61 protein-coding genes and 1 tRNA gene (1 of these 62 running past the window's edge) are annotated in these 44,818 nt (G+C 31.8%); 13 read left to right on the top strand and 49 right to left on the bottom strand.

The window, feature by feature from the left end:
• A partial coding sequence (locus K5790_RS09555) for a DUF3892 domain-containing protein (RefSeq protein ID WP_297594531.1) occupies window positions 1-437 on the bottom strand: 437 nt, incomplete at its 3' end.
• Window positions 438-534: 97 nt separating this feature from the next.
• On the opposite strand from K5790_RS09555, the gene K5790_RS09550 reads away from it, so the two are divergent.
• The 3 genes from K5790_RS09550 to K5790_RS09540 all read left to right on the top strand — a co-directional run bounded on the left by K5790_RS09550 (window position 535) and on the right by K5790_RS09540 (window position 1,984).
• Window positions 535-909 carry a hypothetical protein gene (locus K5790_RS09550; RefSeq protein ID WP_297594529.1) on the top strand — a complete coding sequence of 125 codons (375 nt, stop codon included), beginning with the start codon at window positions 535-537 and terminating at the stop codon, window positions 907-909.
• Window positions 910-914: 5 nt separating this feature from the next.
• Complete coding sequence (locus tag K5790_RS09545; RefSeq protein ID WP_297594527.1) at window positions 915-1,598, top strand: hypothetical protein; 684 nt, start codon at window positions 915-917, stop codon at window positions 1,596-1,598.
• Between the two features lie 86 nt (window positions 1,599-1,684).
• A complete protein-coding gene (locus K5790_RS09540; protein ID WP_297594525.1) occupies window positions 1,685-1,984 on the top strand; it encodes a hypothetical protein in 300 nt (99 codons plus the stop codon).
• Window positions 1,985-2,196: 212 nt separating this feature from the next.
• On the opposite strand, the gene K5790_RS09535 is transcribed toward K5790_RS09540, so the two are convergent.
• The 9 genes from K5790_RS09535 to K5790_RS09495 form a co-directional block, all read right to left on the bottom strand.
• Window positions 2,197-2,610, bottom strand: a complete 414-nt coding sequence (locus K5790_RS09535) for a hypothetical protein (RefSeq protein WP_297594523.1) — start codon at window positions 2,608-2,610, stop codon at window positions 2,197-2,199.
• Between the two features lie 53 nt (window positions 2,611-2,663).
• Window positions 2,664-3,149, bottom strand: a complete 486-nt coding sequence (locus K5790_RS09530; RefSeq protein ID WP_297594521.1) for an acyl-CoA thioesterase — start codon at window positions 3,147-3,149, stop codon at window positions 2,664-2,666.
• A 54-nt stretch (window positions 3,150-3,203) separates the two neighbouring features.
• Window positions 3,204-4,535 (bottom strand): UbiD family decarboxylase, encoded by a 1,332-nt coding sequence (locus K5790_RS09525; RefSeq protein WP_297594519.1) that lies wholly within the window; start codon window positions 4,533-4,535, stop codon window positions 3,204-3,206.
• Window positions 4,528-4,869 carry a proteasome assembly chaperone 4 gene (locus K5790_RS09520; RefSeq protein ID WP_297594517.1) on the bottom strand — a complete coding sequence of 114 codons (342 nt, stop codon included), beginning with the start codon at window positions 4,867-4,869 and terminating at the stop codon, window positions 4,528-4,530. Before K5790_RS09520 ends, K5790_RS09525 begins: the two co-directional genes overlap by 8 nt.
• A 17-nt stretch (window positions 4,870-4,886) precedes the next feature.
• A complete protein-coding gene (locus K5790_RS09515; RefSeq protein ID WP_297594515.1) occupies window positions 4,887-5,357 on the bottom strand; it encodes a hypothetical protein in 471 nt (156 codons plus the stop codon).
• Between the two features lie 339 nt (window positions 5,358-5,696).
• On the bottom strand, window positions 5,697-6,275 hold the full coding sequence (locus K5790_RS09510) for a hypothetical protein (protein ID WP_297594549.1): 579 nt from the start codon (window positions 6,273-6,275) through the stop codon (window positions 5,697-5,699).
• A gap of 105 nt (window positions 6,276-6,380) precedes the next feature.
• A complete protein-coding gene (locus K5790_RS09505; RefSeq protein WP_297594513.1) occupies window positions 6,381-6,707 on the bottom strand; it encodes a phage head-tail connector protein in 327 nt (108 codons plus the stop codon).
• 83 nt (window positions 6,708-6,790) lie between these two features.
• Window positions 6,791-7,132 (bottom strand): nascent polypeptide-associated complex protein, encoded by a 342-nt coding sequence (locus tag K5790_RS09500; RefSeq protein WP_297594511.1) that lies wholly within the window; start codon window positions 7,130-7,132, stop codon window positions 6,791-6,793.
• On the bottom strand, window positions 7,129-7,602 hold the full coding sequence (locus tag K5790_RS09495; RefSeq protein WP_297594509.1) for a PUA domain-containing protein: 474 nt from the start codon (window positions 7,600-7,602) through the stop codon (window positions 7,129-7,131). Before K5790_RS09495 ends, K5790_RS09500 begins: the two co-directional genes overlap by 4 nt.
• A 90-nt stretch (window positions 7,603-7,692) precedes the next feature.
• On the opposite strand from K5790_RS09495, the gene K5790_RS09490 reads away from it, so the two are divergent.
• The 5 genes from K5790_RS09490 (at window position 7,693) to K5790_RS09470 (ending at window position 12,455) form a co-directional block, all read left to right on the top strand.
• Window positions 7,693-8,733 (top strand): phosphate uptake regulator PhoU, encoded by a 1,041-nt coding sequence (locus K5790_RS09490; RefSeq protein WP_297594507.1) that lies wholly within the window; start codon window positions 7,693-7,695, stop codon window positions 8,731-8,733.
• A 44-nt stretch (window positions 8,734-8,777) separates the two neighbouring features.
• Window positions 8,778-9,896 (top strand): GTPase HflX, encoded by a 1,119-nt coding sequence (gene hflX, locus K5790_RS09485; protein WP_297594505.1) that lies wholly within the window; start codon window positions 8,778-8,780, stop codon window positions 9,894-9,896.
• The gene (locus tag K5790_RS09480) at window positions 9,886-10,419 is read left to right on the top strand and encodes a tRNA (cytidine(56)-2'-O)-methyltransferase (protein ID WP_297594503.1); all 534 of its coding nucleotides are present in this window, start codon (window positions 9,886-9,888) and stop codon (window positions 10,417-10,419) included. Before hflX ends, K5790_RS09480 begins: the two co-directional genes overlap by 11 nt.
• A 26-nt stretch (window positions 10,420-10,445) precedes the next feature.
• Window positions 10,446-10,961, top strand: coding sequence for a transcription factor (locus K5790_RS09475; protein WP_297594501.1), 516 nt, complete (start codon window positions 10,446-10,448; stop codon window positions 10,959-10,961).
• Between the two features lie 102 nt (window positions 10,962-11,063).
• The gene (locus K5790_RS09470; RefSeq protein ID WP_367182888.1) at window positions 11,064-12,455 is read left to right on the top strand and encodes an NAD-dependent succinate-semialdehyde dehydrogenase; all 1,392 of its coding nucleotides are present in this window, start codon (window positions 11,064-11,066) and stop codon (window positions 12,453-12,455) included.
• Window positions 12,456-12,527: 72 nt separating this feature from the next.
• Here K5790_RS09470 and K5790_RS09465 read toward each other — a convergent pair whose 3' ends face one another.
• The 12 genes from K5790_RS09465 to K5790_RS09410 all read right to left on the bottom strand — a co-directional run bounded on the left by K5790_RS09465 (window position 12,528) and on the right by K5790_RS09410 (window position 19,470).
• Window positions 12,528-12,821 carry a hypothetical protein gene (locus K5790_RS09465; RefSeq protein WP_297594497.1) on the bottom strand — a complete coding sequence of 98 codons (294 nt, stop codon included), beginning with the start codon at window positions 12,819-12,821 and terminating at the stop codon, window positions 12,528-12,530.
• 2 nt (window positions 12,822-12,823) lie between these two features.
• Window positions 12,824-13,381, bottom strand: a complete 558-nt coding sequence (locus tag K5790_RS09460; RefSeq protein WP_297594495.1) for a hemerythrin domain-containing protein — start codon at window positions 13,379-13,381, stop codon at window positions 12,824-12,826.
• Between the two features lie 97 nt (window positions 13,382-13,478).
• Window positions 13,479-13,718: a hypothetical protein gene (locus K5790_RS09455; RefSeq protein ID WP_297594493.1), complete on the bottom strand. Its 240-nt coding sequence runs from the start codon at window positions 13,716-13,718 to the stop codon at window positions 13,479-13,481.
• A gap of 36 nt (window positions 13,719-13,754) precedes the next feature.
• The gene (locus K5790_RS09450; protein ID WP_297594491.1) at window positions 13,755-14,411 is read right to left on the bottom strand and encodes a 2,5-diamino-6-(ribosylamino)-4(3H)-pyrimidinone 5'-phosphate reductase; all 657 of its coding nucleotides are present in this window, start codon (window positions 14,409-14,411) and stop codon (window positions 13,755-13,757) included.
• Window positions 14,398-15,588, bottom strand: a complete 1,191-nt coding sequence (locus tag K5790_RS09445; protein WP_297594489.1) for an amidohydrolase family protein — start codon at window positions 15,586-15,588, stop codon at window positions 14,398-14,400. The genes K5790_RS09450 and K5790_RS09445 overlap by 14 nt, the downstream gene beginning before the upstream one ends.
• Window positions 15,582-16,334, bottom strand: coding sequence for a GTP cyclohydrolase IIa (locus K5790_RS09440; protein ID WP_297594487.1), 753 nt, complete (start codon window positions 16,332-16,334; stop codon window positions 15,582-15,584). Before K5790_RS09440 ends, K5790_RS09445 begins: the two co-directional genes overlap by 7 nt.
• On the bottom strand, window positions 16,331-16,747 hold the full coding sequence (gene ribH, locus K5790_RS09435; protein WP_297594485.1) for a 6,7-dimethyl-8-ribityllumazine synthase: 417 nt from the start codon (window positions 16,745-16,747) through the stop codon (window positions 16,331-16,333). The genes K5790_RS09440 and ribH overlap by 4 nt, the downstream gene beginning before the upstream one ends.
• A gap of 2 nt (window positions 16,748-16,749) precedes the next feature.
• Window positions 16,750-17,415, bottom strand: coding sequence for a 3,4-dihydroxy-2-butanone-4-phosphate synthase (ribB, locus tag K5790_RS09430; protein ID WP_297594483.1), 666 nt, complete (start codon window positions 17,413-17,415; stop codon window positions 16,750-16,752).
• 78 nt (window positions 17,416-17,493) lie between these two features.
• The gene (locus K5790_RS09425; RefSeq protein ID WP_297594481.1) at window positions 17,494-18,078 is read right to left on the bottom strand and encodes a riboflavin synthase; all 585 of its coding nucleotides are present in this window, start codon (window positions 18,076-18,078) and stop codon (window positions 17,494-17,496) included.
• 59 nt (window positions 18,079-18,137) lie between these two features.
• Window positions 18,138-18,842 (bottom strand): tetratricopeptide repeat protein, encoded by a 705-nt coding sequence (locus tag K5790_RS09420; RefSeq protein WP_297594479.1) that lies wholly within the window; start codon window positions 18,840-18,842, stop codon window positions 18,138-18,140.
• Window positions 18,843-18,910: 68 nt separating this feature from the next.
• A complete protein-coding gene (locus tag K5790_RS09415; protein ID WP_297594477.1) occupies window positions 18,911-19,054 on the bottom strand; it encodes a hypothetical protein in 144 nt (47 codons plus the stop codon).
• A 65-nt stretch (window positions 19,055-19,119) separates the two neighbouring features.
• Window positions 19,120-19,470 carry a response regulator gene (locus K5790_RS09410; RefSeq protein WP_297594475.1) on the bottom strand — a complete coding sequence of 117 codons (351 nt, stop codon included), beginning with the start codon at window positions 19,468-19,470 and terminating at the stop codon, window positions 19,120-19,122.
• Window positions 19,471-19,527: 57 nt separating this feature from the next.
• Here K5790_RS09410 and K5790_RS09405 point away from each other — a divergent pair, with 57 nt between their 5' ends.
• On the top strand, window positions 19,528-20,139 hold the full coding sequence (locus K5790_RS09405; RefSeq protein ID WP_297594473.1) for a transcriptional regulator: 612 nt from the start codon (window positions 19,528-19,530) through the stop codon (window positions 20,137-20,139).
• 14 nt (window positions 20,140-20,153) lie between these two features.
• Here the strand turns inward: K5790_RS09405 and K5790_RS09400 are convergent, their stop codons facing one another.
• The 7 genes from K5790_RS09400 to K5790_RS09370 form a co-directional block, all read right to left on the bottom strand.
• Window positions 20,154-21,011 (bottom strand): CoA ester lyase, encoded by an 858-nt coding sequence (locus tag K5790_RS09400; protein WP_297594471.1) that lies wholly within the window; start codon window positions 21,009-21,011, stop codon window positions 20,154-20,156.
• A gap of 7 nt (window positions 21,012-21,018) precedes the next feature.
• Complete coding sequence (locus K5790_RS09395) at window positions 21,019-22,098, bottom strand: zinc-binding dehydrogenase (protein WP_297594469.1); 1,080 nt, start codon at window positions 22,096-22,098, stop codon at window positions 21,019-21,021.
• 38 nt (window positions 22,099-22,136) lie between these two features.
• Window positions 22,137-22,418 (bottom strand): DNA-binding protein, encoded by a 282-nt coding sequence (locus K5790_RS09390; RefSeq protein WP_297594467.1) that lies wholly within the window; start codon window positions 22,416-22,418, stop codon window positions 22,137-22,139.
• A 7-nt stretch (window positions 22,419-22,425) separates the two neighbouring features.
• On the bottom strand, window positions 22,426-22,878 hold the full coding sequence (locus K5790_RS09385; protein ID WP_297594465.1) for a 30S ribosomal protein S19e: 453 nt from the start codon (window positions 22,876-22,878) through the stop codon (window positions 22,426-22,428).
• Window positions 22,879-23,061: 183 nt separating this feature from the next.
• Entirely contained in the window at window positions 23,062-23,448 is a 387-nt protein-coding gene (locus K5790_RS09380; protein WP_297594463.1) for a cupredoxin domain-containing protein, read from the bottom strand.
• Between the two features lie 235 nt (window positions 23,449-23,683).
• Complete coding sequence (locus tag K5790_RS09375) at window positions 23,684-23,848, bottom strand: DUF1059 domain-containing protein (RefSeq protein ID WP_297594461.1); 165 nt, start codon at window positions 23,846-23,848, stop codon at window positions 23,684-23,686.
• Between the two features lie 244 nt (window positions 23,849-24,092).
• Complete coding sequence (locus K5790_RS09370; protein ID WP_297594459.1) at window positions 24,093-24,284, bottom strand: hypothetical protein; 192 nt, start codon at window positions 24,282-24,284, stop codon at window positions 24,093-24,095.
• Window positions 24,285-24,569: 285 nt separating this feature from the next.
• Here K5790_RS09370 and K5790_RS09365 point away from each other — a divergent pair, with 285 nt between their 5' ends.
• Entirely contained in the window at window positions 24,570-24,926 is a 357-nt protein-coding gene (locus K5790_RS09365; RefSeq protein WP_297594548.1) for a hypothetical protein, read from the top strand.
• Here the strand turns inward: K5790_RS09365 and K5790_RS09360 are convergent.
• Window positions 24,915-25,250: a winged helix-turn-helix domain-containing protein gene (locus K5790_RS09360; RefSeq protein ID WP_297594457.1), complete on the bottom strand. Its 336-nt coding sequence runs from the start codon at window positions 25,248-25,250 to the stop codon at window positions 24,915-24,917. The genes K5790_RS09365 and K5790_RS09360 overlap by 12 nt on opposite strands.
• A 426-nt stretch (window positions 25,251-25,676) precedes the next feature.
• Here K5790_RS09360 and K5790_RS09355 point away from each other — a divergent pair, with 426 nt between their 5' ends.
• The gene (locus K5790_RS09355; RefSeq protein ID WP_297594455.1) at window positions 25,677-26,207 is read left to right on the top strand and encodes an Lrp/AsnC ligand binding domain-containing protein; all 531 of its coding nucleotides are present in this window, start codon (window positions 25,677-25,679) and stop codon (window positions 26,205-26,207) included.
• Window positions 26,208-26,241: 34 nt separating this feature from the next.
• On the opposite strand, the gene K5790_RS09350 is transcribed toward K5790_RS09355, so the two are convergent.
• The 9 genes from K5790_RS09350 to K5790_RS09310 form a co-directional block, all read right to left on the bottom strand.
• Window positions 26,242-26,544, bottom strand: coding sequence for an RNase P subunit (locus K5790_RS09350; RefSeq protein ID WP_297594453.1), 303 nt, complete (start codon window positions 26,542-26,544; stop codon window positions 26,242-26,244).
• 53 nt (window positions 26,545-26,597) lie between these two features.
• Window positions 26,598-26,671: transfer RNA gene (locus K5790_RS09345), tRNA-Gly, on the bottom strand.
• 22 nt (window positions 26,672-26,693) lie between these two features.
• Complete coding sequence (locus tag K5790_RS09340; protein ID WP_297594451.1) at window positions 26,694-27,362, bottom strand: ribosome biogenesis protein; 669 nt, start codon at window positions 27,360-27,362, stop codon at window positions 26,694-26,696.
• A gap of 1 nt (window position 27,363) precedes the next feature.
• A complete protein-coding gene (locus K5790_RS09335; protein ID WP_297594449.1) occupies window positions 27,364-28,479 on the bottom strand; it encodes a hypothetical protein in 1,116 nt (371 codons plus the stop codon).
• A 45-nt stretch (window positions 28,480-28,524) separates the two neighbouring features.
• Window positions 28,525-31,176 carry an adenosylcobalamin-dependent ribonucleoside-diphosphate reductase gene (locus K5790_RS09330; protein ID WP_297594447.1) on the bottom strand — a complete coding sequence of 884 codons (2,652 nt, stop codon included), beginning with the start codon at window positions 31,174-31,176 and terminating at the stop codon, window positions 28,525-28,527.
• Window positions 31,177-31,391: 215 nt separating this feature from the next.
• Window positions 31,392-33,485, bottom strand: coding sequence for an anaerobic ribonucleoside-triphosphate reductase (gene nrdD, locus K5790_RS09325; protein WP_297594445.1), 2,094 nt, complete (start codon window positions 33,483-33,485; stop codon window positions 31,392-31,394).
• A gap of 145 nt (window positions 33,486-33,630) precedes the next feature.
• The gene (locus tag K5790_RS09320) at window positions 33,631-33,792 is read right to left on the bottom strand and encodes a hypothetical protein (protein WP_297594443.1); all 162 of its coding nucleotides are present in this window, start codon (window positions 33,790-33,792) and stop codon (window positions 33,631-33,633) included.
• Window positions 33,793-33,862: 70 nt separating this feature from the next.
• On the bottom strand, window positions 33,863-34,231 hold the full coding sequence (locus tag K5790_RS09315) for an OB-fold domain-containing protein (RefSeq protein ID WP_297594441.1): 369 nt from the start codon (window positions 34,229-34,231) through the stop codon (window positions 33,863-33,865).
• A 1-nt stretch (window position 34,232) separates the two neighbouring features.
• Window positions 34,233-35,387: a thiolase domain-containing protein gene (locus K5790_RS09310; protein ID WP_297594440.1), complete on the bottom strand. Its 1,155-nt coding sequence runs from the start codon at window positions 35,385-35,387 to the stop codon at window positions 34,233-34,235.
• A gap of 56 nt (window positions 35,388-35,443) precedes the next feature.
• Here K5790_RS09310 and K5790_RS09305 point away from each other — a divergent pair, with 56 nt between their 5' ends.
• Entirely contained in the window at window positions 35,444-35,908 is a 465-nt protein-coding gene (locus K5790_RS09305) for a DNA topoisomerase (protein WP_297594439.1), read from the top strand.
• On the opposite strand, the gene K5790_RS09300 is transcribed toward K5790_RS09305, so the two are convergent.
• From K5790_RS09300 to K5790_RS09255, 10 genes are all read right to left on the bottom strand, one after another.
• Window positions 35,901-36,698 (bottom strand): carbon-nitrogen hydrolase family protein, encoded by a 798-nt coding sequence (locus K5790_RS09300; RefSeq protein WP_297594438.1) that lies wholly within the window; start codon window positions 36,696-36,698, stop codon window positions 35,901-35,903. The genes K5790_RS09305 and K5790_RS09300 overlap by 8 nt on opposite strands.
• 432 nt (window positions 36,699-37,130) lie before the next feature.
• On the bottom strand, window positions 37,131-37,307 hold the full coding sequence (locus tag K5790_RS09295; protein ID WP_297594436.1) for a 4-oxalocrotonate tautomerase family protein: 177 nt from the start codon (window positions 37,305-37,307) through the stop codon (window positions 37,131-37,133).
• A gap of 33 nt (window positions 37,308-37,340) precedes the next feature.
• Window positions 37,341-38,099 (bottom strand): rhomboid family intramembrane serine protease, encoded by a 759-nt coding sequence (locus K5790_RS09290; RefSeq protein ID WP_297594435.1) that lies wholly within the window; start codon window positions 38,097-38,099, stop codon window positions 37,341-37,343.
• Between the two features lie 185 nt (window positions 38,100-38,284).
• A complete protein-coding gene (locus K5790_RS09285; protein ID WP_297594434.1) occupies window positions 38,285-38,887 on the bottom strand; it encodes a CHRD domain-containing protein in 603 nt (200 codons plus the stop codon).
• 58 nt (window positions 38,888-38,945) lie between these two features.
• Window positions 38,946-40,199 (bottom strand): peptidase, encoded by a 1,254-nt coding sequence (locus K5790_RS09280; RefSeq protein ID WP_297594547.1) that lies wholly within the window; start codon window positions 40,197-40,199, stop codon window positions 38,946-38,948.
• Window positions 40,168-40,668 carry a winged helix-turn-helix transcriptional regulator gene (locus K5790_RS09275; protein ID WP_297594433.1) on the bottom strand — a complete coding sequence of 167 codons (501 nt, stop codon included), beginning with the start codon at window positions 40,666-40,668 and terminating at the stop codon, window positions 40,168-40,170. The genes K5790_RS09280 and K5790_RS09275 overlap by 32 nt, the downstream gene beginning before the upstream one ends.
• Window positions 40,661-41,053 carry a hypothetical protein gene (locus K5790_RS09270; protein ID WP_297594432.1) on the bottom strand — a complete coding sequence of 131 codons (393 nt, stop codon included), beginning with the start codon at window positions 41,051-41,053 and terminating at the stop codon, window positions 40,661-40,663. Before K5790_RS09270 ends, K5790_RS09275 begins: the two co-directional genes overlap by 8 nt.
• A 64-nt stretch (window positions 41,054-41,117) precedes the next feature.
• Window positions 41,118-42,716, bottom strand: coding sequence for a peptidase (locus tag K5790_RS09265; RefSeq protein WP_297594431.1), 1,599 nt, complete (start codon window positions 42,714-42,716; stop codon window positions 41,118-41,120).
• The gene (locus K5790_RS09260) at window positions 42,673-42,879 is read right to left on the bottom strand and encodes a hypothetical protein (RefSeq protein WP_297594429.1); all 207 of its coding nucleotides are present in this window, start codon (window positions 42,877-42,879) and stop codon (window positions 42,673-42,675) included. The genes K5790_RS09265 and K5790_RS09260 overlap by 44 nt, the downstream gene beginning before the upstream one ends.
• 30 nt (window positions 42,880-42,909) lie before the next feature.
• Window positions 42,910-44,607 (bottom strand): peptidase, encoded by a 1,698-nt coding sequence (locus K5790_RS09255; RefSeq protein ID WP_297594427.1) that lies wholly within the window; start codon window positions 44,605-44,607, stop codon window positions 42,910-42,912.
• Window positions 44,608-44,721: 114 nt separating this feature from the next.
• On the opposite strand from K5790_RS09255, the gene K5790_RS09250 reads away from it, so the two are divergent.
• Window positions 44,722-44,818, top strand: partial view of a CFI-box-CTERM domain-containing protein gene (locus K5790_RS09250; protein ID WP_297594425.1) — the beginning only. 710 nt of this gene lie beyond the right edge of the window; only the first 97 of its 807 coding nucleotides appear in the window; the start codon lies at window positions 44,722-44,724; its stop codon lies beyond the right edge, outside the window.

Below are 44,818 nucleotides of genomic sequence, written 5' to 3'. Positions count from 1 at the left end.
AATTCTTGTGGAAGCTCATCATCTGATTGTTTTGGCAGTGAACCTCTAGGACTGGGAGTAGGTTTTGAAGGAGTTGCTGGTTCTGGTGTCTCTACAGAAAGTGATTCTAATTCTTGAAGTTGTTTTTGAATTTCAATTGGTGCCTCAGGTAAATCACCAAGATTATCAAAATTCACTTTATTTCCATCTATTCTCAAATAGGGATTTCCATTTATTGAAAAAGTTTGGATTTTATTTCCTTTTTTCCAGGAATTATTTCCACTGTAAATTGTGATATATGTAAAGCCGTTTTTGATATCAGAAGCTATTGTTAAACGATCAATTGGTTTTCCAATTGTTATTCCCTTTTCAGAATCCTGATGACGAATGGCTATACTGATCAAATGATTTGAGTCATAACTAACTTGAGAAATTAGATAGTCAGCCCATTTGTCCATTATAAAAAATAATGATTAATTCCTACTAAATAAGCGAACTTACATAGAAATAGGCACAAAAATAAGATTATAATTAGCAACAAATGAGTTAATTCAAATGGAAATTTCTATAGAACCATGGAAAAAGTTGATAATTCATGAAGTGATTGAATATCATTTTGATGATTGGGTTAAACAAATAGCATTTAGTACAAGATCATCAGGTGGAGGTATTCCAACAATGCAATGGACTAACGGGATTGTTTTTTCTCCTGCAAATTTTCCAACAACAAATATTACGGTGGAAGAACAATTAAAAGGAATTTTACATTGGTCATCAGTATCATTTGCAATTAAGGAAAAATTTGAAAAGCAAATCGTAAAAGAAAATGCAACAATTAATTTGGTAGATGTTAGTGTTAATGAAATTTTTAAAGAACTTGCTACAAACTTAAAAGCACAATCCAAATATGCCACACAAAAATCTAATTGAAATAGATGGATATTGATGAATCAATAAAAAATTGTGAAATTTATTTAAAACAAATACAGCAATATGATCCTGACCCATTCTATGTAAACTATTTCTTAAATGAATTTGTAAATTCAATAAATAAAATAACTAATGGAATTTTTGAAGAAGCAAATAGAGATTTTGGATTATTTATTTCAGGTAAAGTTTCTCAAAAAGAATTTTTTGAAAAAGCAAGACAAAAAAATGATCTAAACGCAATAAAATTTTCAGAGTGGTTTTCTAATAAAGAAATTCAAGAGCATCAAAATCCAATCCCTAAAACAATGCAGAAAATATTGGAATTCAGAAAGAAATTCAATAAATTACCAGATATTAAAATAATGATAAGAGCATCAGACAGATACAAAGATGATATCTACCAACAGATCAAATTCAATTTGTCTAGTAAAAAATTACGTTCTAAAGATGAATTAAATTATGAAGTTAAAAGACAACTACCAATATTTTTAGAAATTATTAATCAGAAAAGAGTTCAAAATAATGAGCCTAAAGTTAGTGAAAATCAGGTGTTAGCATCTGCATTTCTTGATATTGAGGATTTTGATGATGTAGAAATAGCATATACAGTCAAAATTTACATTCCAGTAATTAAGAGAATTGTACAAGATTCTAGAGAGAAAATTAGAGAATTAACTACTTGGAAATAATAAAAATGAGAGAATAATTTAAAAAAATTAGCTTCTCAAAGATTTAATCAACAATTCTTTTTAAAAAACTATAACTGATAAATAATATGGGATTTTTTTCTAATTTTAAAAAAGAACTACAAATTAAAAAAAGAGAAAAAGCTGCAGAAATCAATGGAAGGAATCTAAAAGAAATTTTAAAAAAACTCAAAGAAGAAAGAGACAAAATTGAAAAAGATACTGGAATAAGACCACAAATTGATGATACCACACAAATGTTTATGCAAAAAATTCTTAATGTTTGGATTTCAGAAGGTAAAAAAATTGACGAGGAAAAATTTTGGAAAGAAGTGGATCATAATAGACAATTTTCTCATTCAGTAGATTATTACGAAATAAAGAATTAACTCCTAAGAATTTTCTTTAATTCTTTTGAATGGTTTTTATCAAAATACTCAATTATAAAATGAAAGATAATTAATTTTCCAAAAACTATCATTGAAATAAACCCAAGAATTGGCTCATTCTGATAAAACAAATACGAAATTACACCAATTGCTGTAAGAATTTCTAAAGTACAAGTACAAAAAAAGAGAAGTTTTTCTCTCAATTCAATTAATTAGTTGGTTTTTGGCCACATTGAACTCCAAGTTTCAGCAAATTTTTTCATCATTTCGCCATATGCATTCATTTGTTCAAGAGATGATGAACTTAGAGAATTTTGCCAATTTTCAGCAAATTGTTTGAAAGTTGCAGCATTAGAATCATTAAGTGATTTTTGCCAATTTTCACTAAAGTCTTTAAAACTTTTCATTCCTGCTTCATTCAATGCTTTTTGCCAGTTTTCTCCAAATAGCTTCATGGTTTCAGCACTAGATTCAACAGTAGCTTTTTCCCAAACTTCATTGAATTTTGCTTGCATTTCATTACTAGCATTTTGAATTTGCTCAAAGAGAGTCTTCCAATTTTCTAGAGATTTTGTGTATTCTTGCCACAATGAATCCCATTCATTTGGTTTTTCTTGTTCAGACATCAACTAAAGATTATTTTCATTATTCTTAAATGGATCTATAAAAATCAGATTTGTTATTTTTTACGATTTTTTAATCTCTTTTCCATTCGTAATTTACCTTCTTCAAATTTGGTTCTATCTTCATCTGTTTTTAGAGATAATTTTGGAACATGCATTGGTTTTCCATTTTTATCAAGTGCAACAAATGTTACAAATGCAGTGCCAGTAATTGTTCTAATACCCGTAACTATGTCTTCTGCTTCAGCTTTGACTTCAATTTCCATAGAAGAGTTGTGAACATAATTAATTCTGGCATTTAGTTTGAGAACATTTCCTACAAAAACAGGTTTTAAGAAATTAACACTGTCCATTGAGACAGTAACAGCATTAGATTGGGAATGTCTTTGTGCAACAATACCTGCCACCATATCAATGTGTTTTAAAATTTCACCACCAAAGACATTTCCTGCTGGATTGGCATCAGATGGAAACATCCTAACTATAACTTCGGCATGTGACTCAGAAGGACTTTTTTCTCGAATTGTAGGATTTTTTTCCATTTTATTTCACTAAGATGGAATTCTCATCCCATTTAATTTAATCAGTAATGATGATTATTTGAAATATTTTTTTAGTTTAATTTTATCAATTTTTGGAATTTTTGCCATCTCAAATCCTTCTGGACGCTTTGAAAATGAGCGTGTAGCATCAAATCCAATTTTTGCAGTTTTTAATTTTTGTTGATTGCTAGAAGGATCTAAACTAGACCCTCTAACATTTTTTAAAATAACTAAATCTTTATCAGCTTGAAAACGAGTTGCCATTGCATATTCTACAGATTCAGCATTATTAGGATCAATATCTTCATCAACTATTGTTACTTGTTTAAGAGAACGATGCGATTCAAACGTCTTTTTAATAATTTTTTTAGGATCAGATTCATTTTTCTTTTTAATTTGAACAACTGCATGTAACCAATTACATCCACCATTTGTCATCGATACCTGAACTGTTTGTGGAAATGTTTTTTTCAATTCTCCATTTAGTTTGGATTCAATAGGCATTCCCATGAGTAATCTATGCTCAGAATATCCTGATAAAACATCATGAAAAATTGGATTATTTCTAAAGTAAAGATTTTCAAGTTCAAAAATGGGTTGTGAACGCTTATGATCATATGTTTGAAGCATTTCAACCATCCATTCAGGATGAGTTTTATCACGTAGTATTTTTCCTTCCATAACAATTTCAGAATTAGATGGAACGTTTAATCCAGAATATGGAAGTTTTGCTAGAGTTAGTTTTCCATCTAAAAGAGAATTTGCAATATCAATTTCATCTTTTCCCCATTCAGCTTGATATGCACCAGCAATTGAAATAGCTGGATGTACACCAACAGTTATTGCAATTTTAAGATCTTCACCATGTTCTTTAGCATCAATAAAACATCGATGTAGATGACGGCCCTCAACCATTCTTATAGAAAAATGAGTTTTATCAATAGGCATTAATCGATGAAATGATGAATTTTGTTTTCCAGTATCGGGATTAACTGCATATGCTATTGAGGATGTGATAAATGGGCCTGATTCTTTTTCAAAATGAGTAACTATAGGCATGGAATACACATTTTTTGATTTATTTTCCATGAATTTTCCATAAGGAATAACTTTAGGCCTTTTTGCTTTTTTAATAGCTGAAATGATTTTTTGATGGATGTTTGCTTCTGTTGTCCCAACTGCTAAAGCAAATCTTTTTCGAGTTCCTACTAGATTAGACACCAAATGGAATTTACTTTCTTTAATATTTTCAAATAAAACAGCATCTAAACCGTCTACTTTCGCTGTAATTCCTGCAATTTCAAATTTAGTGGATACTTTGGTTTTTACTATTTTAAGATCTTTACTCTTTTTTAGTTTTGAGATATAATTTCTTAAATCACTCATTCTCAATCATTTCCATTATTTCAGACATTAAGCCTTTTGCAGCATCAGGGTTTAGTTCCTTTTGGATAAATGTAGTCACAATAGCAATACCTCGCATCCTAGTGCTTATTCTTTCAGCTACTAATTTGAGAAAAAGAGATTCAGTCTTGGATGGAATTACGGTAGTTGTTACTGGTGAAGGTCCTGTAGCCAAGGATACAACCATAGAACCTAATTTGTTAGAACCTTCGGTAATAGATACAAAATAACCATTATCAAATTTTTGAATGTTTAAAGAAAAGTTTCGGCTCTCCAAATTTACCAATCTATGGAAAAATCCATTTGGAGAGTTCAATAAGCTATGAACAAGCCTTATGCTTTTATTGCTATTGTTTCACTTTCGTGGGAAGCTTCAACTTTATTTGGATTCTTCTTGCAATTTTTTTCGTGTTTGTCTACATAGACAAACATTTTTTCACAAAAAGTGCATGAAGTTTTTTCTTTTGTTTTTGTTGAACCCTTTGACTTAGTGGTTTTTGCTTTTGCAGTTTTAGCTTTTGATTTAGATTTTGCTGGTATTGCTTCTACTTCAATCTCATTTGATTGAGTATCTGCTACTGCTTGAGCCTCAATAGAATCAGCCTCTACCCTTGCTCGTAATTTTGCTTTATATTTCAGATTACGTGGTTTTGTTCTTAATCTATATCCACAACATGGACACCAGAGCCCTTCCCATTTGATGAAAATTTCGCAAATTTGGCATCGACGTTGTCCAGAAGCATATCTTCCGGTTCCAACAGGCTTTTGAGCCTTATATCTAACACAAATTCCTTTACAAGTCATCTTGGTGTTTTATATAGAATTCATAACTATATAAGGATGGATCGATAAAATATTCAAAATAAATCTAAAAAAATGTAATTCTTTTATCATTTAGATCGATCAAAGTTATTAGTTTCAAAAAAAACCAATAATTCTTCAATAAATATGTATAGCTTATTCAGAAATGATATTTTTGAAAAAATAACACCTATCCATATAGTTGTTTGAGTAAAAATTTCAATTTTATCTTGAAAAATTGAAAAATTCATGAGAAGTTCATACTTTAATCATAAATGATGAATACGTTTTTGAAAAGATTCTAGAATATCTTGATTTTTAAAAATTTTTCAAATTCGAATTTTATCCAGTTATTGAAAGAGGTAAAATTGAATATCTAAAACCATCTCTTTGAGATATATACTTTGCAGAAAGCATATCACGTTTTCCACGCTGATTAAAATTCTTGATTTTTAAGCTGGTTTTTCTTTCATCTACAAATTCTAATTCATAAGATGAGCAGAATTTCAAATTAAGCATTGTAGAAATTTGTTTAGCAATGTGCATATTGCCATTTCCAATTTTAACAATTTTTCTTTTTGCACGAAGGCCTCCCAAAACACAAATTACATGAGAAATTAAATTTTCAACTGAGGAATGAAAAATGCTCTCAATTTCTTTACCATAATAAAAAATAGACAAGCCAATTCTCTTTCCAGGATCAATACCTAAAATGAGATCTTTCTCTAAATAATCCAAATTTAGTTTTTGCATCATCAATCCCTTTATTACTGTAGGATGATTTTCAAAGATATCTTCATAAAGTAAAGCCTTTTCACATTTTTTTGGAGATTCTTTTTTAGTTGTGAGGATGAGATGTCCAGCATAATTAATTATTTCTTCAGGCAGAATAGAATCAAATGGTAAATTGAGAGTTTTCAAATATGTGGAAAATCTATAGTAAGGTTTACCATAAACAGTAGCAATTCCAATACGAGCATTTAGTATGGGATCGATATTATTCAAGATGAAAAATGGAATTTATTTTTATGCCTTCAAAACAGTTGACACGACATGTTTTACTGCTTCATCAAAATTTGCATCAATATTTGATTGAGTTTCTGATAGTTTAGCCTCACCAGCCTGAGCAATTTTTGCAGATTCTGCTGTGGCCTTTTCTTTAGAAGCATTAATCATAGTTTCTGCTTCTTTTGTAGCCATTTCTCTTGTTTTTTCTAATAGTGAGTCAATTTCGGTGGTTGCTTTGATTGAAAGTTGTTTTTTCATATCTGCTACTTTGCTTGTAAGAGAATCAAGATCATTTTCAAGTTCATTTAGAGACTTGATTATTCCAGTAACTTTGGATTCAGCCATACTGCTCATTATATCCAAAATTCTATTATTCCAATACTTAAATCATTCATTTTTATCAAATTTCTAGGCACAAAAATGGTAAATTATCCAGTTGTCAGAAGTAATATTGCTCGGGCTAGATCGCCTTTTGCTTCCTCTAAAGCAACCCTAGCTTTTTCTTCATCAACTCCAGCTTGCTGACTAACTAATTGAATATCCTCATCAGAGAAAATTGGAACTTCTAGTTCTCTTTCTTCATAACTATCTGCAGTAACTGTGAAAATTGAATTTTCTTTTGCCTTCATTTCAGTTACAGATGGTTTGGTTACAATGATTTCTTTTTTATCTGTCTTTATGATTACTTCTTGAACATTAGGAATCTCACTCATATCAAGCCCCATCTTATCCATCATTCTTCGCATTTCGCGATTTCCACCACGCATCATGATTTTATTTCCTCATTTCGACTTTTTAAACTATCTCTGACCTTAATGGCCACGCCTCTTTTAAAATCAGAAATCATCTCATTTGACAAAACAGCCTTTCCAACTGCTATGACTTTATCTCCAAAAATTACTGGGGTATCAGCAGAAATTCGAACATTTTTTCCACACCACACTACATGTTTACAAAATACAGATTTACCATCCTTAACAAAAGGTGCTGCTTCATCATTTATTTCTACACAGTTTTCACGAAATTTTTTATTTTTTAATAAGATTTGTGCAAGATAAGGGCTTATTGCCAGTCCACCATCAATTCTCAAAGTACAGAGTAATTTACCATCATGAGAAACAGTTCTAATTCTTCCAGTCTTTCTTGAGAAAGTCATTTCAATTTCTTTAGGCAATTGTTTTGACACTCCACTACCAAATAAGGCATCTAAGGTATGCTTTAATTTCAAAACATTATCCATAAACATAAGAATTTTGAACTTAATATTAGTTCAATGCAATACTATATTTTTTGTCACAAACTATATAGAATGGAATTTTTTATTTAGATCATGGAAGAAAGAGAAGAAACAAGGAAAATTCAATTTACTGGAAAATCATCATATATAGTTTCATTACCTAAACAATGGATTCTTGATCTTGGTCTAAAACAGGGCGACCAGATCAGAATGATAAGAAAAGGTTCTGCAACCTTAGAACTCTATCCTCCAAAATTTGAATCGCGTATCCAAAAAAAAGAAGATGCCGTAATTGAGATTGATGTAGAAGAAGAAGCATCATCAATTGTTAGAAAATTAATTTCCTTGTATTTTTTAGGATTCAAAACAATAAATGTAAAACCTAAAAACGGAAGGCTTAGTCCTAACCAAAGAAACACGGTAAAAGAAGCAGTAAAAAGAATGCTGATGGGTTCAGAAATAATTTCTGATTCAAGTGCAGGAATTACAGTTCAAGTTTTAGTTAATTTACTTGAATTATCAGTAGATGGGGCTTTCAAAAGAATGATTCATTTAGCAAAATCAATGTCAAGTGATGCAATTTTGGCGGTTAAAGAGAATAATTTGGATCTTGCACAAGAAGTAATCAATACAGATGATGAAGTAGATAGATTTGGATTCTACATAATTCGACAATTAAAGATTGCAATTCAAAATGAGCATATGCTAAAAGAAATGGGGTTTAGAAATGCAAGGAATTGTCTAGGGTATAGATTAGTTGTAAAAAATATTGAAAGAACTGGAGATCATGCTGCATTTATAGCAAAAGATCTTCTTGAATTCAAAAAACCAGTAAAAAAAGAGATTCTATCAAAATTACAAGATATGAATGAATTTTGTCTTTCAGTTTTAGATGATTCATGTTTGGCATTATTCAAAGAAGATTATGCTCAGGCTGAAAAAACAATTAAAAAAACAGATGAAATTGTAAAATTTGAGAAAAAAGTTAGAGATGCCTCAAAAACCCTAAAAGATGATGAGGAAATTTACAGGATTAGGAGAATGACGGAAAATATAAGAAGAATTTCAGAATATGCCAGTGATATAGCAGAAATCGTTTTGAATATGAATATAGAAAAGACCCTTAAAAAATAGGATAATTATCAAAAAACGGTTAATGAGAGAGATTTTGAACTAAAATGAATTCTGCAATATTGATTACATATGATAAGGAAGATGCAATTAATGAGGCTAAAGGATTATGCGATGCCGCAGGATATCAAGTTGTCCATACCATAACTCAAAATTTTCTAAAAAAACCAAAATATGGAATTAGTGGAGGAGCTTTAGAAAAACTCGAAGAAATTGCTGAGAGAATTAGACCAGATGTTATTGTGTTTGATGAAATCCTAAAACCAAGTCAAAACTACAACCTTGCTTCTGCATTGCACAGAGAAGTATTAGATAGAGAAGCACTAATTCTTGAAATTTTTGAAAGCAGAGCATCAAGTGCAGAATCAAAATTGCAAGTAAAGTTAGCGCAGCTAAGATATGAGATGGTTCGTGCTAAAGAAAAAGTTCGCCTTTCTAATATGGGTGAACAACCAGGTTTTATGGGAATTGGAAAATTTGAGGTTGATGTGTACTATAATGATATTAAACACAGAATGCAAACAATTAGATCCAAGCTAGAAAAAGCTGGAAAACAAAGAGAGCTTCATAGACAAGGTAGAAAGCGAATGGGGTTCAAAACAATCTCTCTTGCAGGATATACATCTGCAGGAAAAACTACTTTGTTCAATAAAATGACTGGTGAAACTAGAGAGCAAAGCAAAGAGCTATTTACAACTCTATCTACAACTACAAGAAGATTTTCCTTAGATAGAGAATCATTTCTAATTTCAGATACTGTAGGATTTATCAGTAAATTACCAGCTTACATGATTGATGCATTCAAATCCACTTTAGAAGAATTAGGACATACTGATATCATTATTGTAGTAATTGACATTAGTGATCCACAGTTTGACTTGAAAAAGAAATTTGCAAGTTGTATGAGAACACTAGGAGAACTAGGAGTAGAAAGAGAGAAAATGATTTATGCATTAAATAAATCAGATTTACTAAAAAATAATGAGATAGAAGAAAAAGTAAACGTTCTAAATTTATCTGAAAATAAAAAATGGGTTTCTGTATCTGCATTTACAGGAAAAAATATCAATGAATTAAAAAAATTAATCAAAGATGTTATTGCAAGTCAAAATTTGTCAAAATTAACTACTAATTATTCAGGAGTTGAAGAGACGTTTGGTAATTGAAGTAGTAAGAATTGGACAACGCCTAGTTAGAGATGATAGAGTAACAACACACGTTGCATTGGTTTCAAGAGCATTTGGTGCAAAAAAAATTTTCATGACTGAAGTTAATCCAGAAATCAAAGATACACTTGAAAAAATAAAAAATACATGGGGAGGGGATTTTATTGTTGAATTTATTGATAAATGGAAATCAATTATTAAAAAAAAGAAAGAAAAAAATTTTACAATAATTCATCTTTCGATGTATGGAGAAAATATCAATGATGTTCAAGAACAACTTCGACAAGAAGAAAATTTGTTAGTAGTTGTAGGTGCAGAAAAAGTTCCTAGAGAAATTTATGAATTAGCAGATTATAATGTTGGAGTTGGAAGTCAACCACACTCAGAAATTAGTGCTTTAGCCATATTACTAGACCGAATTCAGAAAGGAGAACAATTTGAAAAGGAATTTCCAGGAGCAAAAAGGAAGATAATCCCTACAAAAAAAGGAAAAAACGTACAAGTAAAAGAAACAAGGGATTAATAATAGAAAACTGAGGAAGATTTGAGATGGTAGACAAATACGAGGATCCTTTTGTAAGAATTGCTTCAATGATTGGAGGAGATGAATATCTCAAAGTAGCAAGATCTCTTTTAAAAGCAGAGGATGCAACAGATGAAGAAATTGCTAGTTCAACTGGACTAAGAATTAACATGGTTAGAAAGGTACTCTATGATCTATTTGGTAAATCACTAATTACAGGTATTAGAGTAAAGGATGAAAGAAAAGGATGGTTTGTTTACAGATGGAGAACTAGAAGAGAAGAAGTTGAACATTTTATTGAAAATCAAAAGAAGAAGATTACAGAAAGATTGCAACAGAGATTAGATTATGAAAATGCTTCAGATTTTTACCACTGTGGAAATGAAGATTGTCCAAGAGTAACATTTGAAGAATCTCTTGAAGGCATGTTCAAATGTCCATCATGTGGAAATGTTCTAAATCTAAAAAAGAATGATAAATCAAAAAAGGCATATTCAAAGAAAATTGATGAAATCAAAAAAGACATGCAACAAATTTTCTAATTAAAAGAAAATTAATAATTTCTAAATTATAGGTATGATTTTCAATATTCAAACTTAAATTGAAATAATTAGATTAAATAGGAGAAATTCTTGGGAAAATCCTTGACTCAAATCAAAACAATTAATCCTGCAACGGAGGAAGAAATTTCATCATTTACACCAATGAATAATGATCAAGTTTTTGATTTAGTAAGAAAAGCTAAAAGAGCATTTCCTGAATGGAAAAAAGATTATGAAAAACGTAGAAGTTACATTTACAATTTAGTTGAATACTTGAAGAAAAATAAAACACAACTTGCAAAAGTTGCTACATCAGAAATGGGAAAAGCACTAAAAGAATCAATTGGAGAGGTAGAAAAATGTGCTTGGGCTTTAGAATTTTATGCAGATAATGGAGATAGTTTTCTTTCTGATGAAGTATTAAACACTGATGCAAGAAAAAGTTTTCTTACATTTGAGCCTCTTGGAGTAATTGGTTCTATCATGCCATGGAATTTTCCTTATTGGCAAGCATTAAGATTTGCAGCTCCATGTTTGATGGCAGGCAATGTAATTGTAATGAAACCTTCTAGAGTTACCATGCAATCAGGAATTGAAATTGAAAAAGCATTTACTGAATCAGGAATGCCAGATGGAATTTTTCAAACGGTTGTAGGAAGTGTTGAATCAGCAAACCACCTAATTGACTCAGATGTTAACGCTGTTACATTTACTGGAAGTACAAATGCAGGAAAAAAAGTGGGGGAAAGAGCTGCATTAAATTTGAAAAAATGTGTTTTAGAATTAGGTGGAAGTGATCCTTTCATTGTATTAGATGATGCAATTATTGAAAAAGCTGCAGAGGGAGCTGTTAAAGGCAGATTTATTAATTGTGGACAAAGTTGTGTAGCCTCAAAAAGATTCTTTGTAGGAAAAAATATAGCTAAGGACTTTATTGAATCATTTATCAAAAAAGCATCTCAGTTAAAAATCGGAGATCCAATGTCTATGGAGACAGATATGGGTCCACTCTCAAGTAAAGATGGCCTTGATACAATTTCAGGAATAGTAGATGATGCAAGAGAAAAAGGTGCAGAAATACTATTGGGAGGTTCCAGAAAAGGCGATAAAGGATACTTCTATGAGCCAACTATTCTTACAAATGTAAAATCAAATATGAGAATTGCCAAAGAAGAAACCTTTGGACCAGTAGCACCAATTACCATAGTTGAAAATGAAAGTGAGGCAATAAAAATGGCAAATGATATTGAATTTGGATTAGGTGCCACTATCTGGACAAGAGATCTTGCAAAAGCTGAAAAAATGTCAAGACGAATTGAATCTGGAATAGTCAGTGTAAACAATGTGGTTATATCAGATCCTAGAATTCCATTTGGTGGAATAAAGCACAGTGGTTTTGGTAGGGAATTATCAAGATATGGGATGTTAGAATTTGTAAATATAAAATCTGTCAGATTTTATGATAATCTAACTCATCATCACTATGTAGAATAAATTTACATTAATTTAATTTCAGTAAATAAAAAACATTCATTTAAAAAATTAATCTTCAAGTTCATCATCACTTTATTCATCATCTAAATCATCATCAATTTCTTCATCATCTAAATCATCATCGCATTCCTCTAATTCTATATGTGTAGGATTTCCATCTTCACCAAAGTAAATCTCCACACATACATTTGTAGCCAAAGTTGTAGCCAAAGTTTCAGCTAAATTCATAGGAAAATTGCTTAATTTACCAGCATCATTTGAGGAACGATATTCAGTTATTTCATCATCATGGTAAAAATCTAATTCTAGATCACCATTAACAAATTTTCTTACGCCCACAACTTGACCAAATATACTATAAGACAAGACTAATTTCCTTTTTCAGTCACATCTTTTGTGAGATTTTCTGCCAATTCTTCATAGTGTTTACGAGTTTTTCCTAAATCTTGTAGTTTTGATTCTTCAATTTGAGTTAATTCTTTATCCACTTTTTCTGCAACATATTGTAATCTAGCTTCTGCCATCATGAATAATCGATTATTTTCTTTCCATAGATGCTCAGTAATATGTTCAACATATTGTTGCATATCAGAAATTAATTTACTAGAATTACCTGAAGAGAGGTATAGTTTTGCAGATTCTTCCATTTGAGTTCCAATTTCTCTAGAACGTTGATGATCCATTAGCATCATTGCAATTGGACCCATGTTAGTTGGCATACCTGCTTGTTCTAATGCCGGAAATAGTGATTTTTCTTCTTTAGTATGATGACAAACATCTGTAAAGTTTTTTGAAAAATCAATTACAGGAAGTAAAATTGATTCAGGGATTTGTTTTCCATCATGGAGGAGTTGAATTGTAGATTCCATTGCTTTGATTACTTTTTCTATAAGTTCATGATCACGACGTAATGATGCTGTAGACATAATAATCTAAAATAAAATCCAATATCTATATCTTATTTATTTTAAAAAATAATTAAAAGATAGAAATTAGTTAACGAGTTAACGTTAACAAGTTGGTTTAACGATTAGAAAGGCTTTTTGATTTTACAAATGCCCAAATCTTTTTAGTCATTTCACTTGGGGCAATTGGTTTATTTCCAAAAACCTGTTCTACAGTTTCTTTACGACCTGCAAAACTAATTGCATAGCCACCAAATGCCGGTTTCTTTGATTTTGATTTAGTAGCCTTCTTTTTTGGTGCTGCTTTCTTTTTTGGTGCTGCTTTTCTTTTTGTTGTAGATTTCTTTTTTATTGCCAATTTCTTGTAATTTTATTTTAAATAAAGTATAATAACTTACACCTTAACATAATGCAAAACAAGGTGATTTTTAAGCCTCTTGATTGATTTAAGACGTAGATTAGGGGAATTTGAAATTTTTTCAAATCCACTTCCCTGAACCAAAGAAATTGCATTAATTCCTCCAATTAGAAAAGGTGAGATGGTGATAATCAACTCATCGAAAAGATCTTTTTTAATGAATTCCCAATTAATAATTCCACCACCTTCAACAAGAATTGTTTTGATTTTTTTCTTCAAAAGTTTTTTTAATAATTGGTTTAGATTTACAAAATTATTTCCAGCAATAATAATTTCAATTGGAAACTCGTTTAATTTTTCAAAATTAGATTTACTTATTTTTTTGGATACTGCAATTATTGTAGGTATTTTTTTGCTAGTTTGTAATATTTTTGAGTTTTTTGGTATCTCTCCTTTAGAATCTAAAATAATTCTAATTGGATTCTTACCTTTAACTTGTCTTACAGTTAATGATGGATTATCAACTAAAACAGTATTCTTTCCAACTAGAATTGCATCTACAGTTGAACGAAGTTTATGAAGTCGGATAATATCTAATGTTGATGATAATTTGGAATCACCAGTTCTAGATGCAATTTTTCCATCAATAGAAGTTGCTGCGCTTAAAATAACATGAGGTCTAGATTTTTCCATGAATTATTTTTCCTCCAATCATAACTGCTTTAATTGCAGATTCAGATGCCCTATGAACTATTGATGCATATGGATCATGCATTGGTTCTAAATCTAAAGCATGTTTATCTAAAAATATACAATCAGCAATTTGTCCAGTTTTAATTTGACCAATATTTTTTTGTAAAATTTTTCCGCCATTGACTGTTGCCATTTTAAGAATTTCTTTAGGAGCAATTCTTTTTTTGTTAATTCCCATAGTTGCTTTCCATAAAAAATCCATTTCTCGAAACATATCAGGAGAATTAATCATCACATTATCTGTTCCTAAAGCAAGAGTGCAACCTATCTTTTGCATTATTTCTATGTCTGGAATACCCTCAGCTAATGAAGAATTTGCTCGTGGGCAAATTACTATTCCTCTAGTTTTTTTTGAAGCAGTTTTTAGATCATTTTTTGTTGCGTTTGTCATATGTATCAAGAAATGTGGTTTTAGAAATAATGCCCTTGTAGTTTCAGATTTTCCTGAGATCTTTTTTGATTTTGCAACACTCTCTTTTGTTTCTGATGCATGAATTGCTCTAATTTTTGATGTTTTGGAATAAAATTTCAGTACAGATGTACTATTCTCATTTGCTCCACTGATTCCAACTCCATCACAATTTTTTATAAGTGAAGATAATTCCTCAATTTTTTCCTTGGGAAAAGATTGATTTTTTTTAATCTCTGATGAACCTTGATAGAATTCTATTCTACCCAAAATAATTGATCTTATAGGAATGTCAGAAACCACTTTTTTAAGCAGATTTACTCCTTCCAAACCACTTTCTCTAAAATCGACAAATGTTGTAATTCCTTTTCTAATCATAGAATGACAAGTATTTTTCATAAAATTTGCTAAAATATCATTAGACGTATTTTTTAGAATTTTTGATTTTGCTCCAAATATTGGATGAATCTTTTGATCAGCTGAATTATTCAAGGAAATATCTTTACCAACAGAATCACCAATGTGGGTATGTGCATTGATAAATCCTGGAATTAACATCAATCCTTCACAATCAATAGATTCTTCCTTAGCATCTAAAGCAATTTTAGATTGAATTTTTTGGAATTTATTGTTTTTAATCCTTACATGACTATTTGGAACATAATCTAATTCAGATCCTGATAGTAAACTAATATTTTTTATTAACATGATAATTCATAAACTTCAGGCTTTTCTTTTCCTGAATCTCGAATTTCTCTTATTGTATCGAGGGATTTTGTGGCTAATTTTACAGCTTCTCTAGCAGTTTTTGCATTTCCTATACCACAATTCAATAAAATTTTATCTTCATTTTTTATCATATCAATGAATTGATGAACAGAATTTTTTGCATCGTCAGATGCAATCACCATAAAATTATCTCCGCCCATAAAGAAAGTCAGTGAATTTTTTTGAAGAAAGTATTTTGACATTTTGGAATATAATTCAAATATTGTTGAGGAAATTTCATACGGTGAATTTGTTTTTCTTCTAGAGGTAAGATCATCAACATCTAAGTGCATAATTGAAACATTAGAATTTGATTTTCCATTAACAAAACCAAAAATATCATGTTCTTTATTTAGAATATTTTCATTTTTCTTTCCCTCATATGCCTTTAAATTTGCATCAAATGGGGAGTCTGCATATCCAATAGAGATTGTTAATTTTATATCAAATAATTTTTTTAATTTATTTTGAATCTCTACATGATCCTCCAATTCAAGACCATTTGAAACGACAAAAAATTCATCTGCACGATTAAGAAAAACAAGACAATTTTTTTCAGAAAATAGTTTTTGTACTTCTTTGTAAAGTGATGCTTGTAACATTTGTAATTCATGCTCTCTATCACTGCCTAAAGTTAGAGTCCATGGACCATATCCACTAATTTTCAATATACTTAGCTGGATCATTTTTGAATCCTTTTTAGTTCATCAGAAATTTTTACAACTGCCTCAACTGCACGTTCTGCAACAGGGCGAATTCTTGCGAAAGCATGTTTTTCTTGCATTCCAGGTCCTGAAATTCCTAATGAAACTGGTTTTTGATATTTAATTGACAAATTTGTAAGGGCTTGAGCAGTTGAATGAGATATTACCTCATCATGCTTTGTTTGACCCTTAATTATGGCTCCTAGCGTAACTACTGCATCAATATTGCTTTTTTTCAAGAGGGAATCAACAATTATAGGCATATCATAAGCCCCAGGAACATTACAAGTATATACTATTTTTAATTTCAAAGAATTTGCTTTCTCTTCGGCTACGGATAACATCCTAGATGTCACTTCTTTATTGAATTCCGAAACCACTACAGCAATATTCAAAATTAATGCACCTTGGCGTATTCTAAAAGTTCTTTTCCATCAATTAATGGAATACCATTTTGTTTTGCAAATTTTTCTGCTTTGTCTACAGATAGCGCAGAATATGTTTCAGCATCCATCATTTCACAAATGGCAGTAACAGGGGTCAAACCAGCAATTTGAGCAAGATATACAGACATTTCTGTATGACCTTGTCGTGCAGCAAGCAAACCCTTGGATGCAATTAGTAATGGAACATGGCCAGGAGTTTTAAATGATGATGCAAATTTTTTTTGTTTATTTTCAACATTGAATATGTTTGCCATTTCCCTAATAGTCAAGGATCTATCTTTATCAGTAATTCCAGTATAAGTTTGATAGTGATTTACAGATAAGGAAAATGTTGGATGATCACCATAAGGTGCCAACCCCATAATCATCTCCTTGTTTGTAATGTTAGAATCAGAAAGAATTTCGTGCATGTATTTTAATTCAAGGGAAGATGCAAAATTATGATCGATTGCAATACATAATAATCCTCCAGCATTTTGACGCATTCTTGCAACATGTTCAGGTGTAACAAATTCTGCAGCAACTACCATGTCAATTTCATTTTCTCGTCCTGCAGAATCAAACAAAAGTACAAACTCTCCCCGTTTTAGAGATTCTAATGCAGATTCAAGTGTCATAAACAAAAATCATTCTGATCTAATTATAAAGTTTACTAAAAAAATGGTAATTACCACTAAAATTGTAGATAATTAACCTTATTTTAGAATGTATTTTCCAAGAATGTCAGTTTCAATATTAACTTTGTCGCCTACTTTTTTGGTGTGAAAATTTGTAACTTCAATTGTATGTGGAATTAATGATACTGATGCAAGTGTGTTTTTAACATTAACAACAGTCAAACTAATTCCATCAATAGCAATTGAACCTTTTTTTACCACATACTTTACAAGATTTTTAGGAACCTCAAACCAAACTTGAACTTCTTTTGGTTTTTTAATTATTTTTTTAATAATTCCTACACCATCAACATGGCCTAAAACAAAATGTCCTTCTAGTCTGTCTCCTGCCTTTAAGCTACGTTCAATGTTTACAATTCCACCTACTTTGAGATTACCTAGATCAGTTTTTTTTGTTGTTTCTTCAATCATTTCAAAAACACAATTTGATTTTGATAATTTGGTTGCAGTAAGACAAACACCATTTAATGCGACACTTTGTCCAATTTTTAATCCCTTAGAATGTTTTCCTAGATTGACAGTCATTTGAATAGCACTTCTATTTTTTGTATTATTTGAAATTTTTTTAACTTTTCCAGTGCCTTCAACAATTCCTGTAAACATCAAAATTTGATATGAATTCTTTGTATAAAATGATTTAGATATACTATATTGTTTGTATATTATTTAGAATCATATTCTTCAAATTCATTTTGACAAAATTGATGAAAAACAGTACACTTGTTTTCTTTAGCACTTGTTATGATTTTTTCCATATCCTTATTGAGAACCCCTTGTGCAGCTAAGAATGCCTCATCAGGCATTTTTAATTTTTCAAATAATCTAGATTTAGCAATAGGAATCTCCTTAATGCTCGGATCAACATGTTGGGCCCTATCATAATATTTTATTGATTCTTCATAATTTTTTAAATGGCTAAGAGAGATGGCTTTGTTCATTAATGCAGTAACATCATTTGGGTCAATTTTCAATGATTTCTCATAACACGCAAGGGCTTCCTCATGACGATCTAGTTCATTTAGGGATAAGCCCATACTGTTTAGAGCCCAAACATCATTTGGATTAAATGATAGAATTTCTTGGCATAATTCAATTACTTTTTCATATTGCTTTAAATTTTCAAGAGAGTAGATTTTATTTTTAAGAGCAAAAGTATCAGATTTTTTTATTTCCAATACTTTATCACAATAAGTAATGGCCTCTTGATATTTTTTTAAATAAATTAGAGATAATGAGATATTTTGAAGGGCAACCATGTCATTTGGGATTTTTTCAATCATTTTAAGGCAGTATTGATACATTTCTTCATATTTTCCGGCATTAAACATCCTAGTAATTACGTTGGAGGGATCAAGAAGATTAACCATTTTTGCTGTATTTAATTAAAATTCATTATCTTTAACCTATTCTAAAATATAAAAAATTTAAAAAAAATCTATTTTAAAACTCGACGAAGAGTTTCATTTAGAACTTTGGAGTAACTATATGATGATTGTTCTTGCTGAATCAGTTTTGCTTGTCTGAGTCTAATTTTTTTATCAAGATCTTCATCAATCATGATTGTAACTCGTTTACTCATTTGTATCAAATTAATTTATGAACATTATAATATAACAATATGTGAAAAGTCCCAAAAATGGGAAATTAGTTTTCAATTATTTGGATTACTTTATCCATTTTGAATGGTTTTTGAATAAGTGGAATGTTGAGTTTTTCTAGTTTTTCTTCAGTAGAATAGCTACTATCTGCTGTAACTGCAATAATCTTTGCTTCCGGATTGATATCTTGAATTTTTTTAATAGCATAAAATCCACTTCCATTAGGCATATTAAGATCAATTAGAACAACATCAGGCTTTGTTTGCTTGTATAATTTTACAGCAGTAACACCATCAAATCCATTTCCTACTACTGATATGCCATGCTCCTCTAGAAATTCACTAAATAATCTAACTGTATCCTCATCATCATCAATTACAATTACGGATTTGGACATCTTTACTCACTTTAGATATAGCGGTGCTTTAATATTTTCCATAAATAGAATCAACACATGGGTGGTATAGATCGACTAATTTCATCATCACTAAGTAAGGAAATTAAAAAAGGATTGAAATTAGATGTTCTAAAAAATTTGGAACGTGAATTATTTTTAGAACATGGCATGTCAATCAAACTCTCAATTGAGCATTTTGAAAAATTTTCAAATGTATTAAAAAAAAATTCTCATATCAATGTATCAAAATTTGAAAAGGATTGTATTAATAAAATTATTAAAGTGAAAAAAAAAGATGATGAATTTATTATCACCATAATAAGTCAAGATTTATCAAATGTAATTTTAGATTTATTTTCTGATATTGAAACAAGGAAAATTATCTCAAAACTTTTAGAAAATGAATTAACTATACCAAAAATTCTAAAGGAATCAAAAGTTCCAAAAACTTCGGGATATAGAAAAATTGAAAATTTGATTCAAAATGGATTAATTATTGAGTCTGGAAGAATACTAAGTGAAAGTAAAAAAATATTCAAACTTCAATGTGTTTTTCATGAAATTAAATTAGACATAAAAAAAGACAAAACAGTAGTTACAGGAATAATTTCTAAAAAAATATTTATGAAAAGCTCCAGCATGAAAGCAATTCTAGAATCTTTTGAGTAAATTAAACGTAAAAATTAGTTATTTACCAAATCAAGAAGGGCTTTTGCTTGTTTGAAATGAACCTCATCGATCATTTTTCCATCAACAGTTGTTGCTCCTTTTCCTTTCTTGGTTGATTCAAGATATGTTTTGCATACTTTTTCAGCCCAAATTATCTCACTTTTGTTTGGATGAAATAATTTATGAACTACAGGGATTTGATCTGGATGAATTACACTTTTTCCAGAGTAGCCAAGACTCTTTCCCATCTTGCAATCATTTTCTAATCCTCTAATATCTTTAAGATCTTGCCAAATTGCATCAATTGCTACAATTCCTGCAGCATGAGCATCAACTGGAATTTTTGACCTTGAATATTTTGCCCCTTCAGAATCTTTTGTATATTCAACACCAATGTCATTTAGTAAATCAAAAACACCAAAAACTACTGCAGATATTCTTTTTCCAAATGATGAAATGCTATAGGTGTTGACTACCCCTTCAGCAGATTCTATAGAAGGAATCAATTGAATAGATTTTAGTTTTCGTGTTTTTTCAAGCTTTGAGAGGATTTGTTCAATTGTTTTTAGTTCCTTGGTGTTGTTAACCTTGGGAATAACAATTCCATCTATTCCTTTTTGTACTATTTCGTTGAGATCTGATGGAATTTTACCTGATGTGGGAGAATTTGTTCTAACGAAAATTGATGATTCATAAGATTTTCTAGATTTTAATGCAGATTTGATTAGTTTTCTTGCATTTGCTTTTTCATTATCTGGAACTGAATCTTCTAAATCAAAACAAACAATATCAGCTTGAAGCTTTTTTGCTTTTTCTAAAAACCTAGGATTGTTCCCTGGAACAAAAATAAGACTGCGAAAAAGCTGCGTCATTAAATAATTAAGCGCCCTCTGGCTTCATTAAGATTTTGCCAAAGAGACCTTTTCCAGTTAACATCTTTGTGTGAGCTTCTGCTGCTTGCTCAAATGTATAAGTAGAGTCAATTGCAGCTTTAATTTTTCCTTGACCCATCCAGTAAAGGCCTTGATCAAGTTCAGCTTTTGTTCCTTGTGTGGAACCCAAGATGTTAGTTCCCTTAAAGAATATGTGTCTAAGATCAGTTTGTGCATTATATCCTGTTGTTGCACCACAAGAAACTAGAGTTGCACCATACTTTAACAATGTTAATTGTTTATTCCAATGTGTTTCACCAATGTGATCAAATGAGAGATCAATTCCTGGTGCTTCACCTTTTTTCTTTGCTAGATCTTTAGAAATGGCTCTTACTTCTTTATGCCAGTCTTCTTTTCTATGATCTACTGCAAAATCAGCCCCAAGTTCTAGACATTTGTCTAGTTTATCTGGACTTGCAGTTGCAATAACATCACAGTTGTATAACTTTGCAATTTGAATTCCAAAACTTCCCACTCCAGAACCACCACCCATAATTAAGACAGTTTGTCCAGGTGTAATTTTTGCTCTACCAACTAGCATATGCCATGATGTCAATAGTGTCATAGATGCAGCAGCTGCATCATCATATGATACACCTTCTGGAATTTTTGAAACATTAACTTCTGGTAAATGGGTAATTTCTTGGAATGCACCCCAAGTTGGACCAGTTTGGAATCCCCAAATTGTTCTGTTAATACAATCAAACTCTCGTCCATCAGTACATGCTTTACAAACTCTACAGGACATGTTAGAGTGTGATACAACTCTATCTCCTACTTTGATATTTTTAACATCATCACCAACTGCGATTACATCTCCAGCTGCATCAGAGCCTGACACATGTGGTAATGGAACTGGAACTGGTTGACCTCTCATTCCCCAAATATCATTATAATTAAGAGCAGCAGCTTTAACCTTGAAAACTACTTCATCTGCTTTTGGTTTTGGATCATCTATATCCTGGACTTTGAGGATTTTAGCAAAATTATCATCTGGTGCATATTCATTATAAACAACTGCTTTCATGACTAACCCCAGATCTTACCCATAAATAAATTTTAGATTTAGACTCGGTTTATCTTAAAATCGCGTTTTGGTTGTTGAATTGAAAGTAATATTTGCTTTAATTGATCATCATTTAGCTGACCTCTAATTTTTCCTTGAGTTGCCATTCCGATCAAATATTGTTCAACTAATTCACATAGTTCAGCTTTTACCATTTTGATATTGTTTAATCTCATTCGAGCTTCTGGTGAAAGAATTTGTTTTAGAATTTGCTCTTTTTGTGCTACTGATTCGTGATCTTGGTTATGTTGAGGTAATTCGTCAGGTTCTGGAAAACTCATTTTGAATCTAAGTGTATACTTTCAATTGAGGATTTTCAACAATTAGTTCTTTAAGAATTTCTGTTGCAAGTCTATCAAGTTTTTGCATTCCTTGTTTTGAAACAATACGCCCTTTTTTCTCAACTTGCTCAATGTAACCTAATTTTTCTAATCCATGAATTGCATTTCTGATAATTGCACCGCCTGCATCTTTATGATGTGCTGCTCCATATCCTGATGGTTTACCACCACCATATTCATTTCTCAATTCATTTACTCCAATAGGTCCGTTAAGGTAAATTTTTCTCATTAATGATGCACATCTAGTATACCACCAATCTCTGTCTTGTGGTGGTTTGTCGGCATGAGCTCCGCTTTTAACAAATGGAATCCAACTAGGAGCTGGAATATCTTCATTCTTGAGAATTGCAGCTAATTTTCCAATCAATACATCTGCTGGTACGTCGTAAACCTTTGCCATGAACTCAAAAAATTGAGAATCGTCTTATAAATCATTGAGGTATTCTGTCTAGTTTGCTAAACACAACTCAACGCAAAATAGTCGATCTATGATTTTTCTTTAAAGGATTTGGGCATAAATTTGAATCTGTTTCAATTTATAAAATATAATTTATTTTTTGGAATTATCATCAAAATTAATTACTCAATCTACAACAATAATTCCCTTCATGTTGGGATGAATTGATGAATAGTATTCAAAAGAACCGGTTTTATCTGCCAAAAATGTGATAGACTCACTTTGAAAATATCCTAGATCTTTTGTATGAACATTAAATTCATCAATATTCAAATTATGTTTGGAAGACAAACCAAGTTCATTTTTTTCCTCATTAATCAAATGAATCTGAACAAGATTTCCTTTTGATACTTTAATTGATGGCGACATACCTTGAACAGAGGGAACTGTTTTACCACCTTTTGTTGACTGATAATAATAATCTCCTTGGGATGACTTTACGGCTTTTAAAAATATGTTCGAAGGAGGAGAAAAAACAATAGTTTCAGAATTTACTGGAACAAATGAATTCAATATATAAAATACTAAAAATACCGCAATAACTGTAACCACACAAATAGAAATTAAATTACCTTTAGATAATTTTGATTTATTTTTCTGTTTACTTTTCAATATTCAAAGAAGCTATTTTGATGAATATATACAATAATTAACAATGTTAAGCTTTGAGAAATTCAAATTGGAATTAGATAAAATATGTTTTAATAAAATCTATACTTGATCATATTTTATTTTTATATTGAATCAATCAGGTGGTTTTTCTCAAAATTACATGCATGATTGCTTCTTTTGAGTAATCAATTCCATGTTCTTCTTCGGAGTGTTGACCAAATTTTTCAATAACTTGCTCAATTTCCCCCTCAGCTACAAAATCACATTCAAATCCGTAGTCATTACATCTTAATTTTGCCACTCATTTTTCATAAAATTTATCTCTAATATACTTCAGTTAACATTGTTAACTTAAAAATGAAGTAAAATTAATTCTGCAGAAGCAATTTTGGGAATTACCAGTGTCTAATGGCAGTAAATGAAAACTAGAAAACTGAATTGCAATTTTGTAAGTTGTTCATTCCCTATTGGAGTAGTCTGCTTCTGCATTGCTTGATAATTATTTTATTAATATTTAGAACATACTTAACAATGTTAAGGATATTTTATTCCTCATACATTCGTCTATTCCTAGATTTTGTTCTAAGTCGTGCACCACAGCAAGGACATCCTAAATCAGAAGTATCCAAAAAAATTGCACATAAGGAACATCTCTTTTGACCAGATTGGTAACGAGAAATATTTGGAATTGAATCTGCTTTTATTCCTTCACAAATCCCTTTACAGCAAAATGTCATGGCTATGGAAATCTACTCCTTCCTATCTGAAATTTTTCTAATCTCCACCAATCATCATTTTTTCTATTTACAGTATTTTCCTCATCAGAGTCTTCTTTTTTTCTCATAAATCATATGAAAGATGATTTTTTATAAAAATGGATTAACAATGTTAAGTATTTGCTATATACTATCTATTAATTGAGAACATGTTGAGAAATTATAAAAACTCCATTTTTAAAAATAAATCATCAGATATGACAGAACATTATCTAAAAGATTTTGAGGTAAGATCCTTTGACTGATATGGGAAATAACATTCTAAGCTCAATGGATCTATTTATTGAAAAAATTCAACAGCTTAGAGGATTAATGCTTGGAGTGTCATTCTCGGCACTTATTTTAGCTCCTCTAGCAATAGGAATCTCTCTGTATCTACTTACGCATCCAAAATTTTTTCATTTAGTTGAAAATGAGAATGATTTTGCAATACTTTTAATGGTTTTCTTGACAGTAGTTTTAGTTACTTCGGGGATCTGGCTGATAACTGGCGTGCAACAATTTAGATCCCTTTCTAATTGGAACAAAAGATATGCAAATTATTTGAAAAAACGAGAAGATTTGGATAAAGATATTTCATCAAAATATAACCTAGATGAATAAAATACATCCTAAATTCAGTGAAGAATCAGAGGATTTACCACTTCTTGGAAATAGTTTTTCATATGGCTCTAAGATCTCATGACAAAAATTCATCCCCTTATTTGTCACTTTGAATAACGTGATTGTTCTTTTTCCATCAGCAATTTCTTTTCTTTCTATTATTTCATTTTGTTCTAAATTATCTAATATCTGCTTATGCTTTGAAATATTTAATCCACAAAAGCTAAACAATGAAGTCTGATTGAGTTGTCCATACTCAGATAAAGTAAGAATAATATCTTTAACAATATAGATTCGATCTCTATATTTTTTAGAGGTAGTCAATAATGTTATTCATATTATGAGTCTTTAACTATTTTTACAAATCAATGGTTGATTAACAATGTTAAGCAACTCCTTATAATCAAAAAATTTCTCAACAAAATATGAAGCCAAAAATATCCTTTAATAAAATCAGGGTAAAAAATATCTTAAAGAGAGAAACTACATTTTCGAACAAGTGTTCAATTTGCAATATGGAGTTTACTGATCCTGAGAGAACTAAAAAACACATGATAAAGGCACACTCTAAACCAAAACGCGAAAAATAAAATTAGGCAATATGCAAAAAATATGGTTTTTTGTGAATAAATTTGAAATTGATGTTTTTTCATCAGTATTTTTAAAGAAATCTTTTATTCTAATTTCACGTTATACTAGCATGGTTTTCAGACCATATCTTGAGACTGTTTATGGATGTGTCAAGTAAAAATGGCAAAAGCCTATGTTATGATGAATTGTGATTTGGGTTCTGAAAAAGAAGTAATTGCATCACTAAAAAAAATTGATTCTGTAAAAGAGGTTCACGGAACACTAGGACTATACGATATTATTGTTCAAATTGAAACTGAGACAGAGGAAAAAATTCAGAAAGTTGTTACAGGTGTAATTCGAAAGATGCCAAAAATTCATTCCACAGTAACTTTGACTCGCTCAGAATCAGGAGAATTATTTCAGACATCTGAGAAACTAATTGGAATGATGTTAGGAAAAAATGAATCTCAAGCATATGTTGTTATTCATTGTGATAAAGGAGAAGAATTTCCAACACTGAAGAATCTAAGTCATATACCAGAAGTCAAAGAAGCAGATGTAGTGTTTGGGTTCTATGATGTAATTTGTAAAATAGAAGCTCCAGATGATAAAACCCTAGAAAACATCATCACCAAAGCCATAAGATCTCTTCCTCATATTAAATCAAGTATGACTCTAACCATAATTAATGAACAAGAAGCAGAATAATCAAAAGATCATAGTTTGAAATTTGTTTAAAATGTTATTGAGATATTATTTTACGATAAGTATGTCCGCACAGATTACAAGTAATTCTGATCGACTTGACAGATGCCCTTCCTAGTCGAATTCTTGAATTTATTCCAGGTGCAATAAAGGACTTGCATTTTTTGCAGTAAACCATCCTAAGATGATATGGCATTCTAATTTTGTGTTTTGAGCTAATCCTTCTTGCAAGTGATGCTTGACGTTGAGATAGTTCAGGATCTTTTGTTGCATTTGAAATTGCATTATCGATTAAAATTTGCATTCTTTCCATTGCAATTTTTCTAATTGATGGTTTCACAATAATGATACTTTGTAGACCTAAAAATTACTTCTCATTACTATGGATAAAGATGCAGTCAGCGGGATTCGAACCCGCGTCACAGGGTTGGAAACCCCGAATACTAACCAGGCTATACTATGACTGCAACAGATTGCAAATTTCTGGACCTACATAAAAATGGTTTTTTCATACTCGTAAAGCATTCTAGCAATAACAACATGAGCTTCAAGTGATGTTTCTCCAACAGAAAATAGATCAGTGAATTTATTTTTGATTGAATCAGAGAAATGTCCCTTCTGAAAACCTCCAATCACAACACATGAATCATCATCTAATGTAGTACTAATTTTTTCAAATGAACTTGTTTTTCCTGTAGTTGATAATCCTACAACTTTTGATGGATTGATCTGGTTAACTAGCTCAGAAAAAGATTGATCTTTAATTGACAGGAGTTCATTGTCATTAACAGTAATTTTTTTCTCCAAGAATAATTTTTCAAAAAGTCCTTCAAATCTATGATATGATTTTGGAATATGGACATTTTCTCCAATAGAGATTACTTTATCATTAATGGTATGAATGAAGATTTTGATTTTATTTTCATAATATAGTGGGATTGTTGTAGCCTCTAAAATTGAAAAGTGAACTAAATCTGGTCTTCCTCTTTTAATTTCATTTTTAATTCCTTTCATTGCAGCAAAGTGCCAAGAATTATCTAATAGAATTTCTGAATAGTCTTTACCAAGTTTTCTTTCATGAGATATTACTGAGGGATGATCTTTCATCTCATTAGGAATTGTTTCAATAGAAGATTCGGCTAGAATTAAAGAAAGCATCTTAATTGATCATTTCTACTTGATTTTTAAATTCATTCCATCCTGGTTTTTGATTTCCGTTAACATCAACTAATCCTGCATGACAGATGTAATGGTTTAATCTCTCAATTACATATTCGCTACTTCCTAAACCAGAACCACCACCAACACTGATTTTTTCATCACCAATATTTTCTTGCGCCAAGACGCATGTGTTCTCTGGTCTGTCGTACTGTCTATACCACGTCATAAATTCAATATTTGATTCATTTTTAGAGTAAAACTCGAATAGTTGTTGCATAAAATCACTCTGAGATTCTTCACTTCCACCAACAAAATCAGATGTACTCCAGCTAATCTCAAATAATGCTATTTTTTTATCAGGAATAATCTCAAATATTTGATTAAGATCATCTTTTGTTTCCTGGGGAGATTTTACAATATCATTTAGACTATCAACAGGAAAATATGAAAATGCTACAAAATCACCTATTGCTAATTCTTTTACAATATTTGTCAGGTCTTTGTTTATTGTATGATGCAATGCAAATGAATTTCCAAATTTCACATCTGGATGTTTCTCCTTTATTTTGTCATAAACTCCTGTAAAGAATTCCTTGTAAACTGGAATATTTTGCTCATAATATCTAAATTGAGATTCTGTTTCACCTGCAATAATTACTGAATCAATAATGTGGTATCTAGATAAAATTGCATCAAGTGCATCCACTAGTCTGTCTTCACCTATTGCATTAATGGATGGTTTTCCAATCCAATTAGGAAAAGGGCCAAGTGTTTCCCCATTAATAATTGAGAAAAACAAAGTGACTTTTAGATTATTTTTTTCATTTAATCCCATCATAATATCTGATTGTCTCCAATCAAATTCTCCACGCTGAGGCTCTATTATGTTCCAGAATAGATACACATTACTTCTTCCTATACCAGTAGTTGATGCATCTGTAAAGACTTGATCGAGTTGTTGTAGTGATGTAGATTGACTGGGTGTGTTAATTACCAAACCGATTTTTTCATTAGTTTTTTGAGTAATTTCTGAATTAGGAATGGTCAAAACTGCGGCTGCAATTGCAATAATTACTGTTATTCCTATGGCTATGCCTAGAACTTTCTTTACCACACGGATTCAAAATGAAAAGGAAGTAAAAAAGTTGTGATTCTGAGATTATCCAGAAGTACAACCACTGTATCCGCATTCAATACAGATACTGCATCCTTCTACAAAGACAAGGCTGTTTTTGCATGTTGGACATAGACGATCTTCGGGAATATCTTCTATCTTCTGAGGTTCCATTTTGATTTCTTCGTCATGAACTTTAATTGCAAGTGCTGCATTGACTTGAGATTTGACGTAAGGGTTTGTAATTTTCTTAGTGATGTATTCAGTGATATATTCACTTGGAGTTACATCAAAGGTCTTCTCTGCATTTTCACTAGTCATGTGAAGTACTTGTTTGTGTCTTGAACCGTCACGATAAACGGTAATTCCTTTTAGTCCTATTTCATGTGCTAACAGATATGCAGATTTTACATCTTCTGCTGTTACATCATATGGCATGTTGATTGTTTTTGCAATTGCATTTCCAATCCAGTCTTGCCATACACCTTGAGCCATGAGATGATCAGCCCAATGAATATCCATTGCAGTTACAAAGACATCTTGCATCCATTGAGGAATTTCAGGAATTCCTTTCAATGAACCGTAGTTGTCTGCAATCTTTGCAAGAATTTCATCATTGTAAAGACCTTCTTCTTTTAGGACTTCTTCGACAATCTTGTTGGTATAGAAGAATCTTCCAACTGTTACTCGCTTCTCAAATACAAGAGCAAATGCAGGTTCCATTCCATTTGAACAATCTGCTATCATGGATAGTGTTCCTGTTGGAGCAACTGTAGTTGTCAAGACATTTCTTATTCCATACTTTTGGATTTTATCAATTAGTGCATCCCATTCATAGGAGTGAGCTTCTTTTGGTTTCTCATAGTATCCTGCAACTGGAATCTTTCCTTCAGGATATTCAGTCTTTGAACAAAGTGGGAACTCACCTCTAGATTTTGCAAGTGCTACACTTTCTTCCATTGAATAGTAGGTTAATGCTTCGGAGAGTTTTGATTGTAGTTCATAACCTTCTTTGGAGTTATATGGAATCCTTAATTTGTATAGAAGATCTGCAACTCCCATAACACCTAATCCAATTCTTCTAGATTCTTTTGATGCAACATCAATCTCTGGTACTGGATAGTTGTTTACATCAATGATGTTATCAAGGAATCTTGTTGTCTTTCTGATTGTTTCTTCATATCTTTGCCAATCAAATTCATAACTTCCATCTGCTTGGCGTTTTACTAGATTGACCAAATTGATAGAACCAAGATTACAAGATTCGTATGGATAGAGACTTTGCTCACCACATGGATTTGTAGCTCTTAATGGTGCTTGTCTAGCTTTGGCAAACACATTGTATTTGTTAATTTGATCAAAGAAGATCAAGCCAGGTTCTGCACTCTTCCATGCAGATAGTGCAATTAGATCAATGAGTTGGTGTGCATTGATTTCTTTTACTGGTTTTTTATCACGTGGACTACGCAAAACATAGTTTCCATCACTAGTGTTTACTAGTGCATGCCAAAAGTCTTCCCAGATTCCCACACTTACATTAAAGTTCTCTAAGATTCCTGGTTCTGTTTTATTGGTAATGAATTTCTCAACATCAGGATGCCATGCTTCAATGATTCCCATGTTAGCACCACGTCTTTTTCCTCCTTGTTTTACAACTTCAGTTACGGTATTGATGATGTTCATAAAAGATACCGGACCTGAGGCAACACCAGAAGTTGAGGCAACAATATCACCTTCTTCACGCAAATCAGAGTAGTTTATTCCTACACCACCGCCAGATTTGAAGATCAATGCTGCATCAGATGTGGATTTCATTATTTGCTCCATACCATCTTCCATTCCTAAGACAAAGCATGCTGATAGTTGTCCCAATCTTCCTCCAGCATTCATCATTGTTGGTGAATTTGGTAGAAAGTCTTGTGCAGTCATCAATTCAAGGTACTCAGTTATTTTATCTTCATAACTATCTAGTTTCTTGGCTGCAAGTAATGTCAATAGATCTTTGAAACTTACCTTCATCTGACCTTTGTTTGCAAGTGTAACATAGTGATTGATTAGTGCTCTAAAATGCCACTTGTTAAAGAAATAAGAGCCTACTTTGAATTTATAATCAAAGGCATCTAATTTCTCAAGATAAGATTTTGCTTCTTCTACATCTTGTTTGGTATGTCCAGATTTGTCAAATAGTTGTGCGTCATAAAGAATATCACCAATTCCAACTAGGATTGCAACTCTTTCAAACATCTGAGTAGGTGATTCAATGATTTCATTTTTGCCATTTCTGAAAAGATATCTTGATGCTAAAACCCTAAGACAATTCAAATCAAATTTCTTAGAAACTGGATCTAGATTTTTTAGATTTAAGACCTTCTTCTTTTCGTCTCTTAATTTTCTTCTCTCATGTCTGTAAACGATATAGGCTTTGGCAATATCGCTATTTCCACTATCAATTAATGTAGACTCTACAATATCTTGAATGTCTTCAACTGTAGGTGTTCGAGAACTAGTAAATCCTTGTTCTACTAATTTATCAACAACTTTTCCTGCTAGTTGATCGGCTAAACCACGGTCGGCTTTAGAGGTGGCAGCCAATGCCCTATAGATGGCATTTGAAATTTTATTTTTATTGAAAGCCGTTACTGCGCCACTGCGCTTACGGATCTCACTGATCGTATTTTCTATTTGTGAATTATCCAATTATAATCTCCCCGCAATGGGTAAGAAAGATGTGGATATAACTTGTGTGCTCGAAAAGTTTTGATCTTGGCCCATTAAAGAGTCAATTTTTTTAACACCACTACTATGAACTTCATACTGGCATAACATTCATGGTAAACGACGATGATCGCCGGAACGTATAATGATCAAAATATTTTAAGAAATGATCGTTACTAGTTTTTCATTTACGAATATCAGACAACATATGGTGACTTGCACTTTGGACACTTGTCTTCAAATAGCTCTTCCTTGAATCCACATTCACCACATATTGAAATTTTCTTAACAGGCTTGAAAGAAGATGTAAGTTCTGATGCCTTTTCAATGGATTTTTGGATTTCTTCAGGCTTTGCGTTCTTGTCAATATCTAATGTTACAAGTAAGCCACCATTGAGTAACTTTGATAGTTTGTTACATTCAGAAATAGGTTCACTCTTAGCAGTAAAATCGGAAATCTCAGATGAATTAATCACGACACCTTGTGAATAATAGTCCGTATCCATTGAATTCAGAGAGGAATTTTTACCATATTTTTCCCCATCAAGTAAAGCAAAACGAGCAGAGCCTTCTGTTTCAGTCATACAAATAGCCACAGGATCGCCCAATTCTTTGCCTTTTTTGGCACCAACATCAACAGCAGTCTCAATGACTTTGTGTAGAATATCTCGTCCTTCTTTGTTATCTTGGAATCCTAATATGTTAAAGACTGCTTCTTTGAGTCCAACCAAATTTACAACAAGTGATACAGAACTTCTTTGCATGTATTGTGTGTTCTTTGCAAGAATTGGATTTAGTCCTCTTCTTGTAAGATCTGAGATCTCTTTCTTTCTTAATGCCATAGAAGATAGTGCTGGCTTCATTAATAATGCAAGTCTTGCTCTAAAGTAAGTTTCATCTTTGTTTGATTCAAATGCAAGTCTAGGAAGGTTAATTGAAACAGATTGCAATGTTATTGAAAGCGGACTAGTGGTCTTTGTTGATCCATTTGTAACACCTAAGCTAGATGTTTGTCCTTTAGCAAACATTACCTTACCACCTAATGAAATAATTTCAGCAGCTGATTGAGAAACATCAGTTATCTTTCCTTTGTCATGATCAATTATCAAACCAATTTTTGGTATTGGAGTGATCTTTACGTAATTTTTGTATGCATTAATAATTGAATTAATTATTTTAGTATCAGTACCTAATTGTAGTCTAATTGATACAACTGTACTTGTTTTGTTATATTTTGAAGTTGTAGATGCAGTTGAAAATGCATCAGTTAATTTTTGTTCTAGGTCTGGGAGTGATTTTGAATGTTTTGTAAACAATGCAACCAATCCATCAAGCACAATTTCTTGTGATGCTTCCTTTGATAGAAGAGATATTGCAATGGATAATGCAGTTGTAATCTCATCAAGTTGTTTTGATGAAGAAATTCTTGAGACATCAAGATATTTTCCACCAAGATCAATTCCATCTTCAATCAATTCTTTAATGTTAACAAATATTGTATCAGGAATCATAGACCAAATACCAGGATTAGTAATATGCAAATCACCAGAAAGATGGGAATCTGCCACATCTTTTGGAAGTATGTTTGTAAGTAAGTGCTCAGCGAAGACTCTCTGTCCAGTGTTAAACAAGAGACCTTCAGCACCATTATCTACATTATCCAAGTTTGAGATCATTTCTTGAACGTCATAAACAGGCAGACCTAGGCGTGCAAGTTTGTTCCTATATTCCTCATGACCATGCTCAAGAAGAACAGAATTAACCATTTCTCTAATCAGTGAGCCTGTAAGATAGGTAGTTTGATATTTGTAAATTCTATTTTCAACTTCTTCGGTAATTTTTTGTGCTAGTTCTAGTGGCAAACTGCCTTCACGAACTAGTGATTGAATAATTTTATGAGAATTAAATTCTTCAATTGATTCATGTGATGTTCTAACATACATCTTTCCACTTTCAATAATTGATCTTTCTTCAATTTGTCTAGCTAAACTCAAAACTAATTTTCCCAAATTTGTAATTGTGTATCGTCTTTCAGATTTGTTAAGTGCAACAAGGGATTGTCTTAATAATTTTCTCAAGTGGTATGCAAATTTACCACTCTCTTTTTTGGACTTGAATCCTGCCAATGATTTTAGCTCTGAATAGGTCAATGGTCCCTTGGAATTTAGGATTCGAAGGATATCGATTCTATTAGGACTTGCCATGACAGAAAAGATCATTCTAACACGTTTCGATGTAGACTGCAGGATGCCACTTCTCTTTGGTTCAGAGATCTCTTCGGCTAATTCCATGAATCATTTACAAAATAAGGAGTAAATAAGACTTATGACTAGAACATTTCAGAGTCTTTTTAGATCAGTTTTGTTATTTCAAAACAAAGATTTTTAGATCAGAAACTTGATTTTCAAATTCTTAATTAAATTTCAAAGTTTAAGATCAATTTTCTTGTACATCAAGGGAAAACTCAGACGTTGAAAGTTTCTGTCCACAAGATGGACATTTTCCACTATAAGGATTCATTACATCTTTTAGAGATTTTAACATCTTCATGTTTGTAATCTTCTCTCCACACTTTCCACATGTTACTTCTACTGACATGAAAATGATCAGATTTACAAAATAATTAAGAATCGATTTTGAATTTTTTTAATTAATCAAGCAAATAATTTTACTGCTTTTTAATTATAATTCCACAGTTATCTTCAAAACCAGCAATTCTGGCTTTTGTTCCAACTGGAAGATCTGCAGGAGTAGCAATACCTGCCATAAATCCAGAGATTCTCAAATCAGATTGGTCTAATTTTAGGACAACAAAGGCATATGGAGTAAATTTTTCAAAGCCTGCAGGAGCCACTGTAATAATGGTATAAGTTGCAATTGTGCCTGTTCCATCTAATAAAACATCTTCAAATCCCTTGCTACCACACTTTAGGCAATAATAAGCAGTTGACAAGTGAAGGTAACCACATTCAGTACATTTGTGAACTAGAAGCTTACCTTCTTTAGCATGTTGGATAAGTTGCTCTTCAACAGTCATTTTATACACTTTGGAAAACATGAACTGCACAACTTGCACCAGTTGCACCAAAGTTATGCGTTAAGCCAATCTTTGCATCTTTAACAGTTCTTTCACCTGCTCTTCCAGTTAGTTGATCAAATACTTCGACTACTTGTCCAACACCTGTTGCTCCAATTGGATGTCCTTTTGATTTAAGACCACCTGATGGATTAATTGAAATATCAGAATTTAATTTTGTTCTACCTTCACGAACAGCTTGAATTCCTTGTCCTTTATCAAAGAATCCTAGATCTTCAGTGTCAACTACTTCTGCAATTGTAAAACAATCATGTACTTCTGCAAAGTCAACATCTTTTGCAGTGATTCCTGCCATTTTGTATGCTGCTTCTGCTGCAATCTTTGTACTAGGAATTGTTGTCATGTGTTCACGTCCTTGTAATGCTGCAGGTGAACCACCACGACCAGAACCAATTACTTCAATGTAATCACCACCATGTTCTTTTGCAAACTTTTCAGAACAAAGAATAACAGAGCTTGCACCATCAGAGAATGGACAGCAGTCATAAAGTTTGAGAGGACTAGCAACTACTGCAGACTTCATTACATCTTCAATTGTAATTTTCTTTTGCATGTGAGCTTTAGGATTTAGAAAACCATTATCATGGTTCTTTACTGCAACTGCTGCAAAGTCTTCTTCAGTTGCATCAAATTCTGTCAAGTAAGCTCGTGCCATAGATGCAAACAAACCTGGAAACGATGCACCAGCTTGACCTTCATAGAAAAAATCTGAACAGTATGCAAAGTAAGTTGTAGTCCATTCGGTTCCTGTATGAGTTACTTTTTCAACTCCAGTAACTAAAAGACAATCATAGAATCCTGCTGCAACGTTGGCATATGCTTCTCTAAATGATACAGAACCACTTCCACATGCAGACTCTATTGTTAATGATGGTTTATCGGGAATTCCTAATCTACTCATTAAGACAGGTCCAAGATGTACCTGTTTGTCAGCAACTCCAAATACGTTTGAGATGTATGATGCTTTGACATCTTTTGGAGAAATTCCTGCGCTTTCGATGGCTGAAACTGATGCTTGAGTAGTGATATCAGCAATACTTTCATTTAGTTTTCCATATTTGGTGCTACCTGCACCAAGAACGCAAACCTTTTCCACAAATGTCGCTGACCTGAATCCCTATAAAAATTGTTTTAGTAAAACCATCAGAGAAAATGCCACCAAAAAAATCCAGTCTTCAAACTATACAGATCAAAAAGAGTACAGTTAGGCATACTGTAAAAAAGTCAAAGTCAAAAACAAGTGTCTTCAAAAAAGAGATCATTCAATATTTGGACATTAATGGATATCTTTCATGGTCCTCAAAAGATAAAAAATACATGATACTTGGAACAAATTCCCCAAAAAATGGACTGGTTCCATGTCCTCAATGTAAATTAGGAGAATTGATGGTAATTAGATCTAGAACAACACGAAAGCGATTCATGGGTTGTTCTAACTTTTATGGTGGTTGCAAAGCATCATCCCCATTATTACAAAAGGCTAGACTTAGGGCAACAAAGAAACCATGTGAAGTATGTATGTGGCCAATGGTGATTTTCAGATATTCAAGAAATCAGAAATGGACAAAACAATGCTCAAATTTTAGTTGTGAGAGCAGAAAGCCCAAAACTAAATAGAATAGACACTTGCTCTTCTGTTTTTCAGTAAAGGCAAGACTTTGCGTGTTTGCTTTACGTTGTTAAGATCAATTTTGGCATAGCCAATTCCTTGTTTCTTTTTCATATCAAGTAAGATCTTGCCATATGGATCAACTACAAGACTTCTTCCACAGTAAATATTTCCAACTTGATCTGGTGCAATTACATAGCAACCATTCTCTATTGCACGTGTTTTGTTAATTGTTATCCAATGCTCTTCTTTCATATTGCCTTGTACCCATGCAGAAGGTGCAATTAATACTTCAGCGCCAGATAATGCAAGTGATCTTGACATCTCTGGAAATCTAAGATCATAACAAATCATCATTCCAGCTTTTCCAAGTGAAGTCTGTACTGGTTTTGCAATCTTTGAGCCTGATGTCATTTTGTCTGATTCTCTAAATCCGAGTGCATCATAAAGATGAATTTTTCTATATGTCGAGATTACTTTGCCAGACTTGTCAATTACAAATGAAGTGTCATACACACGATCTTTTTTCTTGCTCTTCTCATAAAATGATCCTACAACTTGAATTTTATTCTCTTTGGCCGCCTTTGCAATTGTTGAGACAAAATTACCACTAATTGTTTCAGCTAGGCTTGCAAGCTGTTTTGATGTTTGAGTGGAATTTGTGTAAAACATCATAAATTCTGGAAATGCACATAATGTAGCATTCTTTGAGGCTGCTTTTTGAATATACGAGATTATTTTTTTGAGATTGTTTTCTTTGTTAGTTGATGCCTTGAATTGCACAACTGCTACATTCATGAAAGATATTAAGTAATTGAGAATAAAAGGATAAACCATTGGTACAACCACTAAATGTACCATTTTCTTATTATGCAAATTCATTGAAATAATTTTAAACTGACCAGTGTGTATGTCAACCCTGACTGGGGGAAATTCCAGTCAATTAATTTTCATTTTGAAAAAAAATTGTCTAAAGTATAAAGTAGACATGGAACTTAAGACCAGCAACGATTAGTTGATTGGTGAGAGTTCCAATTAAGTAAGATTTTGTAATTTAGTATTTAGATCATACTGATGATTCCTACTATTCTCTTTTATACAAAAATTACAAAACAATTAGTGGTATTACTTTAGTGAGTCATCTGCTAGTTTACCATCGTCCAGGGATTGGGCACTTTAGCCCAATCTTCTTAATTAAAATAATAAAAAACTAGATGTAGGTTTTCTAATCTACAATTGTTTTCCAGCTAAGAACCAGTTTTCTTTTGGATTGTCTTCAAAAACAACAATAACGTGACTCTCTTTTGTATTTAGAATCTTAACTGCTGATTCTGTGATTGCTTTTGCGTACTCATCTTTTTGTTCCTGTGTTCTTCCAGGATACATCGATACTGTAATCAATGGCATAAGAAAATCAAACAGGCTCAGTGATTTATTCTTTCAATAATCTGGTCTGTATCCGTATCTTGTACCGTATGTATATTCAGAACTGTGTGTTTTTTTGTATAGATATCCAGTTGCAAATCCAATTGCAAATCCTCCAATGTGTGCCATATATGCTACACCTCCTCCTGCAACACCAAAGCCACCAATGAAAAATGGCAATAGGTTTTGGAAGACTAACCAAAATGGCAAAAACCATTTTGCCTGAATATGCATCATTCTCCAGAAAAAGCCCAACATAAGAAAAGTGGTAATTCGGACTCTAGGAAATATTGCCAAGTATGCTCCAAGTACTCCAGATATTGCCCCTGATGCACCTACTGCAGGTATAGAACTTGTTGGATCAATTACAATATGAGCTAACCCTGCACCAGCTCCCCATGCAAGATAAATTAACAGAAATTTTGCTTTACCAAACTTTAGTTCAATGTTATCACCAAATATCCACAAAAACAACATGTTACCACCCAAATGCATCAGACCACCATGCATGAACATTGAACTAAGTAATGAAAAATACGGAGTGTCAGGACATGAGATTCCAGGTTGAATCATAGATGAAAAGCCAGTAATACAACTGGGAACTGCGCCCCATTCAAAAAACATTAACGCAGCTTGTGAATTAGAAAACTCCCAGAATTGCCCAGTAAAAGCAATTTCATACAAAAATATTGCAACATTAATTATGATTAAACCAATAGTTACTTTTGGTTTGAATCCTGGTGGATGGGGATTTTCATCTCTTAATGGAAGCATTGCTCATCTTGACTGATTAAAATTTCTATAATAAGATTATTTTAAAAAATAGATGAGAAACATGATATTCTATATTTCTCACCTAACTATGGCGATATACTGAATTAATTAAAAAACAAATTATAAGAAAATAGGTACATTCGTAGGATGTATTAAAAATAAAAAGAAAAAATGGATTTAAAATCCTATAGTTCTGAGCATTTATCAGAGTTTGTATCAATGACTCCACGAATAAATTCGTCAGAACCACTTAGATGTACATTTACATCTGTATCTCTGTTACAAAGTGCATCAATTTGACTTGTCAAGGTTTTGGTGTTATGTCCATGGCCATGATGATCATGAGTCATATCAGTATCATCCCAGATTCCAGAGAACGTATGACCTACAATTTTTAGATCATTATCATCTATTGGGCCTACAATGTTTAGAAGATGTTCTCCAGTATGAATTCCTCCAGGAGCAGCATGGATATGGAGTTTAGTCACATAATATTCCAATCCTTTTCCTGAATTCTTGTCTTTACCATTACCATCTTCCCCTACAGAACCAACATCTACTTTATTCAATACAATTTTGTATTGTAGTTCTGTGGCGTCATCATTAAACCAAAACATTGCTTTTCCTTTTGTATCATTAGTTCCCTCTGCAGTTAAATTAGCTATTAAATCTGGTTGACCGTTACCAGATGGTTTTGCTAAAGCGTCAGGTACTGCAGTTATTGCAATTACTGTAATTGCAAAAATTGCTACAATAGACAGTCCTAAAACTGAGTTGTTTTGTTTCATAAAAGAAATTCAGAGATATTTTATTAAATAGATCTGGGTTGTTCGTCGAATGTACCAATCATATTACAATAATATTTCTTTTAACAAGATTTTCAATCATATTTAGAAATTCATCATCTGAAATTTTTTCTTCATACCACCAACTAACAGGGATCTTCATCCATTGTGGGATTGTCCATTTAGACTCTGAAACAATCTCCTGTTGAGGAACAAAGATTATTTGTTTTTCAAACAAAAAATCAATTCCTTCTAAGAATTCTGAATCAGAGATTTGATCAGTTGTCCACCATTGAGCATTAGTTTTGATAAATTGTGGAATTTTAGATAAATTTGGAGGTAATCCCTTCTCAAATCCGGTAATTTTTAAAATTCCTTGAGATTGAGGTTTAACATTAAAGGCCACATGCCACTGACCCATCTCATCTACACTTTGGATAAACTCGACTGGTTCATCATTAATTGTAACATCAAATTTTTCTTGGCCTGAGATTGGTGGAAACTCAAAATTTGCATAAGTATCAAGAGGGTAACTATTGTATCCACGCATGGTAAGTATGGTACCATCATCACTGAATTTGGCGGCTGAATACCAAGCTCCTGAATCATATCTGAAATCAAAGTCTCCATCGTTTTTCTTTACAGATATTGGGATTACCGTAGTATCAACTGGTGCAAAACATGAATAGAAACGAACCGGTTCAGAAACGGAGGGATCAGGATATATCGTAAAGTTTAGAATTTCGCCTGGTTCAATTTTTTTAATAGGTTCAATGTTTTGAGCTACATCTAAGATAAAAGTTTCATAACCATGTACGATTGCAAATATTTTAGGATTATACACTGTTTGAGTTCCTGTGTTTTCTATTCTACCAGTAACATGACCATCATCATGTGTTATTAGAGATTTATCATAAATAATTTGAATTGGAATTGAATTTTTTTCAGTTTTCACATACTTTAATTCTGCGTTTAACAAAGTAGGTTCTTCAGCTTGAATTTCAGGAAATTTTAATTTGAATGGAATATCAGTCATTGCTGGAATTGGTACATGATGTAGAGTTTGTGAAACTTTTTTTCCATCATCAATAACAGATATTGTAAGGATTGGAATTACCGCAAAGTCATTTTGATTTTTAACATTTCCAACTACGGTATATACGCCATGAGCATCAAAATATCCTAAATATTCTTGTAATGGAACATAGACATCTGCAGATGCCTGAGGAATTAGAGAGACTAAAAAGAAAAATCCAAGTAAAATAATTTTTGTATGGATACTTTTAGAAGGAATTAATGATATCTTCAAATCCAGATGTTGGCTTTTCAAGTAATCCCGGTCTATAATCTTCAACTAATTTATCTATTACATCTATTGCTTTAATATGATATCTCTTTTTTAGGTCTACAGGTTTTATCTCAACTAATTCATCATCAACTAGTTGTGAAAGATATAGTGAAACGGTAGAAGGAGATTTTTTGACTTCTTTTACTATTTGACTAAATTTTAATCCATCTTCTTTGACTATAGCAAATAAAATATCTCTTGGAGTTTGTTTTCTTAATGCCTTGATAACTAGAGATTCATCTTCGGTAATATAAGGCGGATAGAATCTAGTTTGTCGTGGACCACGTACAACCTTTATGATACCATTTTTTTCTAGTTTCCCCAAGTAATGACTTAGTACACCATTTTTTAATCCTGATGAACGCATAATTTCACGGAACTGGATTCCAGGATTGGTATCTATGATTTGTTGAATTTGTGAATCTCTATCAGTCATTTCTAAACACTCCTAAAGCCAATAATCCCAAAGTAATAAAAGTCAACAAGTGTCCAACCTCTGGAAATGACATTCCACCAAGATCGTAAATATTTGGCCATGTTGCATCAACTAGCAAAACAACTTCAGCTACAATAAAGTTGGAAAATGCTATAGCACTAAGCAAAAGACGTTTTGTTTTTAATCTAAAATATGCGATTATAGCTAACACTGAAATAAAAACTGCAAGTGTGATTCCACCAACATGCAAGAAAATATGCGCCAAATGATAACCATGTAAAAGATGTGGAATGATAATTGGCAAAGCAAGAATAGCTACTACTCCTGTAACTACAACTGAAAATAATGTTGATTTTCTTTCAACAATTCTTTCGGGTCTAAACAATGTATAGAAAATTGGTCTAATTATTGATTTAAACCGACTGGTTCAATTCTCGAACTGTATACGATCAAACACGAATAATTCCATTTTGAATTAGAAATTGTAGTCCCTGAACAAATGTTTCGTTATCAATTTGACCATCAGCCCACCAGCCTGCATTATTTCTAATCCATGATGGAATTGTCTGTGATTCAGCATTCTCTTTTTGAGTTTCAGGTATTACAATAATTTTATTTTTAATCAAGTATTCAATTCCTTGAATAAAGGTAGTATCATCAATTTGTTCATCAGACCACCATAATGCATTATTTCTAATCCAATCAGGAATTGTAATTTCATTACTTGTATTTGTGATTCTATCAATTACTATTGGGATGGATGCTCTTGCACGATCATTTCCATCTAAATTTTTAAAATTAAGATAGACAATACCTGAGATATCGTTTGGGATTATAATATCAACAACATTATGTTCATCTTTAGAATCAGTGCTAATACCGTTATGTTCAAAGATTACTTTGTTATTGTGAGTAATTGATAATTCATATTTTGTAGATATAGGCTTGTTTTTTAAGAAAATATCTGTAATATCAAAAATTATTTTAGCATTAGAATTTGATTTTAGATTTTCTGGCTCCCAAGAAACAAGAATTCTAAATTGACCATTATCAGTAACTGAGCTTAAATGGGTTTTTTGTTGGTCTGGTGTTATTACAAAATTCATAACCCCATCTACGGTATTATTTTCAAAAACATGCATCAGTTCTTTTTGATAAATTATAAAATGAACGATCCTCCCATCAGAGAAAAAATCATCAATGTTGACAATGTCTGGAGATAATTGTATTCCATTAACATACATTGTAAACCCAGACACTAACAAGTCACCAAATTTTTTTGGAATTACTAATTCTTGATGAACAACTGATGTTTGATTAATGTTTGATATGCTCCAATCAAATGGCATGGAATATTTGATCTCTTTTTTATTAGGATTATAGTCAAAATCAGAAATCTCATCATAGTATGTAATTACATTGATATTTTGTTCTCCAAAGTTAGGATCAACAAAAACATGTCTAGTTGTTTGTGCAACAGAGATTCCCGCATTGAATTCAAGTGGTTTTCCTAATTTCTTTGAATATCCTTCAGCAGTTAGTATCTTAATATCAAATTTGTATAAACCACCCTCACTAAGTTTTGGCCCCTTTACATGAACCATTCGGCTTTCAAGACCTATCAATGATCCAAAAAAATTAACACCATTGTCTTCTTCAATTTTAATAGAATCAGTATCTTCTGAAACGAAATTAAAAACTATGAATCCATTATCAGCTTTAAATTCACGTTCAAAAAGAAATTTTTCTCCACGCTCTGATTTTATTAAAAATGTAACATCTTTTAGTGTAATTTTAGATTCAAAATCAATTAATGAAATTGAGATTTGCTGAGCATCATTTGTATTAGGATCACTTTTTGAGGAAGAGACTTCCAATGTAACTTGTTTTCCATTAAGTTCTACTGGAGGAAATGTTTCACTTCCAACACCATGCCCATAAGAATAATCAAGCATAAACATTGATGAAAAAATCAGAACTATGATTAGTAGGTAAAAGTTCAATCTATGTCCACTTTGTTGGATCTTTTTTTCGAACTTCTTTTCCATCAATAGTTATTCTATCTTTTTCTTCAAATACAGTGTGCCATTTGCCATTACTTGGAAAGATTTTGTTCATTTCCTCAACTTTATCATTTGTAGGTGCTTTGTTCATTAATGCACCCCATCGCATGTTAGGAATTTTTGGCATGATATCATTGATGTCTTTCATGATTTTTCTTATCTGAATTTATTTAAAAATCTATGACTGTATCTTCATTATTCCTTCTTTGATCAAGTATTGTATTCCTTGAACAAAGGATGAATCATCAATAGAGCCGTCTGCCCACCAGCCTGCATTATTTTTAATCCATGATGGGATTTCATTTGAAGCTAAACCTGTACCTTGGGTAGTTGGTGGAATCCTCATTATTCCTTCTTTGATCAAGTATTGTATTCCTTGAACAAAGGATGAATCATCAATAGAGCCGTCTGCCCACCAGCCTGCATTATTTTTAATCCATGATGGAATTTGTTCTTTTTGGGATGTCATAGGACTACCAGGTCCAACTTCAATTATTGCTGAACCAATGCCTGCATATTTTGGATTATAATCTAAACCTGTTCCATAAACCCAAACATCAATTCTAATTTGACCCTCTGATGGAACAAAAATTCTTTGAATATCTAGTCCTTCAATTGAAACAATTCCTGGACTCACTGTATCAGTACCAACATTTCTAGTAATTTCATTATCATTAGAATCTAAAACAGCATACCCATATCTTACATCTTTGATTAGTCCTCCGTTTTCATTAAAGAAGGTAAATTCAAATGGAATTTCTTGATTGGCACCATATTTGCCATCCCATGAGATATTTACTGTAGTTGGAACTTTCTCAAAGGTTTTTGAATCAACTAGATAGAATTCAGTAGAACTTTTAGAAGTTTCATCTAATGGAACTAACTTTAATTCCATTATTCCACTGTTGTGATTTTCAGGACCTAGAGAATCATTAATTTTTTGTAATTCCTTTTTTGTCACTAGGAAATGAACTACATTTGTATCATCATAAGAATATGGATCATTTAGTAAAGCTCGTTGATCAATTTCAATTCCATTTACATATCCTTTGAATTGTTTTCCTTCTGCATATGGTGTAAACGATTTTGGAACTCTTACTTCTTCATGTACTACTTGAACTAAATCAACATAACTTGGTGTCCAATCAAAAGGCATATCAAAATTTATAGAGTTATCTGTTTTATCAAATTCAAAGTTTTTAACTTCATCATAGTATGTTTTTACAATAACTGGAATTTCTTCGGCATTTGCAGTTTTAATTACAAAATCTTGTTCTTGGGCAATACTAACAAATGTATCATAACTAAGTAAATTTGCAAGAACTACTTTTGGACTGGTTGCAGCCTCAATATCTATTCTAATATTATATAGTCCGCCTTTATCAAAAATTGGACCTGTAATTGTTGGGCGTGCACAAGTATCTAAATTATTATCATTGCATGCTTCTCCTTGCACATACAATGCACCAGGTGCACTGACATGTTCAGATCCACCATAAATGGTACATTTCCATAGTTCATCTTTTGTGCAATCAGATTTGGGACGAATATCAACATCTAAACGTCCATCCATATCATAAAATAGATTACGTGCAAGTAATTCTCCACTTCTCCAAACTTCAATTCTATAAGTTACTTTTTCTAAAGTAGTATCTGTTAATGTATCAAAGAATCTGATTTTCATATTAACATCATCAACATCTCCAATTGTAATATCTGCTGGAGTCAAATCAGTACGAACTGTGACTTTCATATCTCCAAAACTCAATGGTGGAGCTTGATCTCCCCCTAGTCCATGTGCAAATGCGTCAGGAATAATCGCAGGAATTGTAAAAATACCAACTAAAGCAATTAGTAGGAAAAACTTGTTGTACAACAAATAAAGTGTGTAAAATCCATATTTAAAGCTGGCATAGCATTTCTAAGCATGATAATTTTTTTTGTGAGTATATAGAGTAGAATTTTTATTGTTGATTAGGAGAATTAATTCATGAAAATTCTTCTTGCATTATTGTTAATTCCACTATTAATTATTCCAGCTTTTGCAGAGACTCAAACTTTACCAACTGAGAAAGGAACACTTGATG

Source organism: Nitrosopumilus sp. (assembly GCF_025698945.1).
Taxonomy (GTDB): domain Archaea; phylum Thermoproteota; class Nitrososphaeria; order Nitrososphaerales; family Nitrosopumilaceae; genus Nitrosopumilus.
The sequence above is the reverse complement of the archived record's forward strand: the minus strand, read 5'-3'. Positions and strand labels throughout refer to the sequence as shown.

Coding starts and splice junctions, on each gene's coding strand:
- K5790_RS09550 (WP_297594529.1), top strand. CDS start 535: ATGGAAATTTCTATAGAACCATGGAAAAAGTTGATAATTCATGAAGTG.
- K5790_RS09545 (WP_297594527.1), top strand. CDS start 915: ATGGATATTGATGAATCAATAAAAAATTGTGAAATTTATTTAAAACAA.
- K5790_RS09540 (WP_297594525.1), top strand. CDS start 1,685: ATGGGATTTTTTTCTAATTTTAAAAAAGAACTACAAATTAAAAAAAGA.
- K5790_RS09535 (WP_297594523.1), bottom strand. CDS start 2,610: ATGTCTGAACAAGAAAAACCAAATGAATGGGATTCATTGTGGCAAGAA.
- K5790_RS09530 (WP_297594521.1), bottom strand. CDS start 3,149: ATGGAAAAAAATCCTACAATTCGAGAAAAAAGTCCTTCTGAGTCACAT.
- K5790_RS09525 (WP_297594519.1), bottom strand. CDS start 4,535: ATGAGTGATTTAAGAAATTATATCTCAAAACTAAAAAAGAGTAAAGAT.
- K5790_RS09515 (WP_297594515.1), bottom strand. CDS start 5,357: ATGACTTGTAAAGGAATTTGTGTTAGATATAAGGCTCAAAAGCCTGTT.
- K5790_RS09505 (WP_297594513.1), bottom strand. CDS start 6,707: ATGGCTGAATCCAAAGTTACTGGAATAATCAAGTCTCTAAATGAACTT.
- K5790_RS09500 (WP_297594511.1), bottom strand. CDS start 7,132: ATGATGCGTGGTGGAAATCGCGAAATGCGAAGAATGATGGATAAGATG.
- K5790_RS09495 (WP_297594509.1), bottom strand. CDS start 7,602: ATGGATAATGTTTTGAAATTAAAGCATACCTTAGATGCCTTATTTGGT.
- K5790_RS09490 (WP_297594507.1), top strand. CDS start 7,693: ATGGAAGAAAGAGAAGAAACAAGGAAAATTCAATTTACTGGAAAATCA.
- hflX (WP_297594505.1), top strand. CDS start 8,778: ATGAATTCTGCAATATTGATTACATATGATAAGGAAGATGCAATTAAT.
- K5790_RS09475 (WP_297594501.1), top strand. CDS start 10,446: ATGGTAGACAAATACGAGGATCCTTTTGTAAGAATTGCTTCAATGATT.
- K5790_RS09460 (WP_297594495.1), bottom strand. CDS start 13,381: ATGTCTACAGCATCATTACGTCGTGATCATGAACTTATAGAAAAAGTA.
- K5790_RS09450 (WP_297594491.1), bottom strand. CDS start 14,411: ATGGAAAAATCTAGACCTCATGTTATTTTAAGCGCAGCAACTTCTATT.
- K5790_RS09445 (WP_297594489.1), bottom strand. CDS start 15,588: ATGTTAATAAAAAATATTAGTTTACTATCAGGATCTGAATTAGATTAT.
- K5790_RS09440 (WP_297594487.1), bottom strand. CDS start 16,334: ATGATCCAGCTAAGTATATTGAAAATTAGTGGATATGGTCCATGGACT.
- ribB (WP_297594483.1), bottom strand. CDS start 17,415: ATGACACTTGAATCTGCATTAGAATCTCTAAAACGGGGAGAGTTTGTA.
- K5790_RS09425 (WP_297594481.1), bottom strand. CDS start 18,078: ATGTTTACAGGAATTGTTGAAGGCACTGGAAAAGTTAAAAAAATTTCA.
- K5790_RS09420 (WP_297594479.1), bottom strand. CDS start 18,842: ATGGTTAATCTTCTTGATCCCTCCAACGTAATTACTAGGATGTTTAAT.
- K5790_RS09415 (WP_297594477.1), bottom strand. CDS start 19,054: ATGAGTAAACGAGTTACAATCATGATTGATGAAGATCTTGATAAAAAA.
- K5790_RS09410 (WP_297594475.1), bottom strand. CDS start 19,470: ATGTCCAAATCCGTAATTGTAATTGATGATGATGAGGATACAGTTAGA.
- K5790_RS09405 (WP_297594473.1), top strand. CDS start 19,528: ATGGGTGGTATAGATCGACTAATTTCATCATCACTAAGTAAGGAAATT.
- K5790_RS09400 (WP_297594471.1), bottom strand. CDS start 21,011: ATGACGCAGCTTTTTCGCAGTCTTATTTTTGTTCCAGGGAACAATCCT.
- K5790_RS09395 (WP_297594469.1), bottom strand. CDS start 22,098: ATGAAAGCAGTTGTTTATAATGAATATGCACCAGATGATAATTTTGCT.
- K5790_RS09390 (WP_297594467.1), bottom strand. CDS start 22,418: ATGAGTTTTCCAGAACCTGACGAATTACCTCAACATAACCAAGATCAC.
- K5790_RS09385 (WP_297594465.1), bottom strand. CDS start 22,878: ATGGCAAAGGTTTACGACGTACCAGCAGATGTATTGATTGGAAAATTA.
- K5790_RS09370 (WP_297594459.1), bottom strand. CDS start 24,284: ATGACATTTTGCTGTAAAGGGATTTGTGAAGGAATAAAAGCAGATTCA.
- K5790_RS09365 (WP_297594548.1), top strand. CDS start 24,570: ATGGGAAATAACATTCTAAGCTCAATGGATCTATTTATTGAAAAAATT.
- K5790_RS09355 (WP_297594455.1), top strand. CDS start 25,677: ATGGCAAAAGCCTATGTTATGATGAATTGTGATTTGGGTTCTGAAAAA.
- K5790_RS09340 (WP_297594451.1), bottom strand. CDS start 27,362: ATGCTTTCTTTAATTCTAGCCGAATCTTCTATTGAAACAATTCCTAAT.
- nrdD (WP_297594445.1), bottom strand. CDS start 33,485: ATGGAATTAGCCGAAGAGATCTCTGAACCAAAGAGAAGTGGCATCCTG.
- K5790_RS09320 (WP_297594443.1), bottom strand. CDS start 33,792: ATGTCAGTAGAAGTAACATGTGGAAAGTGTGGAGAGAAGATTACAAAC.
- K5790_RS09315 (WP_297594441.1), bottom strand. CDS start 34,231: ATGACTGTTGAAGAGCAACTTATCCAACATGCTAAAGAAGGTAAGCTT.
- K5790_RS09305 (WP_297594439.1), top strand. CDS start 35,444: ATGCCACCAAAAAAATCCAGTCTTCAAACTATACAGATCAAAAAGAGT.
- K5790_RS09300 (WP_297594438.1), bottom strand. CDS start 36,698: ATGAATGTAGCAGTTGTGCAATTCAAGGCATCAACTAACAAAGAAAAC.
- K5790_RS09295 (WP_297594436.1), bottom strand. CDS start 37,307: ATGCCATTGATTACAGTATCGATGTATCCTGGAAGAACACAGGAACAA.
- K5790_RS09290 (WP_297594435.1), bottom strand. CDS start 38,099: ATGCTTCCATTAAGAGATGAAAATCCCCATCCACCAGGATTCAAACCA.
- K5790_RS09285 (WP_297594434.1), bottom strand. CDS start 38,887: ATGAAACAAAACAACTCAGTTTTAGGACTGTCTATTGTAGCAATTTTT.
- K5790_RS09275 (WP_297594433.1), bottom strand. CDS start 40,668: ATGACTGATAGAGATTCACAAATTCAACAAATCATAGATACCAATCCT.
- K5790_RS09265 (WP_297594431.1), bottom strand. CDS start 42,716: ATGGAAAAGAAGTTCGAAAAAAAGATCCAACAAAGTGGACATAGATTG.
- K5790_RS09260 (WP_297594429.1), bottom strand. CDS start 42,879: ATGAAAGACATCAATGATATCATGCCAAAAATTCCTAACATGCGATGG.